Genomic DNA, 56,090 nt, shown 5'->3' with positions numbered 1-56,090 from the left:
GCGCCGAGGCAGCGGAGTCCGCACGAGTCCTCGAGGCGGCCGACCGGAACAACCCGGGCGCCGCCGTCCTGCGCCCCGACTACGAGCCAGCTGGAGACCCCGGTGCCCCCGTTCTGCCCGTGGTGGAGGGACGGTACCCCTTCCCCGAGTACCCCGAGGAGTGCGACCCCGCCCTGGAAGCACAGTTGACCGAGGTCGGAGCCGAGTCGTGCCATGTCCTCGTCCCACAAGCAGATCCGGCCGGCGTCGTGCTGATGGCCGGCAACAGCCACGTGATGCAGTGGTCCCCCGCTCTCCGGCGCCTCGGTGAGGAAAGACGGCTGGAGGTCGTCAGCTATACGCGGGGCAGCTGCCTGGTAGCGCCGATGGAGGAGCAGGTGGACGACTCCCCGAAGTGCCCGGACTTCCTCGCGGACCTCAACCTGGTCGTGGAGCATGTACGCCCGGACGTCGTCTTCATGCAGGGCACACGCAGCACCTATGAGGACGAGGAGATGCTCACCCCGGGGATGGTCGGGCGGATGGAGGAGATTGCGGGGACGGGTGCCCATGTCCTCGCACTCCGGGACAACCCCCGGTTCGCGGCCGGATCACCCACAACCTGCGGAAGGACACACGGGATCGATGCGGCGACATGCCGCTGGACGCATACCGTGCTCGATCCGAACACCAGCCCCCTGACCGGACTGGCCGATGCTCATCCCCGCATCGCGCAGGTGCAGCTGAACGACATGATCTGCCCGGGCCGTCAGTGCCAGCCCACGGTGGGCAACGTCCATGTGTACTGGGACGACAACCACCTCACCCCAACGTATGTAGAGACTCTTGCTCCCGTCTTCATCGAGCGTGCGCTGGCGGCCCTGGAGCATGACGGCATGCGTCTAGGTGTTGTGGGTCATGAGGTTCTTGCCACGGGGCGCCGGCTGAGATGAGACGAGCGGGCCCCTGCCGCAAGATGGAAGTTCCTCAACAACCCACCTGCCAGAAGAGACCCGCTCATGACTCACGCTAACGCACCCCTGACCCCCACCGGCCGTCTCAGGATGGTCCACCGCCACCTGCACGACGGGATCCCGCAGGCACACGTGGCAGCCGAGTTCCGGGTGAGCCGGCCCACGGTGGCCACCTGGGTCGCCCGCTACCGCGCCCAGGGAGAAGCCGGCCTTCAGGACCTGCCCAGCCGGCCGCACCGTTCACCTGCCCAGCTCGATCCGGTCCTGGTCGCCCAGATCCACGCCCTGCGGCGGGAGCGCAAGTGGTCCGCACGGCGCATCCATCACCACCTCGTCTCCGAGGGCCACCGGGTGTGTCTTCGTACCGTGGGACGGTGGCTGCACCGACTCGGGATCTCCCGCCTACGGGACCTGACCCCGGCCGGAGAAGACCTGCGCCAACGACCCCAGAAGATCACCGCGAGAGGGCCGGGGCACATGGTGCACCTGGATGTGAAGAAGATCGGGAAGATCCCAGACGGGGGCGGCTGGCGCACCCACGGACGTGAAAGTGAAGCAGGCCGTGCTTCCAAGCGCGGGCCTGGCCGGCGGGTCGGCTACACCTACCTGCACTCGGCGATCGACGGGTACACCCGCCTGGCCTACACCGAGGCGTTGGAGGACGAGCGGGCGGCCACGACCGTGAGCTTCTACTGCCGGGCGCGGGCGTTCTTCGCCGCCCACGGCATCACCGTGGACCGGGTGATCACGGACAACGGGAACAACTATCGGGCTGCGGACTTCACCGCGAAGGTGGTCTCGCTCGGGGGCCGGCATCACCGGATCCGACCCTACACCCCGCGCCATAACGGGAAGGTCGAGCGGTACAACCGGCTGATGGTCGATGAGGTCCTCTACGCCCGCCCCTACACCTCAGAGCAAGCTCGGCGTGAGGCCCTGGCGGTGTGGGTGAACCACTACAACTACCATCGGCCTCATACCTCCTGCGGAGACGCTCCTCCGGCCTCGTTGGCCCCGGCCCGAGTCAACAACGTCATGACCTCTTACACCTAGGGCGTGTCTGAGAATAGATGCACGAGTCAGCTGAGACCCTGGGGACATGTCCCGGTTCCAGATGCTCTCCGACGCCCAATGGGAGTTGATCGCCCCGATGCTCCCGACCCGGACCGGCCGCGCCGGCAGGCCGTTCGCCGACGCCCGCGCCATGGTGGAGGCGATCATCTACCGGTACCGGTGCGGAATCGCTTGGAGGGATCTGCCCGAGGTCTACGGGCCCTGGCAGACCGTGTGGACCTGGCATCGGCGCTTGGCCGAAGAAGGCACCTGGGACACGGTGCTGGCCACGCTGACCGCCGCCGCTGACGCCGAAGGCCTGATCGATTGGTCGGTCTCGGTGGACTCCACGATCGCCCGCGCCCACCAGCACGCGACGARCATCACCCGCCACACAGGGGGATGGATCGAACTACAAGAATCCGCGTGAGGAGCCGGCCGATCACGGCATCGGGCGCTCCCGTGGCGGGCTGAGCACGAAGATCCATCAGCTCGTCGATGGGACCGGRCTGCCGCTGGTCAGCCTGATCACCCCCGGCCAGGCAGGGGACTCCCCGATGCTGCTTCCTCTTCTGGCGCAGCTGCGCGTGACCCGGCCAGTAGGGCGGCCCCGGACCCGCCCCGAGGCCGTGCTGGGCGATAAGGCGTACTCCTCCCGGGCGATCCGCACCCACCTACGYGCCCGTGGGATCAAAGCGGTCATCCCCGAACCGGCCGACCAGCAGGGCCACCGCAGACGGCGCGGTGCCCGCGGCGGGCGCCCCGTCAGCCTCGACGCGGACGCCTACAAGGGCCGCAACGTCATCGAGCGTCAGTACGCTCACCTGAAGCAGTGGCGGGGTCTGGCGACCCGGTATGACAAGTACGCGATCATCTACAGGGCCGCTGTGGTCCTGAATGCTGTGCTCGCATGGTCCAAACGATTGTCAGACATGCCCTAGGCCGCAGGCGGAGGGGCCGGCGTCAGCCCGCGGGATGATCCGGGGCGGTCCTCAGGGCGTGAGGGAGGCGAGGACGTCGACGGCCGGCGCCTCCCGGACCCGGTGCGCCTCGGTGCCGGCCCACAGGTGGACGCGTTCGAGGTCGCCGGCGGCCGCGGCGGCGGCGCGCAGCCCCTTCGTCAGGACGTTGACCTCGGGGTACGCGGCGGGGGCGTCCGGGTGCTCCGCCATGAACGCGGTGGCCAGCGACCGCGCCCACCGCCCCGTGTAGGCGCGGGTCAGGCCGGTGCGGGCCCGGCCGTCGTCAGCGGAGAAGCGTGTCCCGGCCGCACACGCCGCGACGGCGGCCCGGTGCGCCGCCGAGGTGCCCGCCTCCGGGGTGAGGAGGAACGCGGTGCCGGCCGAGACGGCGTCCGCGCCGGCGGTCAGCAGGGCGCGCACGTCCTCGGCGGTGCCCACGCCGCCGGCGGCCACCACGGGCACGGCGCTCGTGGCCCCCGTCCCGACGACGTCGCGCACCGCCGGCAACACCGCCGGCAGCTCGGCGCGGGGCGGCTCCGCGGCCGGGTCCGACGTGCCCCGGTGCCCGCCGGCGCGGTGGCCCTGCACCACGAGGAACGCGGCCCCGTGCTCGAGGGCGGCCCGCGCCTCGGTCGCGTCCGTCACGGTGGCCCCGGCCGGGATGCCCGCGGCGGCCAGCCGGGCGAACACGTCCGCGGCCGGCAGGCCGAACGTGAAGGAGACCAGCGGCCACGCCTGCTCCTCGGCGGCGGTGAGCAGGGCGTCGAAGTCGGCCCGTTCGGCGTCGGGGTCCGGGACCACGTCCGCGGCCGTGGGCAGGTCGGCGGCGCCGTCGGCCGTCAGGTCCGCCCGGTACGCGGCGACGGCCGCCGCCCGCGCCGACCGTGCCGCCTCCGTGCGCGCCGCGTCCGGGATGGCCGTGTTCACCGCGTCCGGCACGAACAGGTTCACGCCCCAGCGGTCCGGCCCCTCCGCGCCCAGCAGCGCGCGCAGCGCGTCCACCTGCGCGCGCATCTGCGCGGCCGTCCGCATGCCGCCGGCGAGGAACCCGCCGCCGCCTGCGCCGACGACGGCGGCGACCAGCTCCGGGGTCGAGGGGCCGCCGGCCATCGGGGCCACCGCCACGGGCACGGGCGGGATCAGGCGGGCGCGGGTGACGTCGTCGGGGTGGGATGGCTGCGTCATGACCCCCAGAGTAAGGGGAGGGGTGTCGGCCCCACCCCGCGCCTACAGTGGGGCGCAGTACACGAGGAGAGGGGGTGCGCCGTGGAGGTGCTGCTCGCGCTCTCACCCATCCTGCTCACCCTCGTGCTGCTGCTCACCCGGCTGCCCGCGTGGGTGGCCCCGGCCGCCGGGACGGCCGTGGCCGTGCTGCTGGCCCTCACGGTCTTCGGCGTGGCCCCGGGCGACCTGGGCGGCGCGGTCGGCGCCGGCGTGCCCACGCTGCTCGAGATCCTGGCGATCATCGCCGGCGGTATCACCCTGTCCCGCGTCATGGAGTACTCGGGCGGGCACGCGCGCCTGGCCGCGTGGCTGTCGGCGGGCAACGGCCCCACGATCGCGACCGCGCTGCTCATGGTGCACGGCGTCATCCCGTTCCTCGAGACCGTGACCGGGTTCGGCGTCTCCCTGATCGTGGGTGTGCCGCTGCTGCTGGGTCTGGGCTACACGGCGTTCCGGTCCGCGCTGATCTCCGTCCTCGCGCTCACCATCGGCCCGTGGGGGTCCATGGCGCCGGGCACGCTCATGGGCGCCCGCCTGTTCGGCCTGGACTTCCGGGAGATCGGGGTCACCGCCGCGGTGTTCAACCTGCCGGCCTGCCTGGTGGCGGGCGTGGCCACGGTGCTGCTGCTGCGCGGGGCGCGCGGCATGCGAGTCGACGTCGGCCCGGCCCGGACACTGCCCTGGCTCGGCGTCGCCGTGCTCTCCGGGGTCGCCCAGTGGGCGCTGATCCTGGGGGCGAACCTCGTGGTCGGCACCGCGCCGGCGGGCGCCGTCGCCACGTTCGTGCTCACCGTGGCCTGGCTGCTCGTGATCCGCGGCGGCCGGCTGCTGCCCGGGCCGGGGCGGGACGTGGTGCCGTACCTGACGCTCATGGCCGGCACCGTGCTGGGCACCACCGTGAAGGGCGCGTTCGGGCTCGAGGGGGCGGCGGCCCTCGTGGGGACGCCGGCGCTGTGGGCGTTCGTGGCGGTGGGCGTGGGCGTGTGGCTGCTCCACCTCGACGCCGCCGCCCGCCGCCGCGTCCCCCGCGAGGCCGGGAAGCTGTGGGTGGGCACCGCCATCCCCAACGCGCTCTACGTGGCGTTCGGGCTCATCCTCTCCGCCGGCGGGGTCTCGCAGGCGCTCGCGGGCGCACTCAGCGGGATGGGGGAGTCCTACCTGGTGGCGATGCCGTTCCTCGGCGCGTTCGCCGGCTTCATCACGGCCTCGAACACCGGGGCCATGGCCCTGATCGGCCCCCTGCAGATGGACACAGGCGCCGCCCTGGGCGTCCCCCCGCCCTGGTCCAACGGCCTGCACAACGCGGCCGCGGGCTGGGGCATCGTCGCCGGGCCCGCTCGCATCCAGGTGGCCCACGGCATGGCCGCGGGGGCGCAGTCGCCGCAGATGCCCGGCTGGGCCGTGACGCGGCGGAACCTGTTCGTGGTGCTGCTGCCGGCCATGCTCGCCGGGATCCTCGGCATGGCCGTGATGGGCTGGTTCCTGCTGCCGCGGTGACGCGCGGGGGGTGGAGCGGGGCCCGGGTGGGGCGGCCCGGTTCCGTGGGCGGAAGCGGCAGGCCAGAGCGTTCCGTGGGCAGAAGTGCCCTCTCTTCTGCCCACGGAGGCGACGGGGTTGTGGGTTCTGCCCACGGAGGCGACGGGGTTGTGGGTTCTGCCCACGGAGGCGATGGGGTTGTGGGTTCTGCCCACGGAGGCGCCGGGACTGCGGTGGCCGGCCGGGCGCGGGAGCCGGCCCGGTCCGCCCCGAGGCGGGGGCCGACGTCGACCTTCGGTGGACGCGCGGCGGCCTGTGCGCCTCCTAGGCTGGGCGCCATGATCCGAGTAGTCGTGGCCGACGACCAGGCGTTGATGCGCACCGCCCTCGAGCACTTCGTGGCCCAGGCCGAGGACCTCGAGGTGGTCGGCTCCGCCGAGGACGGGGTCCAGGCCCTCGAGGCGGCCCGCACGCTGGCCCCCGACGTCGTGCTGATGGACATGCAGATGCCCCGCATGGACGGCGTCGAGGCCACCGCGCATCTCCGCCGAGGCCCCCGGCGTGCGCGTCCTGGCGATCACCACCTTCTCCTCCGAGCAGTACCTCGTGCCCGCCTTGCGCGCCGGCGCCGCCGGCTACCTCGTGAAGGACGCCCCGCCGGCCGAGGTGGTGGACGCCATCCGCCGCGTCCATGCCGGGGACGCCGTGTTCTCCGCCCGCGTGGCCGCGGACCTGGTGGAGGCCGTCACCGCGGCCCCCGAGCACACCGCCCCCTGCCCGGCCGAGCCCCTCGCCCCGCACGAGCGCCTCACCGAGCGCGAGCTGGACGTGGTCCGCGAGCTCGCCAAGGGCGCCTCCAACGCGGAGATCGCCGGCGCCCTGTTCCTCGCGGAGGCCACGGTGAAGTCCCACATCGGCAAGGTCCTGGACAAGTGGCAGGTCCGTGACCGCGTGCAGATCCTCATCCGCGCCGCCCGCGCGGGCCTCGTGGACATCGGATGAGCATCGCGGCGCCCGCCCCGGCTCGGACGACGACGGCGACGTCGCCCCCGCCTGCCGAGTCTCCCCTGGGCTCCCGCCTGCCGGCGATCCTGCGCACGGAACCCGTCTCCCGGCACACGCGGATCGTCCTCTATGTGATCGTCGGGCTCATGGTGCTGGGGGAGATCCTCACCCTGATGCTGGGGCCCACGGTGGCCGCCGGGCTGAGCGCCGACCCCGAACTCGCGGGCATCCTCGAGGAGGACGGCGGGCTGACGGGTGAGGGGCGGGAGCCGCTCCTGCGCTGGGTCCTGTTCCTGGCGAGCGTGCTGGTCACGCTGCTGTTCGGGTGGCAGCCCACCCTCGCGGCGGTGTTCGTGCTGCTCGGGTGCACGTTCGGTCTGGTGGGCCTCGTGGAGGCGGACCACGCGCACCTCACCCCGCAGGCGTTCAGTGGCGGGGTCGTCCTGGGCGCGGCCATGGTGACGCGGTACTCGCACCGGGTGTTCGTCTGGTTCGCCCTGGGCGCCCTCATCCTGCTCACCGTCGCGGGCGAGGTCCTCACCGACGGCACGTGGGCGGACGAGGACAGCCTCAAGGGCGTCATGGTCATCACGCTCATCGTCGCGCTGTGCGTGGCGGTGCCGGCCTTCATGATCCGCCGATCCCGGCATCGGGCCCGGGACCGCGAGGCGGCCCTGCGCCGGGCCGAGGAGGCCGCCGCCTGCGCCGCGGAGGCCGAGCGGCAGCGGATCGCGGCGGAGCTGCACGACGTCGTCGCGCACGGGCTCACCGTGATCTCGATGCAGGCCGCCATGCTGCCCACCCAGAGGGACCCGGACAAACGGGCCGCCGCGGAGAAGGCCATCGAGGAGGCCGCCCGGCAGTCCCTCGTGGACCTGCGCCGCATGCTCACCGCGCTGCGCGGCTCCTCCCGCAACGCGCAGACGGCGGAGGGGGACGCCGTCGTGGACCTGCCGGCCCGCCTCGACGAGTTCGAGGCCCAGCTGCACGCGGCCGGGTTCGCGGTCGAGCGCTCGCTGACCGAGCTGGACGAGCTGCCGCGCTCCCTGGAGCTGACCGTGCTGCGTGTGGTGCAGGAGTCGGTGACGAACATCCTCAAGCACGCCCCGCGCCGCGGCACGGTGCGCCTGACCTCGCAGCTCGAGGGCGCGGACCGCCTCGTGCTGTGCATCGCCAGCCCCATGGACGAGGGCGAGCCCCGCCGCGACCGCGTGGTGGTCGCGATGGCCAGCGGCTTCGGCCTGGCCGGCATGCGCGAGCGCGTGGCCGTGTTCGGCGGCACCCTCACGGCCGGCCCGCTGGGCGGCTGCTGGGTGGTCCGCGCCGAGCTGCCGCTGCGCTGAGCCGGGGCGGGAGCCGCGTCCTCCCGCGTCCTCCCGCGTCCGGGGGCGAAAGTGGGCGGTATCCGCGCGGGATACCGCCCACTTTCGCCCCCAAAGGGACGGGGTGGGGTGGCCGACGACGGCGGCCCTCAGCCCAGCGGGACCGTCAGCTTCTCGCCGGGGGACAGGGTGTGCTCGCGGCCGGCGATGATCATCGGCACGTCGTGCCACATGCCCTCGCCCGCGGCCACCGTCACCTCCCGCTGGGTCATCTGGATGACCACGGGCTGCTGGCGGAACCGGATGGTGAACCGGGCGCCGGGCAGCTGGGCGGGCATGCGGGGGTGCAGCCGGACGACGTCGTCGCGCGTCTCGAGGCCCGCGTAGCAGCGGATCACCGTGTCCACGGTGCCCGCCATCAGGCCCAGGTGGATGCCCTCCTTCGTGGTGCCGCCCTGCGTGTCCGAGAGGTCCGACTCGAGGGCCTCCGTGAACAGGTCCCAGGACCGGTCCGGGTCCGTGCGGGCCGACACCCACGCGTGCACCAGCCGGGAGAGCGTGGAGCCGTGCGTCGAGCGGGCCTCGTAGTACGTGACCATCCGCTCGAACGCCTCCTCGGGCAGCTCGTAGCCCATGCGGCGCAGGATCCGGTCCAGCTCCTCGGCGGAGAACAGGTATCCGAGCATGAGGGTGTCGGCCTGCTTGGAGAGCTTGTACCGGTTGGTGGCGTCGCCCTCGGCCTGCAGGATCAGGTCCATGCGGCCGATGTTCCCGTACTTGGCGCGGTAGGCCTCCCAGTCGAACTCGAGCAGGTCCTGGTAGCCCTCGAACTGGGCGAGGATGCCGGCCTCCTCGCCCTCCTCGAAGAACGGCACGGTCAGACGGGTGCTGACCTCCTCCCAGCGCTCGATCTCCTCCTCGGAGATCTCCATGAGCTCGGGCAGGCCGTCGTCGATCGTGTCCAGCCAGCGGACCAGGCGGGCGGTCTCCGCGAGCACCCACGAGGTCAGCACGTTCGTGTACGCGTTGTTGCGCAGGCCGGAGCCGGGGGTCTCGGGATAGCCGTCGTGGAACTCGTCCGGGCCCATGACGCCGTGGATCTCGTAGCGGTCCGTGACGGCGTTGTGCAGGGTCATGGACATGAAGAACCGGGAGATCTCCACGAGCATCTCCGCGCCGTAGTCCGAGATGAAGGACGTGTCCTTCGTGATCTCGATGTACCGCAGCACCGAGTAGGCGATGTCCAGGGAGACGTGCCGCTGGTTGTGGGAGTTGTCCGGCATCCACATGCGCGAGCGCGGGTTCCACAGCTCGGTGGGCGTCTCCTCGGAGCCGTCCGCCCCGGACTGCCACGGGTACATGGCACCGGCCCAGCCCTCGGCCTGGGCGTTGGCGCGGGCCTCGTTGAGACGCCGGTAGCGGTACATCAGCAGGCCCCGGGTGATCTCGGGGCGGCGCAGCGTGAGCATCGGGTAGACGTAGATCTCGTCCCAGAAGATGTGGCCGCGGTAGCCCTCGCCGTGCAGGCCGCGTGCCCCCACGGAGGCGTCCAGGTCCCGGCGGCGGCCGTAGGCCGTCTGGAGCACGTGGAACGTGTGCAGGTTCAGGGCGAGCTGCTGGCGCAGCGACGCGCCGTCCTTGCCCATCGGGACCGCGGACCCCACCGGGGCCGAGTGGCCGGCGTCGACGACGGGCGGCGCGTATTCGCCGCCGGCCTCCGCCGCCGTGGAGCGGCGCTGATGCCGGTACGGCTCGGCCAGGTCGATGCGCACGGAGAACCGGTCCCAGTTGGTGCCCCAGCGCTGCTCGTGCAGGGTCAGCAGGTTGCGGAAGTTCTGGGCGCGCTGGACGTCCTTCACCGCCGACTCCCACACGGAGGCGTTGGCGTGGTCGTGGCTCGTGGCGACGGCGGCGATCTTCTCCAGCACGAGCGGCACGCCCTCGTCCACGTGGAGGAGGATGTCCTGGCCGACCACCAGGTCCGAGCCGTCCACGGGGCGGCGGATGGGCTCGTGGTGGCCCACCGGCGCCACCTGGCGGGTGCGGGTGGCCACGGCCACGTGGATGCCGGACTGGTTGGTGGCGGTCTCGAGCAGGACGGTCTCGCCGTCGATCTCCCGGGCCTGGACCGGCTCGAGGTGCTGGTTGGCGAGGGTGCGGTCGTCGGAGACGTTGAGGTTGGCCACGCGGCCCTCGATCTTCGAGCGCACCGTGAGGTCCCCGGACCAGTTCTCCGCCACGACGGTCAGCTCGATCGCGGCGAGGTGCCGGTTGGCCAGCGAGGTGAACTGTCGGGTGTGGACCGTGGTGCGCCGGCCCTGCTCGTCCTCGAAGGTCATGGTGCGGGAGAGCACGCCGCGGCGCAGGTCCATCTCCTGGCCGTACTCCACGAGGTTCTCCTCACCCGGCAGCAGCGGGCGGCCGTGGCGCGGGGTCACCACGAGCGGGGTCCAGTCCTGGATGTTGACCATGTGCTCGGTCTCCACGACCCGGCCCTGGACCATCGAGGTCAGCCGGTTGAACACCCCGGCCATGTAGGTGCCGGGGTAGTGGACGGAGGAGATGTGCGTGCCGGGCACAGCGCCGCGGGTGCCCCAGTACCCGTTGGCCAGGGTGCACAGCACCTCGCGCGTGCCCTCGGAGGCCGGGTCGAAGCGGTCCCAGCGCAGCACCCACGCGGGGTCGAACGGGGTGGTGGTGCGGTCCTCCAGATGCAGGGTCCCGTAGTCCTGGACCACCAGGTGGGCGCCGGCCGCCTTGAGTCGGCCCTTGCCGAGCTCGGGCTCGCGGTCCACGCCGATCACGAGGCCGAAGCGGCCGTCCGAGGCGGCCTTCACGCCGGAGACGGCGTCCTCGAGGACCATCGCGTCCGCGACGTCGACGCCCAGCTCGCGGGCGGCCTCCCAGAACATCGCCGGGTCCGGCTTGCCCGGCAGCCCGCGCTCGACGGCGGTGTTCCCGTCCACGATCACGGGGAAGAAGTCCAGCACGCCGCCGGCCGTGAGCACGGCGCGGGAGTTCTTGGAGCTGGTGACCAGTGCGACCGGCACACCCTTGGCCCGCAGCCGCTCGAGGAGGTCCTGGGCCTCCGGGAACACGCGGACGCCGTCGCGCTCGAGGACCTGCTCGAAGTAGCCCTGCTTGCGCTCGGCGAGGGCGAGGACGGTCAGCTCCGGGGCGGCGTCCGCCTCGGGGGCGTCGGCCTCCGGCACCCTCAGGCCGCGGGAGGCGAAGAACGTGCGGACCCCGTCCTCGCGGGGGCGCCCGTCCACGTGGTGCAGGTAGTCGGCGGCGGCGTCGAAGGGACGCAGCACGTCCGGGTCCGCGGCGACGACGGCGGCGTTGGCGGGCAGCGCGCCCACGGCGGGCAGCGCCCCGTCGAAGAGCTCCTTCCACGCCTGCGCGTGCACGCCGGCGGTGTCCGTGATGACCCCGTCCATGTCGAAGATGACGGCGCGGTAGCGGCGGAGCCGGTGACGGCGGGCGTTCAGGTCCTGCGGAGCGGCGGGGGTGAGCGTCTGCGACATGGGAACCAGCCTACGGGCGGGGAAGTGGGGCCGCACGGGGAGTGCCGCGGCGATGTTCACCGCAGCGAGCGCGCCGTCGTTCCGGCCGACCGCACCGCAGCGACATCACAGCGGTTCTCAGCTGCGGTGATGTCGCTGCGGCGCGGTGGGTTCCGGGAATAGGGTCGTGCCGACGGGGCGGACGTGTGCCCCCGCGCGCCGGAAGCGTGGCCCGGGAACGAGCAGGACACACTCGGCGGAGATGGCCGGGGGGCGAAGGGCTCATGAACTGGATGATGAGCAAGTGATGGATGCGAAGCCGACGCGGTTGCGGAAGAAGGCGACGCGGGAGGAGATCCTGGCGAGTCTGCCGGTGCAGGCGCGGGTGCGTCCGGCGCGGTGGTTGCTCCTGTGGCTGATCGTCGTGGTGTGCATCGCGGTGTTCGTGTGGGTGATCTTCCGGCCGTCGGAGGATGTCTCGGCCGGGTTCGGGGTGTGGCGTGTGGCGTCGTTCATCGGGTTGGCGCTGGCGTTGGCGGTGCTTCCCGCCGCGACGATGGGTCTGTTCCGGCCTCGGCATGTCACGTTCGATGAGCGACGGGTGTGGACGCGGGACTGGTCCGTGGACTGGGCGGACGTGAAGGAAGTCCGTGCTGTGGCGCCAGAGTCGGAGCACACGATGAAGGTGGCGCTCAAGGTGGACGAGCGGCTGTGGAACGAGGGTGGTCTGCGCAAGGCCAACCGGTGGGACTCGGGACGGCCGTTGCAGGGTGGCGGGTTGACCCGTGCGCAACCGCTCGTGCTCACGCAACCCGCGCTCGCGCCGTCGGCTCTGACGCTGCTGCAGGTCTTCGTCGAGTTGAAGAAGCGGAACCGTCGGGCGGGGAGCCCGCGGTGACGCGCCCCGGCCCCCGTCACCGCCGGGTCAGCAGTGTGAGCACCTCCGCGTGCCGGGTCTGCGGGAACATGTCGAACAACTGCACCCGCGCCACCCGATAGCTCGGCATCCGGGCCAGGTCCTGTGCCAGCGTCGTCGGGTTGCAGCTCGAGTACAGCACGGTGGGCGCGCCCGAGTCCTCCAGCGCGTCGGCCAGCTCGGCGCCGATGCCCCGCCGCGGCGGATTCACGACGACGGCGTCCGGGCGGGGCCGCCGTTTCTTGAACGAAAGCGCCTCCGGAGCCCGCCGTTTCTCGAACGAAAGCGCGGAGGTGGCGTCGCCGGCGGAGAAGCGCGCCCGGTCGGCCAGGCCGAGCTCCGCGGCCGTCTCCCGGGCCGCGGCCACCGCCTCGGCGGAGGACTCCATGCCCCACACGTCGCGCACGCCGGCCCGGGCCAGGTGGAACGCGAACCCGCCCACCCCGCAGTACAGGTCCCACGCCGACGCCGGCACACCGCCCTCGGCGACCCACGCCGCCGCCGTCGCGTACAGCCCCTCGGTCACCGCGGTGTTCGTCTGGAAGAACCCCTGCGGGCGCAGCCGCAGGCCGATCCCGTTCAGTTCCATCCGCAGGGTCGGCCCGCCGGCGAGCACGATCTCCTCGTCGCCCTCGGGCAGGGCCACGTGCTCGGGCAGCAGGTTCGCGCTCACCACGGCGGCGGGTGTCCCGCGCGCCGCGAGGTCATCCAGCAGCCCCGGCACCGCCGCGCGCAGCGCGTCCAGCCGGTCGGCGGAGCGCAGCACGAACCGGACCATCGCCTCCCGGTCGGGGGAGAGCGTCACGATCACGTTCTTCAGCTCGCCCGTGCGGGCGGCGACGTCGTAGGGCTCCAGCCCGGCCGCCGTCACCGCCGCCGCGCACGCCTCGAACACGCCCTCCATGCCGGCCTCGTACAGGCCGCAGTCGCGCAGGTCCACGCCGGCGCCGTCGTGATGGCGGGGGTGCTGCCGCGGGTCCAGGATGCCCAGCCGCGGCGCCGCCGCCGACCCCGTGACCACGAGCTTCGCCTTGTTCCGGAACCCGGCCTCCGCGGAGGCGAACGGCTCGGCCACGACCGTGTCCGCATCGAGCGCGTCCGCCAGCGCGGCCAGGACCGCGGCCTGCTTGTCCGCGAGCTGCCGGGCGTACGGCACGCCCATCAGCGGGCAGGAACGGCACTCGCCGACATCGAAGTGGGGGCACTGCACGGGCGTCGCCTCAGCCCTCGAGGCTGACCCGCAGGCCGGGCCGGTCCAGGCGGATCGCGAGCTGCTCGAGGGCCAGCTCGGCGGCCGCGGCCAGGTCCGCGTCCACGTCCATCACCATGCCGGTGAGCACGGGCAGGGCGGACTCGAGGTCCTCGGGGCGGGCGAGGGCACCCAGTGCGGACGCGGCCGACGCGCGGACCTCCGGGTCCGGGTCGGCACAGCCGGCCCGCACCGCGTCCACGAGGGTGCGGTCGACGGCGGCATCGCGGCGCAGCGAGCCGGCGCGGGAGGCGAGCACGAGGTGGGCCGCCGAGCGGACGTCCGCCTCGGGGGCGGTGAGCGCCCCGGTCAGGGCGGGCAGCGCGCTGCGGTGCCACGCGTGCATCAGGGCCAGGGCGCCGGTCGCGGCGGGGCTGAGGTCGCCGTCGTCGCCGGTGAGGGCGCGGGCGGCGCCCGAGGTGACGTCATCGGGAGTGGCCGCGCCGGTCATCAGGCGCACCGCCAGCCCGGCGACGGCGGCCTCCCCGCGCTCGGCGACGGCGGCCTCGGTGCGGCGGCGCAGGCGGTCGTGCGGAGTCTGGGGCTCCGCGGGCAGGGGGAGACGGTCGAAGGCGGTCATGGGTCCATTGTCCCCCGTGCGCGGACCCGCCTGGGGCGCGGCCGGGAGGTTCCCCGCAGACTCCTGGACGGGGCGTGACCGGCCGCACAGGGCCCGGACTCGGGTGATACGTTCGACGGCATGAGACCCCCCGGAGCCCTCGCCCTCGAATTCCGGGCGGACAGCTTCGATCATCCCACCGGCCTGGTGGACGCCGGCACCGTCATCTCCTGGATCGAGAAGGCCGGCTACGCCGTCGCGGCGAGTTGGGCCGGGACGTTCGTGCGTGCCCGCTACATGGGGCACACCCAGTTCCGGCACCCCGTGCCGGTGGACCGCCGCGCTGTGGTGCAGGCGCGCGTGGTCCACACGGACGGCGCCGAGGTGCACGTCCAGACCCGCCTGCTGCTGCCGGAGATCCGCGACGACGACGGCGACCCCGTGGTCGCCACCTCGTCCCTCGTGGTCTACGCCGCGGAGGAGGGCGGGGTGCCCGTGACCGTGCCGGTCTGGGAGCCCTCGACCCCCGGCCAGATCGAGCGCGACGAACAGGCCCGCCGCTCCACCGTGGCCCGCCGCGCCGTCGAGCGCGGCATGGCCCGACTGCCGTTCCCCGCGCCCGGGGAGGCCCCCGAGGAGATGAGCACCCTCGCGTTCCTGGCCCCCAACGCGGAGGCCACCGTGGGCGGCACCATCAACGCGGGCGCGATCCTGCGCTGGGTGGACGAGGCGGCCGCCGTCTGCGCCGCCCGCTGGACCGGACATGAATCCGTGGTCGCGGTGTTCGGCGGCGGTGTGCGCTTCGTGCGGAACATCCACGTGGGCGACCTCGTGCGCGTGGAGGCCCTCCTGGTGAACACCACGGAGCGGTCCATGCATGTGGCGCTGCGCGTCTACGCGAGCCGACGCACCGGGGCGGAGTCCCGCCTGGTGGCGCACTCGATCGCCGTCATGGTGGACGTCTCCGCGGAGGACCAGGCCCAGCGGGTGCGGCAGTACATCCCCGAGAGCGAGAGCGCCCGGAGGCTGCAGGAGACGGCGATCGAACTCGTGCGCATGCGCTCCGAGGTGAGCGCGGCCTGGACCGAGATGCGCCGCTCGACCGATCCGCGCTGACGGGGCCCTGAGTAGACTGAGCGAATGCGTCGACCGTCCCTGCCGTCCCTGTCCCGCCTGCCGGTCCGTCGTCTCCTCCGGGGAGCGGCCGTGGCCGCGGGCGTCGGTCTCGTGGGACTGCCGCTGACGGTCGCCGCCGGGCTCACCGGCGTGGACATGGTCAAGCGCGGCGGCCGAGTGCGCCGACCCGCGCCGAACCCCGGCGTGTTTGACGCCCACGTGGAGGGCTCCGAGCTGCGCATCTTCACCTCGGGTGAGGACCTCTACAAGGAGATGATCGCCGCGATCGACGGAGCGCAGCGGATCATCAAGTTCGAGACCTTCATCTGGAAGGGCGACCCCACGGGCCAGCGGTTCATGGACGCCTTCAACCGGGCGGCCGCGCGCGGCGTGGAGGTCTACGTCTCCTACGACGGGTTCGGGAACCTCGTGGTCCCGCCCCGCTTCTACCGTCAGCTGGACCCGCGCATCCACGTGTTCCGGCTGCCGGCCTTCGCCCGCCCGATCTGGCGAGGCGTGGTCCGGCACAGCGGGTTCAACCACTCGAAGATCATGGTGGTGGACGACGAGGTCGGCTTCGCCGGCGGCTTCAACATCGGCGACGACTACGCCCGCCTGTGGCGGGACACCCACGTGCGTGAGCGCGGCCCGGCGGTGTGGGCGCTGGGCCAGTCGATCTCCATCAAGTGGAACGCCCACCACCGCGCGGGCGAGCAGATGTCCTGGCGCCCCCCGGACACGTGGGACCCGCGCGTCACCGTGGCCGCGAACCAGCCGCCGCTCCTGGTCTACCCGATCCGGCTGAGCTACCTCGACGCCATCCAGCGGGCGCAGCACCGCATCCTCATCAACACGCCGTACTTCATCCCGGACCAGCAGGTCCTCGAGGCGCTGCTGCACGCGGCCCGGCGCGGGGTGGACGTGCAGGTGATGGTGCCGGAGGACTCCAACCACATCGTGGCGGACTGGGCCTCGCGCGGCTTCTTCGGGAAGATGCTCGAGGCCGGCATCACGATCCTGCTGTACAGGGCCAGCATGATCCACGCGAAGACCGCCACCGTGGACGGCATCTGGTCCACCGTGGGCTCGGCCAACGTCGACCGCCTCTCCCTGGGCTTCAACTACGAGTCCAACGTGGTGGTCGTGGACCGCGACTTCGCCGCCCGGATGGAGGAGATCTTCGCTCTCGACGCCCAGCGGGCCGTCCGGATCGACACCCCGCGCTGGGAGGACCGTCACGGCCTCGCCCGCGTGGTCGAGGCCCTGCTGGTACCACTGCGTCCCCTGCTCTGAGGACCCCGGGCGCTGAGCCAGACGTTTCTGCAGTTCTGACGCCCGATCCGCAGCGGAATCATCTGGCTCACGCCCCCCGCCGCGTGAGCCAGACGTTTCTGCCGTTCTGACGCCCGATCCGCAGCGGAATCATCTGGCTCACGCCCCCTGGCGACGTCTCCCGACCGTGCCGTCCCTTCCCGTCGCCGCCCGGGCTCACCCTCTCTCTTGCATACCCCTGGGGGTATACCCTACGCTCGTTCTCGACATACCCCAGGGGGTATCGGATGGACATCGAGACCCCCCGACCCGGAGGAGAACCATGCTGCTCGAGCGCATCTACGACGAGGACCTCGCCCAGGCCAGCTACGTGATCGGCTGCCAGGCGAAGAACGAGGCGATGGTGGTGGACCCCCGCCGCGACATCCAGGTGTACCTGGACCTGGCCGCCAAGAACGGCATGACCATCACCCACGTGACCGAGACCCACATCCACGCGGACTACCTCTCCGGCACCCGCGAGCTGGCCCACGCCACCGGCGCCCAGATCCACCTGTCCGGCGAGGGCGGCGAGGACTGGGCCTACGGCTTCGAGGGCAACCTCCTCAAGGACGGCGACACGGTGACGCTCGGCAACATCACCGTCGAGGCCGTGCACACCCCGGGCCACACCCCCGAGCACCTGTCCTTCCTCGTCACCGACGGCGCCTTCGCGGACGCCCCGGGCTACATGCTCACCGGCGACTTCGTGTTCTCCGGCGACCTCGGCCGCCCGGACCTGCTGGACGAGGCCGCCGGCGGCGTCGACACCCGCTTCGAGGGCGCCCAGCAGCTCTTCGCCTCCCTCAAGGCGAAGTTCCTGACCCTCCCGGACCACGTGCAGGTGTTCCCGGCCCACGGCGCCGGCTCCGCCTGCGGCAAGGCACTCGGCGCGCTGCCCTCCACCACGGTCGGCTACGAGCGCAAGTACGCGTGGTGGTCCGACTACCTGAAGAACGACGACGAGCAGGGCTTCATCGACGAGCTGCTCGACGGCCAGCCCGACGCCCACGCCTACTTCGCCCGCATGAAGCGCCAGAACAAGCAGGGGCCAGCCATCCTGGGCGAGCTGCCCGAGCTCGAGGAGCTGGACGCCGGGGGCGTGCAGGCGACGCTCGCCGAGGGCGCCGTGTTCGCGGACACCCGCGGTGTGGACGAGATCCTCGCCGGCACCGTGCCGGGCGCGCTGGCCTTTCCGTCCCGCGGCAAGGTCGCCACGCACGCCGGCTGGGCCTACGACCCGGAGAGCGACGACGCCGCCCTCGTCCTGCTCGCCGAGGACCGCGAGGACGCGCACACGATGCGCGACCACATGATCCGCGTGGGCGTCGACGCCGCCGCCGCGTTCACCACCTCCGTGGACGGCCTCACGTTGGAGCCGGTGCCCACCGTGCAGGCCGACGAGCTGCGGTCCCGCATCGAGGCCGGCGAGGTCGGCGCGGAGCAGGACACCGTGCTGGTGGACGTGCGCAACAAGACCGAGTTCTCCCACGGCACCGTGGCGGACGCCCGGCAGCTGAACGCCGGCAAGGTGCTCTTCCACCAGGAGGAGCTGCCGAAGGACAAGACCCTGGTGACCTTCTGCCAGTCCGGCCTGCGCAACATCGTGGCCGCCCAGGCGCTGCGCCGCGCCGGGTTCGACGTGATCGAGCTCGAGGGCAGCTACGCCGCCTGGCAGCAGTCCTGACACACCCCCAGACCAACCCCGAGGAGCCCCTCCCATGAGCGTCACCCTGTCCCCCGTCGCCCCGCGCGACCTGAAGGCCGAGCTGGCCGCCCGCCCCGACGCCGTCGTGCTGGACGTGCGCACCCCCGGCGAGTTCGAGACCGAGCACATCGCCGGCTCCTACAACGTGCCGCTGGACCTGCTCCAGGAGCACGCGGACGAGGTCGCCGCCCGCCTGGACGGCACCGCGGTGCTCGTCTGCCAGTCCGGCAGCCGGGCCGGCACCGCCCAGGACCGTCTGGCCCAGGCCGGCTTCACCTCCGCGCGCGTCCTGCAGGGCGGCATCTCCGCCTACGCCGAGGCCGGCGGCGAGGTCGTCCGCAGCGGCAACCGCTGGTCCATGGACCGTCAGGTCCGCATGACCGCCGGGTCCATCGCGCTGGTCGGGGCCGTGGCCTCCCAGGTCGGCTCGAAGCGGTTCGGCCTCATCCCCGCCGCGATCGGCGCGGGCCTGTCCTTCTCCGCCGTGTCCAACACGTGCGCCATGGCGTCCGTGCTGGCCAAGATGCCGTGGAACCGCCCCGCGCAGGAGCGCTCCGCGGGCGACGTGATCGGCCGCATCCCCACCGGCGCGGGGAAGCGGAGCTGACCCGTGATGTGGATCGTCCTCGCCCTGGCCCTCGTGGTCGGCCTGCTGCTCGGCCTCATGGGTGGCGGCGGGTCGATCCTGATGGTGCCCCTGCTGACGTACGTGGCCGGCCTCGAGCCGAAGCAGGCCATCGCGGGCTCCCTGTTCGTGGTGGGTGTGACCTCGCTGGTCTCAGTGCTGCTGCACTCGCGGCACGGCACCGTCCGGTGGCGCACCGGCCTGATCTTCGGCGCGGCCTCGATGGTGGGTGCCCTCCTGGGCGGCGTCGTCGGCGGCTTCCTGCCGGGGACCCTGCTGCTGATCGCCTTCGCGGTGATGATGCTCTTCACGGCGTGGGCCATGATCCGGCCCAAGAAGACGCAGCCGGCGGCCGCCCCCTCAGTGGAGGCCTCGGCTGACGTCGAGCCCCGCCGCCACCCGCTCGGGAAGATCCTGCTGGAGGGCGTCGTCGTCGGCTTCGTCACGGGCATCGTCGGCGCCGGCGGCGGGTTCCTCGTGGTCCCTGCGCTGGTCCTGCTCGGCGGCCTGCCGATGTCCGCTGCGGTGGGCACGTCCCTGCTGGTGATCGCCATGAAGTCCTTCGCGGGCCTCGGCGGCTACCTGACCAGCGTGACGCTGCCGTGGGACCTGCTGCTGTGGGTCACCGGTGTGGCCGTGGTCGGTGCGCTGATCGGCGTTCCGCTCATGAAGCGGGTCCCGGAGAAGGCGCTGAAGAAGGGCTTCGGCTGGTTCGTGCTGGCCATGGGCCTGGTGATCCTCGTCCGGGAGCTCATCGGTCTCCTCGTGTGACATCCGGCGACGTCGCCGGATACCCCTGGGGATATGATTCCCCTCCCCGCCACCGTGACAAAGGAGGTCGCCGTGCGCACCGCCGACGCCGAGACCCAGCGCAAGATCCTCAACCGCCTCAAGCGGGCCCGCGGCCAGCTGGACGCCGTCATCCGCGAGGTCGAGGGCGAGGGTCGCTGCAAGGACGTGGTCACGCAGCTCTCCGCCGTCTCCACCGCGCTGGATCGCGCCGGCTTCGCGGTCGTCTCATCCGCCATGCAGTATTGCCTCGCCGACCCCGAGAAGGCGGAGGACGAGGAGAAGCTCACCGTCGCCGAGCTCGAGAAGCTCTTCATGACCCTGGCCTGACCGGCCACCCCGAAGCCCCCTCGCCGAAAGGATCCCTCATGTGCCGTCCGGCGCGCTGACCCGTCTGCCGCAGGGCCACCTGGGCCGGATGCGGCCGGCACGTCGAGTCCCTCAAGGCCGTCGTCCCCGCGGCGCAGTGGTGCGATGGCCGTCACCCTGATGCCGAGCGCGACGCAGCCCGCGCGGGCCGTGCCGGGGCCGCAAGGTTCTTCGCGAGGCTCTTCGGGCGCTGAGCCAGGCGTTCCGGGGGCGTGAGCCAGATGTTCGTGCTGTTCTGAGGGACCCTCAGCCGCGGAAACGTCTGGCTCACGCCCCCCGTCTGGCGTCGCTCAGTCCTCGTACGGGTCCGCCAGCGGGTGGTTCGGCAGCCGGCTGTCCGGGGTGCGCCCGCGTCCCCTCGACGACGGCTGCTGCCCGCGCCCTCCCGCGGCTGGGGCACAATGAGCCCGGCCCCCTTCGGCCCACCTCACTGCAGCCCACGCGGCCGCGCGCCCATCCCGACTCCCTGGGAGCCCCATGCTCTGGACCCTGCTCCGCCGTCACGGCCGGCGCTATCGCGGCGCCGTCGCGGCCGTCGTCGTGCTGCAGCTGATCAGCACGCTGGCCATGCTGTACCTGCCCAGCCTCAATGCCCGCATCATCGACGAGGGCGTAGCCCGCGGCGACACCGCCCGCATCTGGGACATCGGCCTCGTGATGCTCGGCGTCGCGCTGGTGCAGGTGGTCGCCGCGATCGCCGCCGTGTGGTTCGGGGCGAAGGCCTCGATGGGCGTCGGCCGGGACCTGCGCCGCGCCGTCTACACCCGCGTGGACGCGTTCTCCGCGGAGGAGCTCGGCCGCTTCGGCGCCGCGACCCTCATCACGCGCGGCACCAACGACGTCAACCAGGTCCAGATGCTCACCCTCATGGCCCTGAACTTCATGGTGGCCGTGCCGATCATGGCGGTCGGCGGCATCATCATGGCCATCCGCGAGGACCCGGGCCTGTCCTGGCTCGTGTGGGTCTCCGTGCCGGTGCTGCTGGTGATCGTGGCGTGGATCGTCGCCCGTCTCATGCCGCTGTTCCAGCGGATGCAGGACAACATCGACGACGTCAACGGCGTGCTGCGCGAGCAGATCCAGGGCATCCGCGTGGTCCGCGCGTTCGTGCGCGAGCGCCACGAGACACGCCGGTTCACGGACGCCAACGCCGCCCTGACGGAGACCTCCGTGCGGATCGGCCGGCTGTTCGTGCTGCTCGGCCCGGTCATCACGATGATCCTCCACCTCGCCACCGCCGCCGTCCTGTGGTTCGGCGGCGAGCGCGTGGACGCGGGGCTCGTGCAGGTCGGCGCGCTCACCGCGTTCATGCAGTACCTGCTGCAGATCCTCATGGCGGTGATGATGGGCACCTTCATGATGATGATGCTCCCGCGCGCCGTGATCTCCGCGGGCCGCATCGGCGAGGTCCTGGACACCGTCCCCACGCTCGGTGAGCCGGTCCGCCCGGTGACCCCCGCGCGTCGCGACGGCGCCGTGGAGCTGCGCCACGTCACCTTCCAGTACCCCGGCGCCGAGGCGCCGGTGCTCGACGACGTGAGCTTCGCCGTCGCCCCCGGCACCACGACGGCGATCATCGGCTCGACCGGCTCCGGCAAGTCCACGCTGATCAGTCTGCTGCCGCGGCTGTACGACGCGACGTCCGGCGAGGTGCTCGTGGACGGCGTGCCGGTGACCGACCTGGCCCGGGCCGAGCTGACCGAGGCCGTGGCCCTCGTGCCGCAGAAGCCGTACCTGTTCTCCGGCACCGTGCGGGAGAACATGCAGTTCGGGGCCCCGGACGCCTCGGACGAGCGCATCTGGGCGGCCCTCGAGACGGCCCAGGCCGCCGACTTCGTGCGCGCCCGCACCACCGGCAAGGGAGAGGCGGCGGCTTCCGGTCTGGACTCGCGGCTGTCTCAGGGCGGCACGGACGTCTCGGGCGGCCAGCGCCAGCGCCTGTCCATCGCGCGTGCCCTCGTGGCCGAGCCGCGGGTCCTCGTGTTCGACGACTCATTCTCCGCCCTGGACGTCACCACCGACGCGCGGCTGCGGGCGGCGCTCGACCGCGCGGCGGCCGGGGTGACCCGGATCGTCGTCGCCCAGCGGGTGGCCACCATCACCGACGCCGACCAGATCATCGTGCTGGACGAGGGCCGCGTGGTCGGCCGCGGCACCCACGCCGAGCTGCTGGCGGACAACCAGACCTACCGGGAGATCGTGGACTCCCAGCTGACCGCGGAGGACGTGGCATGAGCGAGCACCTGACGGACGAGGAGATCCTCGAGATCCAGGAGCAGGGCGCCACCGACGACTGGGGCGGCGGGCCGGCCCGCAAGGCCAAGGCGTTCTGGCCGTCCGCGAAGCGGCTCATGAGCCTGTTCCGCACGGAGAAGCTGGGCCTGGTGGTGGTCGCGCTGATGGTGCTGGTCGCCGTCGTGCTCAACGTGTGGGCCCCGCACGTCCTGGGCCGGGCGATGGACGTGATCTTCGGCGGCGTGGTCTCCGCGCAGATGCCCGGCGGGCTGAGCCGCGAGCAGGTCATCGACGGGCTGCGCGCCCAGGGCGAGGACCAGGCCGCAGAGATGCTCTCCGGCATGGCGTTCACGCCGGGCGAGGGGATCGACTTCACCGAGCTGGGCCGGCTGATCCTCATCGTCCTGGGCATGTACCTGGTGGCGCAGACCTTCATGTGGCTGCAGGGCCGCGTGCTCAATGACATCGTCATGCGCATCGTCTTCCGCCTGCGCGAGGAGATCGAGGCCAAGATCAACCGGCTGCCGCTGAGTTACTTCGACCGCGGGCAGCGCGGCGACCTGCTCTCCCGCGCCACCAACGACGTGGACAACGTCCAGCAGGCCCTCCAGCAGGCGTTCGCCTCGCTCGTGTACTCGGTGCTGACCGTGATCGGCATCGTCGGCATGATGTTCTGGCTGTCCTGGCAGCTCGCGCTCATCGCCCTGGTCGCCCTGCCGGTGGCCGGTGTGGTGGTGGGCGTGATCGGCAAGAAGTCCCAGGCGCTCTTCTCCGCGCAGTGGCGGGAGACGGGCCGGCTCAACGGGCACATCGAGGAGTCGTTCACGGGGCACGAGCTGGTGACCGTGTTCGGCCGTCAGCGGGACATGGCCGCGCGCTTCGACGAGCGCAACGAGGAGCTGTACGAGGCCGCGTTCACGGCGCAGTTCTACTCGGGGATGATCATGCCGATCATGCAGTGGGTGAACTGGCTGGGCTACGTGGGCATCGCGGTGGTCGGCGGCCTGCGCGTGGCCAACGGGCAGATGACCCTCGGCGCCGTGACCGCGTTCATCCAGTACTCGCGCGAGTTCAACCAGCCGCTTGGGCAGATCGCCGGCATGTCCAACATGCTGATCTCCGGCGTGGCGTCGGCCGAGCGCATCTTCGAGCTCCTCGACGAGCCGGAGGAGACCCCCGACGGCACCCCCGCCCGCACCCCCGACGGCACTTTCGTTTGGGAAACGGCGCCCTCCGAGAGCGCTTTCGTTCGGGAAACGGCGCCCTCCGCCATCCCCGGGCCCGACGGCGTCGCCCACCTCCCGCGCCCGCTGCGCGGTCGCGTGGAGTTCGAGCATGTGCGCTTCTCCTACACGCCGGAGAAGCCGCTCATCACGGACCTGAACTTCGTGGCGGAGCCGGGGCAGACGGTCGCGATCGTCGGGCCGACCGGTGCCGGCAAGACCACCCTGGTCAACCTGATCATGCGGTTCTACGAGGTGGACGGCGGGCGGATCCTGCTGGACGGCGTGGACACCCGCACGGTCAGCCGCGGCGAGCTGCGCGCCGCCACCGGCATGGTGCTCCAGGACGCCGTGCTCTTCGGCGGGACCATCCGGGAGAACATCCGCTACGGCCGACTCGACGCCACGGACGAGGAGGTCGTCGCGGCGGCGAAGGCCACCTACGTGGACCGTTTCGTGCACACCCTGCCCGACGGCTACGACACCGTGATCGAGCAGGACGCCGCCAACGTGTCCGCGGGCGAGCGGCAGCTCATCACCATCGCCCGTGCGTTCCTGGCCCAGCCCTCGCTCCTGATCCTGGACGAGGCCACCTCCTCCGTGGACACCCGCACCGAGGTGCTGGTCCAGGGCGCGATGGCGGCGCTGCGCTCGGACCGCACGAGCTTCGTGATCGCCCACCGCCTCTCCACCATCCGGGACGCGGACGTCATCCTCGTGATGGAGGACGGCGACATCGTGGAGCAGGGCTCGCACGATCAGCTGCTGGCCGCTCGCGGCGCGTACTTCCGGCTGTACAGGAGCCAGTTCCAGGGCGGGGAACAGGCGGAGGAGCAGGACGACGACGGCGCGCCCGCCGCGCGCGAGGACGCCCGCTGAGGCCGGGGCTGGATGGCGCCGGCGCCCAGCCACTGGCCGCTGGCGTCGCTGCGACACGGGACCACCCGATGACCTTCTCGATCCAGGTGCCGGTGAGTTTCACGAGCCCGCACCTCTCCGGAGCCGGAGGTGTACGGGGCTAGGGCGCGCGGCGGTGACGGGAGTATCGAAACCCGATCGTCGGGCCACCCCTGCCGGTGTGGCCGCGCTCATTCGTCCCCTGAGATTGCGCATCCGTCACGCGCAGGACCCTCTTGACTCCCTGGTGGGGCACGTCTGTGGACCGACCGAGAATTCTCTGGACACAGGGCGAGCACCTTCATAGAGTGTGATGTAGATCACGACTGAGCGTGAACCATAAAGAGGAGCGACATGGGTATGAAGCAGCGGATTTCTAAGGTCGGTGCCGGCGTGGCCGTCGCTGGACCGTTGGCCGTCTCCGGTGCGGTGCCAGCGCAGGCGCTGACGGACTCCGGTCGGCAGGACTGCAGCGCAGGACTCCTCCTGTCGGGCACCTACGGCTACTGCTACTACCCGTACTGACTCGCCGGCACCGATGACTTCATTACGCATTCCTGCGACGGCCGCCCTGGTGGCGGCCGTCGCCCTGACCCTCACCGGCTGCGTCGGTCGGGAGTCTGCGGGCCTCGGCGGTTCATCCACGGTCGCCGCTCCCCCCACCGCGACGGCCGAGAAGACCTGGGACGCCTCGCAGTGGGTTCCCACCGAGAGGATCGAACCCCTCCTGACGACGGAGGCGGAGAAGGAGCGCGCCTACCGTGAGCAAGTCGCGCGGCACGCTCAGGGGGCGGGAATGCCCGCGCCGCCTCAGGTGGAGCGCTCCGGGTGGTACGCCACGTCCCTCGAGTCGGACCGCATGGTGTCCACATGCCTGGCCGAGGCCGGGTGGCCGAACTCGGTCGGTCCGACCGGGGGAATTCAGATCGACACCCCACCTGAGTCCCAGAGGTCTGCTTTCGAGGCGGCCTACGTGACCTGCTACGCACAGCACCCGGTGGATCCGAGCTACACCCAGGACTGGACCGATCCGCAGCTCCGCCTCGTCTATGACTACTGGGACCAATACCTCATCCCGTGTCTCGAGGCCTACGGCTACACGGTCGACACCTCCGCGCGCCCCTCCAAAGAGGCATTCGTCTCCGCGTTCTACACTCCAGGCCGCCACCAGTGGTGGCCCTTCGCGGACAGCATGAGGGGCGTGTCGGCAGAACGCCAGGCCGAGGTCGCGCAGACATGCCCGGAGCTTCCGCCGCAGGATGTCTTCTGGGGGTCATCCGGATGAATCGCCCCGCCCGCTGGGCCGCCCTCGTCCTTGCGCTCGTGGCCGTCGCCGCGCTCGCCTTCTGGGCCGGCCGGGTCACGCTCACCCCTCCGGCTCAGGCCGAGCAGCGTCCGGCCGCGAGCGCCCTCGTCACCGTCGCCGAGCAGGAGCTCGGCCGCGTCATCACCCTCGGCGTCTCCGTGTCGCGCGAGCAGACGCCGGCGGCGGTGAACGCGCTGACCGGCGTCGTCACCCGGGCCGGAGAGTCCGGCGAGGTGGCTGCCGGGGAGGTGCTGTACGCCGTCGCCCAGAAGCCCGTGCTCGTCCTCCAGGGCGAGCTTCCCCAGTGGCGCCCTCTCGGGGAGGGCACTTCCGGCGACGACGTCGCCGCGTTCCAGCGCATGCTCGCCGCCACCGGCGCGAAGGTGGAGGCCACCGGCACGTGGGACGAGGCCACCGCGGACGCCTGGGACGACTGGCTCACCGAACGCGGCTACCCCGCCGCGGACACCGTGGAGCTCGGCCAGCTCGTGGTCCTCGACGCCCTCCCCGCGCCCCTCAGCGTGGACGCGAAGACCACCGCCGTCGGCACCACCCTCGCCGGCGGCGAGAACGTGGTGGCCCGCCCCGGCGACCAACCGGACTTCGCCCTCGAGGTCAACCAGGAGCAGGCCGCCCTCATCCCGGCCGGCACCCAGGTCACCGTGCCCCACGGCGAACACGAATGGAAGGCCGTCGCCGGCGAGTCCACCTCCGACGAGCAGGGCCTGATCCGCATCACCCTCACCGCCCCGGACGGCGGCGTGGTCTGCGGCGAGGACTGCGACACCCTGCCCGCCGACGCCACCACCTCCCTGCTCTCCCAGGTCAGCGTGGTCCCGCCCGTCTCCGGGCCCGTGGTCCCCGTGTCCGCCCTGCGCACCCAGCCAGACGGCGCCGCGACGGTCACGGTGGTCCGGGACGGCGCCGCGGAGGACCGCACCGTCACCGTCCTCGGCTCCGCCGACGGCCTCGCCGTCGTGGACGGCGTGGACGCCGGCGAGCAGGTGCGCGTGCTGAACGGCACCCGATGACGGGGCCCGCCACCCCGGGCACGCCCGCCGCCCCCGTCGTCCCCGCCGCCCTCGCCGTCGAGGACCTGCGCTTCGCCTATACCCGCGCCGCCGAGGAGCTGTTCGACGGCCTCACCCACGCGTTCACGCCGGGCGCCGTCACCGCCCTCACCGGGCCCTCCGGGCGCGGCAAGTCCACCCTCCTGTACGTGCTCGGGCTCATGCTCACGCCCACCTCCGGAGTGGTGCGCCTCGGCGACGTCGACGCCTCCACCCGCCCGGACCGGGAGCGCTCCCGCCTGCGCGCCACCTCCGTGGGATTCGTGTTCCAGGACTCGGAGCTGGACCCGTCCCGCCCCATCCTGGACTCCGTGGTGGAGCCCGGCCTCTACGCCGGGTTGGAGCGCCAGACGCTCGAGGACCGGGCACGGGCGCTGCTCGAGCGCTTCGGCCTCGCCCACCGCGCCGACCACCGGCCCGGGCAGGTCTCCGGCGGGCAGGCGCAGCGGGTGGCCGTGTGCCGCGCCCTCGTGAACGCGCCCGTCGTCGTCCTCGCGGACGAGCCCACGGGCAACCTCGACCCGGACAACGCCGGCCTCGTCATGGACGCCCTCGCCGATGCCGCCGCCGAGGGGCGCACCGTGGTGGTCGCCACCCACGACCCCGCCGTCGTCGCCCGCGCCGACGAGGTGGTGCGGCTGTGAACCGGGAGGACCGCCCATGAACCTGCGCACCCTGCTGCGTGAAGCCGTCACCGCCGCACGCACCTCTCCCGTGCCCTCCGCCCTCGTGCTGCTCGTGGTGGCCGCCATGTGCTTCGCCGCCGTGGCCACCGTGGGCAGGCAGGCCGCCACCGAGGCGGCCGTCGCCGCAGAGCTCTCCGGCCCCGGCGCCCGCGTGCTCACCGTCACCGACACCGGCGGCACCGGTTTCCTCACCGGCGCCACCGCGGCCACCCTCGCCGGACTCGACACCGCCGAGGCCGCCCTCGCCCGGGACTCGCCCATGGACGCCGTGAACACCGGGATCGGCCGGGGCGGCGCCCGCGTGGCCGTGACGAACGTGGTCGGCACCCTGGACCGTGGCATCGTGCTGACCCGCGGCCGCCTGCCCGCCCCCGGCGAGGTGGTGGTCCCCGAGGCCAAGCTCGCCGAGCTCGGCCTCGCCCAGCCCTCCGGAGCGATCGAGGCCACGGACGGCGGCCAGTGGGCCGTCGTCGGGGCGTTCCAGGCCCAGGACCCCTTCCAGGACCTCGACGGCTACGCCCTCACCGTCCCCGCCGCCCCGGACGCCCTCGTGATGCAGCAGGTCCGCGTCCTCGCCGCCGACACCGCCGGCACCCGCGCCATGCAGGAGGCCGCGCTCGCCGTGATCGACCCCGACCCGCGCGCCTCCTCCATCCAGACCGCCCGTGCCCTCTCCGCCGGCAACCAGGTGATCACCGGCGAGCTCGCCGGGCTCGGACGCTCCCTGCTGCTGCTGATCCTCGGAGCCGGCGCGTTCTTCGTGTCCATCGTGGTGCTCGCCGACGTCCTCATCCGCCGCCGCGACCTCGGCCGCCGCCGCACCCTCGGCATCGGCCGCGGAGACCTGATCCTGCTCGTGGCCGTGCGCACCGCCGTGCCTGCGCTGCTGGGCGCCGTGCTGGGCTCCGGAGCCGGGTACGCCGTCGTCGCCGGCCAGGGCGGGACGCTGGGGGTGGACTTCGTGGCGGCGGTGGCCGTGCTGGCCGCCCTCACCGCGCTGCTGGCCAGCCTCGCCCCGGCGGCGTTCGCCGCGTTCCGCGACCCCGTGCGGGTGATGCGGACGGCGTGAGGGGTGGCGGGCGGGCCCGCTCACCGGCGGGCACCCCGCCCGCGCACCGCTACCCTCGGGAGCATGCCCGCCTTACCCGCCGCGCCCCCGCCTGCCCTCACGCCGCTCCAGCGGCAGTCCGTCCTGCGCACCCTGCGCAGCCCTCGGCTGCTGGGCACGGAGGTGCTGGCCGCCGTCGTGGTGGCGCTCGCGCTGATCCCGGAGGCCATCGCGTTCTCGATCATCGCGGGCGTGGATCCGCGCGTCGGGCTGTTCGCGTCCTTCACCATGGCGGTGACCACGGCGATCGTGGGCGGCCGGCCCGCCATGATCTCCGCGGCCACGGGGGCGGTGGCGCTCGTCGTCGCACCGCTGTCCCACGCGTACGGGGTGGGGCACCTGCTTGCCGCGATCATCCTCGGCGGCGTCATCCAGATCCTGCTCGGCGTGTTCGGTGTGGCCCGGCTCATGCGGTTCGTCCCGCGCTCGGTGATGGTGGGGTTCGTCAACGCGTTGGCCATCCTCGTGTTCACCTCGCAGCTGCCCGAGCTGATCGGCGTCCCGTGGCTCGTGTACCCGCTCACGGCGTTGGCCCTGGCGATCGTGGTGCTGTTGCCGCGGCTCACCACGGCGGTGCCTGCGACGCTCGTGGCCGTCGTCGTGGTCACCGCCCTGGTGATGGCCGCCGGCCTGGCCGTGCCGCGCGTGGGGGACCGGGGCGCGCTGCCGGACGCGTTGCCCGCGCTCGGCCTGCCGGACGTCCCGCTGACGTGGGAGACGCTGTGGCTGATCCTGCCGTTCAGCATCGGCATGGCGTTCGTGGGGCTGCTCGAGTCCCTGCTCACCGCGAAGCTGGTGGACGACATCACGGACACCCGCTCGGACAAGACGCGCGAGTCCTGGGGGCAGGGGGTCGCGAACGTGGTCTCCGGGCTGTTCGGCGGGATGGGCGGCTGTGCAGTGGTGGGGCAGACCATGATGAACGTCAAGGCGAACGGCGCCCGCACCCGGATCTCCACGTTCCTCGCGGGCGTGTTCCTGTTGGTCCTCGTGGTGGCCCTCGGCGAGTTCGTGGCGCAGATCCCCATGGCCGCGCTCGTGGGCGTGATGATGTTCGTGGCCGCCGCCACCTTCGATTGGCATTCGGTGCGCCCCGCCACCCTGCGCGCGATGCCGCGCTCGGAGACCGCCGTCATGGTCGTGACCGTGGCGGCCACGGTGCTCACTCACAACCTCGCGATCGGCGTGGGTGTGGGTGTGCTCACTGCGCTGGTGCTCTTCGCCCAGCGCGTCTCGCGTCTGGTCACGGTGGCCCGCGAGGTCCACGACGACGGCGACGCCGTCACGTATCGCGTGCACGGCGCCCTGTTCTTCGCGTCCTCGAACGACCTCTACTCGCAGTTCGAGTACGCCCTCGATCCGCCGTGCGTCGTGATCGACATGGGTGCCGCGCACGTGTGGGACGCCTCCACTGTGGCCGCGCTCGACTCGGTGCTGACCAAGTACGCCCAGCACGGGATCCACGCCGAGGTGACGGGGCTGAACGAGGCCTCCGCGGAGATGCACGCGCGCCTCACCGGGCGGCTCGGCACCTGAGCCGGCGGGCTCAGGCGGTGACGAACTCCCACTGGTGCCCGTCCGGGTCGACGATCTCGCGGGAGTGCATGCCGGAGTCGGCCATCTCCTCGCGCAGGTCCTCGGGCAGGGGCACCTCGGCGGCGCCGAGCTCGATCGCCCGGTCCGCCAGGGCGTCCACCGCCGCGGCGTCGCCGACGGTCAGCGCCATGAGGGCGGAGTTGGTGGTGAGGCAGTCGGCGATCTCACGGTTGCCGATGAAGTCGGTGTAGTAGCCGGGGCTGAGGTACATCGCGTACGTCGACTCGGTGAGCTCGATGCACACCGAGTGCTCGTCCGAGTAGTCGTCCATCGCGGTGGCGCCCAGGGTCGTCCAGAACTCACGGATCCGCTCGGTGTCCGTCGTCGGGAGGTTGATGAACACCGGCTGGGAGAACAAGGCCATGGGGAGCACCGTAGACGAGGCGTTCGGCCCGCCGCCACCGCGCGCGTGTCGCGGGCGCGCGGGCGTGGCGTGGGCCACGGAGCCGCTCCCGACGACGGCGCCCGCGGCCTGGCGCGTCCGCCCCCGTTGGTAGCGTGGCCGCCATGAGCGTTCCTCCCTCCGGCCCGCCGGCCGGTCCGCCCGCCGGCTGGCCGCCGTCGGGCCGGCCGTCCGCCCGCCGCGCCGCCGTCGCCCCGAGCCTGCACGGGCACCCCGGCGCCCCCGGTGGCGTCCCCGCCGGCTGGCCCGGCCGCCGGCCTGCGGCCCGCACCGCGCCGGACTGGACCCCGGGTCGGTTCCACTGGGGCGACGCCGTCGTGGTGCTCGTGTACGTGGCGCTCATGGTGCTCGGGCTGGGGCTGTGGCTGGCGGTGTCGCTCGGCCTGGTCCCCGGTGACCTCGAGGCGTTCGACCTGGTCCGCGACGGGTTCACGGTGAACATCGTCAGCTACGCGATCCTCGTGGTGCTCGTGCTGGCCGTGGCCTGGCGACCCCTCGTGACGTCGCTGCGGGTGTTCCGCACGGGCACGTGGTGGAAGCTGTTGCTGCTGCCCGCCACGTGGCTGGCATGCATCGTCGTGAACGTGATCGTGCTGAGCCTCATCGGAGAGGCGCAGACCAGCGCCAACCAGGCCGCGCTCGAGGAGATGACCACGCAGGCCCCGCCCGTGCTCATGATCCTCATGACCGTGGTGGCCGCCCCGCTCGTGGAGGAGTACCTGTTCCGCCACCTGCTGATCGGCAAGCTCTCCCGCTGGATCAACGTGTGGGTGTGCGCCGTGGTCTCCGTGCTCGCGTTCACCCTCCTGCACTTCCTCGGCACCGGCGGCGACTTCCGGCTCGTGGAGACCATTCCGTACCTGACCCTCGCGGTGGCGATCACGGTGTCCTACATCCTGATGGGCCGCTCGTTCGGGTACGCGGTGCTGCTGCACATGGTGAACAACGGCATCGCCATCGCGATGCTCTACCTCGTGGCCCCCCTGCTGCCGGACACGCTGCCCGGCCCCACTGCCCCGACCACGGCGCTGGCCCCGCTGCTGGCCCTGCTGGGCTGAGATGGCAGGACCCTCCGGCTCGACGGCGGCGCCCGCCCCGCAGGACGCGCGCGCCCTCACGCGGCGCATCCTCGCGCTCGCGGTCCCCGCGTTCGGCGCGCTCATCGCGGAGCCGCTGTTCCTGCTGGCCGACACCGCGATCATCGGGCACCTGGGCACGGCCCAGCTGGCCGGCGTCGGGATCGGCACCACCATCCTGCACACGCTCACCGGCCTCATGATCTTCCTGGCCTACGCCACCACCCCGGCGGTGGCCCGGCTGATCGGGGCGGGGAACCCAGCCGCCGCGATGGACCGCGGCCGCGACGGCATCTGGCTGGGCCTGCTGCTCGGCGCGGTGCTGGCCGTCCTCGGCTGGCTCGCGGCCCCCGCGCTGACGGCGGCCCTCGGCGCGACGGGCGAGGTGCAGGCCCACGCCGTCGCCTACCTGCGCTGGTCCATGCCGGGGCTGCCGGCCCTGCTGGCCGTACTCGCGGCCACCGGGGTGCTCCGCGGCCTCCAGGACACCGTGACGCCGCTCGTGGTGGCGGGTGTGGGCTTCGGCGCGAACATCGGGCTGAACGTGGCCCTGGTGTACGGGCTGGGCTGGGGCGTGGCCGGCTCGGCCGTCGGCACGTCCGTGGTGCAGTGGGCGATGCTCGTGACGTACCTGTTCGTGCTGGCCCCGCGCTTCCGCCGCTCGGGCACGGCGTGGGCGCCCCGCGCGTCGGGCACGCGGGCCACCGCCCAGGTGGGCTCGTGGCTGCTGCTGCGCACCGCGAGCCTGCGCGCGGCCATCCTCATCACCGTCATGGCCGCCGCCGGCGCGGGCGACCTCACCCTCGCCGCGCACCAGCTCGTCTTCACGCTGTTCTCCACGCTGGCGTTCGCCCTCGACGCCCTCGCGATCGCCGCGCAGGCCCTGATCGGCGCCGAGCTCGGGGCCGCCCGGCCCGACGCCGCCCGTCGCCTCACCCGGACGATGGTGCGCTGGGGGCTGGGCTTCGGCGTCGTGACCGGGGCCGTGCTGGCCCTGGCGGCACCGGTGCTGCCGGGGCTGTTCACCACGGACCCGACCGTGCAGGCCGCCGCCACCGTGGGCCTGTGGGTGCTGGCCGCCGGGCAGCCGGTGGCCGGGTACGTGTTCGTGCTGGACGGCGTGCTGATCGGCGCCGGCGACGCCCGCTACCTCGCCCTCGCCGGCCTCGTGAACCTCGTGGTCTACGCGCCGGCGCTCTGGGTGCTCGCGCAGCTCGCCACGGGCGGATTCGGCTGGACCGCGGCCTGGCCCGGACCGAACGCCGCCGTGCCCGACGCCGGCGTGCAGCTGGGCCTGCTCTGGCTCGGCTTCGCAGGGGTCTACATGGGGATGCGGGCGCTCACCCTCGGCTGGCGGGCCCGGCGCGACGACTGGATGCGGCTCGGCGTCGTGTGAGCGCGTCCGGGCGGTGACGCGCGGGCCGGGCCGCGGCCGCACGGCTCCTAGACTGGGGCGGTGGCTACCGTGCAGACCCCCCTCGAGATCTCGTCCGTGGTGTTCAAGCCGATCCTGATCCGCGCCGTGGTGGCGCTGGCGTTCGGTCTGACCACCGTGTTCGTCGCCGAGCCGGGCCTGACGTGGATGAAGGTCATGTTCGCGCTGTACCTGGCGTTCTCCGGTTCGGCGATGTGGGAGTACCTGCGCCGCGACCCGGTGCCCGTGGCCATGCGCTCCCCGCTGTCCCTGGCGGCGGCCGCGTGGATGCTCGGCGTGATCGTGCTGCTGTTCCTGGGGTCCCCGGCGGCGGTGGGCGTGGCGGCCGGCGCCGCCCTCGTGCTCGGCGGCGTCGCCGAGCTCGTGGCGTGGGCCCGCCACCGCCGCGAGTTCATCCCCGCGCGGGACCAGCTGTGGACCGGACTCGTGGGCCTGCTCTCCGGGGGCGGCGTGGTCGTGGCCGCCCTGCAGGGCTTCGGCCCGCACGCCCTGCTCGGCATCGCCGGCGGCGGGGCGATCCTGATCGGCGTGCTCCTGATGGTCTCCGGGCTCGGCTTCCACCACGAGGTGCGCCGGGACCGCGGCACGGCCAGGGGCCTCTGAACCGGACCGACGTCGCCGTCCTGACCCGCGGGGCGGACGTTCGCCGGGGGAGGACCTCGGGGCCCCGAGGGGCCACCCGTCGGCCGGACGCGTAGACTGGCTCCGGTCCGCCGCGCCCCGAGGGCCTCAGCCCCGGGCGCCTGCGCGGGCCGTGTCGCCCCAGCCGCCCCCAGCCGTCAGGAGTCCCGCCGTGAGCGCACCGTCCCCCCGCCCGTCCGCCGATCGCGCCGGATCCGGCCGCCCGGCACGCGGCGGTCTGCGCACCACGGTCAAGGGCCCGCTCGTCTTCTCCGCCGTGCTCGGCCTGATCGGCGGGGTGATCGCCGGCATCACCGCCTCCGGCGGCACCCAGAATCCACTGCGCGTCGACATCGCGCTGATCGCCTTCGGCGTCTTCTTCATGACCTCGCTCGTGGTGGTGGCCATGCTGCAGCTCGCCGCGCGCGAGAACCCGGACCACCTCTCCCAGGGCTCCGGTGTGAACCGCTCCTCCGAGGAGATGTTCCGCAAGGCCGCCGCCGACCGCCGCGCCCAGGCCGCCGCCGAGCGCCGCGAGCAGGGCGGCACCGGAGGCGACGCCCCCCGCGCCTGAGCCCGGCGCCTCAGAACCCGAGGCTGCGTGCCTCCCGCCGCAGCGCGTCCGCCGAGGCGTGCAGCGCCCGCATCTCCGCGTCGTCCAGCTCGGGCTGGATCACGCGGGTGACGCCGTCGCGCCCCACCACGGACGGCATGGACAGGGCGACGTCCGAGAGCCCGTGGACGCCGTCGAGCACGGTGGAGACCGGCAGAATGGCGTGCTGGTCGCGCAGGATCGCCTCGAGCAGGCGGGTCGTGGCCACGCCGACCGCGTACGTGGTGGCGCCCTTGCCCTGGATCACCTCGTACGCGGCGTGCACCACGGTGTCCGCCACCTCGTCCAGGTCGGCGCGGGTGAACAGCGGGTCGACCGGCGTCGGCCACTCCAGGATGGGCGTCGGGCCGATGCGCGCCGAGCTCCACGCGGGGAACTCCGTGTCCCCGTGCTCGCCGAGGATGGCCGCGTGCACCGACGACGGGTGGACCTGCGCCCGCGACGCCAGCAGCCACCGCAGGCGGGACGTGTCCAGGAGGGTGCCCGAGCCGATCACCCGGCCGGCAGGCAGACCGGTGAGGCGCTGGGCCACCAGCGTGAGGACGTCCACGGGATTGGTGACGAGCACGATCAGCGCCTCCGGCGCGTGCGCCTGCACCTGGGGCAGCAGGCCGCGCAGGATCTCCACGTTGTGCGCGCCGAGGTCGAGGCGGGTCTGCCCCGGCTTCTGCTTGGCGCCGGCCGTGATCACCACGACCTCGCAGCCGGCCAGGACGTCCGGGTCCGCGCCGCCGGTCATCGCCGACGCGGAGGTGAACGGGGTGCCGTGGGCCAGGTCGAGGACCTCGGCGCGGACCTTGGGCTCGTCGATGTCGTACAGGGCGACCTCGCGGGCGACGCCGCGGATCAGCGCCGCATAGCAGATCGCCGTGCCGACGCCGCCGGCCCCCACGACGCCGACCTTGCGGTGGGCGGGTCCGAGGGACGCGGGGGTGTGGGCGGGGGTGTGCTCGCTCATGTCTCGCAGGCTAGGGGCGTCCGGCCGGCCGACGGAACCCGAGGCCGCCCCGTCCCCCGGCGGGTGGGGCCGGGTCAGTCCTTCTTCTTGTCCGACTTCTTCTTGCCGGCCTTCTTCTCCGCCTTCTTGCGGGCCTTCTTCTCCGCCTTCCTGCGCTCCTTCTTCTCCTTCTTGGTCTCCCGGCGGGGCTCGTCGGCGGCGGCCTCGGAGTCCACGGCGGCCTCGGGCGCCTCGGAGTCCACGACGGCCTCCGGCGCCTCCGCCTCCTCCGGCCCGGCCGGATCCGCCGCGGGGGCGGACTCCGCCGCCTCGGCCAGCCGTGCCCGGTAGGAGCGCACGTGGGTGCGGTTGGCGCAGTTGGCCTCGTCGCAGAACCGCTTGGACCGGTTCCGGCTGGCGTCCACGAGCGCGTTCTCGCAGTCCTCGCCCTCGCACACGCGCAGGCGGGTCAGCTCGCCGTCCATCGCGGTCTCCGCCAGCGCGAGGGCGGCCATCGCGGCCAGCCGCTCCACCGCGTCGGCGGGGACCTGCGCCGGTGCCAGCCCGACGACGTCGCCCCCGGCCGTCAGCCGCAGCGGCCCGGCCGCGGCGAGGAGGGCGTTCACGCGCTCCACGGCGGCCGCCTCGTCCACGGCGGCGAGGGCCCAGACCTCGGCCAGACGGCCGCGGAGTTCGCGGCCACGCACGGCCGCGGCGGCGGCCAGGCGGAGGCGGACCTCGTCCTCCTGGAGTTCAGGGACGAGGGAGGGCAGCTGCGTGGCGGCGGTGAACCGCTCGTCGGCCGGCTGACCGCCCCGCAGTCCGGGGGCGGTGTTCAGGAACGCGGCCAGGGAGGCGAGGCGGGAGAGCGTCGGCGCGGAGAGCATGGGGAAATCGTACGGCGGGCCCGCCCTCCCGTCACCGGCTTCACGCCGCGTATCGGGTCGCCTCCGGCGCCGTCCCGTCCAGTACCCTGACCCCCACGGACCCCGTCTGCGCGGCGGGGTGCACCCATGGGGCCGGAGGGGCCCCCGAACCAGCACAGGAGACCTCCATGTCCCAGACCTCCCAGGCGACCGGTCGCCTCTCCGCCGGGCACGTCATCGTCAAGACCCTCGAGTCCCACGGCGTGAAGCGCGTCTACTCCGTGCCGGGCGAGTCCTACCTGGACGTCCTGGACGGCCTGTACGACTCGGGCATCGAGAACGTGGTGTGCCGCCACGAGGGCGGCGCCACGTACATGGCCGAGGCCGACGGCAAGATGAACGTGGTCCCCGGCGTCGCCATGGTGACGCGCGGCCCGGGCGCCGCGAACGCCCACGTCGGCCTGCACACCGCGTGGCAGGACTCGACGGCGCTCGTGCTGTTCGTCGGCCTGATCCCGTTCGAGCACCGCGACCGCGAGGCCTTCCAGGAGTTCGACCCGCACGCCTGGTTCGGCACCGGTGCGAAGCGCGTGATGGTCCTGGACCACCCGGAGCGCGCCTCCGAGATCGTGGCCGAGGCCATGTTCGCCGCCAGCTCGGGCCGGCCCGGGCCCGTCGTCGTCGGCCTGCCGGAGGATGTGATCCGCCAGGAGATCGACGCGCACCTGCACCCGCAGATCCCCGTGGCCCCGGGCGGCATGACCGTGGAGGACTGGAAGTCCCTGCACGCCGCGCTCAAGGAGTCCCGCAAGCCGCTGTTCATCACCGGTGGCAACGACTGGACGGACGAGGGTGCGCAGACCCTGACGACGTGGCTGGAGGAGCACAAGATCCCCGCCGCCGCCGAGTGGCGCACCGAGGGCACCGTGCCGTTCTCCTCGCCGTCCTACGTGGGCCCGATCGGCTACGGTCGCCCGAAGCCGACCTACGACATGCTCGAGGAGACCGACCTCATCGTGTTCGTCGGCACCGTGCCGGGCGACGTCGTGACCAACGGCTTCACCATCCGCCAGAACTGGGACAAGAAGAACTTCCTCGTCACCATCGACCCGTCCCTGCGCGGCCGTTCCGGCCCCGTGTCCCACCAGATCGTGGCCAAGCCGGACGTGTTCGTCCGCGACCTCGTCCGCATGGAGCTCGAGGTCAAGCCGGAGTGGGAGGAGTGGACCTCCCGCATGCGCGGCGAGCAGGAGAAGTTCGCGGCCCTGCCCCCGGCCGAGCCGTCCGAGGGCCAGGCGAAGATGGCCACCCTCATCGCCAACCTGGTGCCGAAGCTGCCGAAGGACTCGATGGTCTCCCTCGGCGCGGGCGAGCACACCAACTGGGCGCACCGGTACTTCCCGACCGAGGGCTACCGCGCCATGATCTCGGCCCGCAACGGCTCCATGGGCTACTCGGTGCCGGGTGCCGTGGCCGCGTCCCTGAACTTCCCGGACCGCACCGTGGTGACCATCGCCGGCGACGGCGAGTTCCTCATGAACGGTCAGGAGCTGGCGACCGCCGCGCAGTACGGCGCCACACCCCTCGTGATCGTCATGGACAACCAGGAGTACGGCACCATCCGCACCCACCAGGAGCGCGAGTACCCCGGGCGCGTCTCCGGCACCCAGCTGAAGAACCCCGACTTCGCCGCCATGGCCGAGGCGTTCGGCGGCTTCGGGGTGCGCGTGGAGCGGGACGCGGACGTGCCGGCGGCCGTGGACGCGGCGCTCAAGGCCGTCCAGGAGGAGGGCCGGTTCGCGCTCATCCACCTGATCGTGGAGCAGCGCGTCAAGGCCTACTGAGGCCGGCGGCGCGACGCGATCCGCGCCGTCCCTCCGGTCAGGCCGCCGTCGTGGGGACGACGAAGCGCAGCTTCGGTTCGGGAAAGGGCGCACCGTCGAGGCCCGCCTCGACCCGGTCCCGCAGCACGCCCCCGCACGCGCGGATCGTGGCCACGGAGGCGGTGTTCGTCTCGTCGCACGTGAGCAGGGCGGCGGGCACCCCGCGCGCGGCCAGCAGCGTCAGGGCGCCGCGCAGCAGGCGCACGGCGTGCCCCCGCCGCCGGAATGCGGGGCGCACCGCGTAGCCCACGTGCCCGTTGACGTGCCGCAGCGCCTCGTTCAGCTCCCACCGCACGGACACCCGGCCCACAAGCTCGCCGTTCTCGTCCACGCCCACGTAGAAGGACGCGGGCACTCGGCCGGGCTCGACGTCGCCGCGCGCCTCGGCGGCGAACGCGCGGCGGACCGCGGGGAAGGAGCGGGTGCCGGCCATCAGGAAGTCGAACCCCTCCCGATGCAGTTCGGCGTCCGCCTCGCGCGCCGCGATCTCGTCCGCGGCGCGCAGCGGGCGCAACAGGAGGCCGTCCACGGTGACGGTGGGGCTGGGGTCCGGGAGCATGTGCCGAGTGTACGAGGGTGGACGCCGGCCGCGGCCGCGTGAGCCGCCCGCCGCCCCAGCCCTCGTCCCCTCTCCACCCCCGCGCCCCCCACCACGCCGGCTGGGGTGACGTGGATCACGTTGGAGGCTAGGGTGTGGGGACCGACGATCGCCCATCCCCAGGAGGTCGCGATGACCGTGCCGTCCTCGTCGGCGGAGCATGCGCTCGACGCTCGCCCCGAGCTGCCGGGCGAAACCGTGTCCCGCGTCGCCATGACGCCCGCGGCGCTCGAGCTGATCCGCCGACTCCTCCCGATCCATGGCCCGCTCATGTTCCACCAGTCCGGCGGCTGCTGCGACGGCTCCGCGCCCATGTGCTATCCCGCCGGCGACTTCACGACCGGCGCCGCCGACGTCCTGCTGGGCACCTTCGCGCTGCCGGCCGAGGGGGACCAGGCCGCCGTGGAGATCCCGTTCTGGATGTCCGCCGCCCAGTTCGAGTACTGGAAGCACACCCACCTCACCCTGGACGTGGTGGACGGGCGCGGCTCCGGCTTCTCCGTCGAGGCGCCCGAGGGCAAGCGGTTCCTGATCCGTTCGCGGTTGATGGCCGGCTCGCGATGAGCTCGACCCTCGCCACCGGCGCCTACCGACGCGCCGTGGACCGGGCCCACGAGTCCCTCGACTCGGTCCGCCTGTCGCTCGCGCCGTCGTCGTCCACCGCTCCGACCGGCGCGGACCAGGGCCTGCGCGCCGCCCTCCAGGGGCTGCGGCGGGAGGTCCGCGAGTCCTGGCTGCGCTCCCTCGGCGCCCTCACCCCCGCGGGGTCGGCCCTCGACGCAGGAGCTTCCGCGGCCGCGCCCGCGGTGCCCGGCCAGACCGACCCGGCCACCCTCGCCGACGACGACCTCGCCGCCGCCCGCCGCGAGCAGCGTCTCACCGTGGCCCTGCCGGTGGTCCGCCGCATGCTCATCCACCCCGCGGCCGAGGCCGGGATGCTCGCCGCGATCGGCAACGCGCGCGGCCACCTGCTGTGGGTCGAGGGCGACCGGACTGCGGTGCGCCACGCCGAGACCATGGGCTTCGTGGCCGGCGCCGACTGGTCCGAGGCGTCCATGGGCACCTCCGCCCCCGGCATCGTCCTCGCGACCGGCGCCCCCACGCAGGTCAGCCGTGGCGAGCACCTGAGCCCGCGCGTGCACCCGTGGAGCTGTTCGGCCGTCCCGCTCACGGACCCGGCCACCGGACGGCTCGTCGGGGTCCTGGACCTCACGGGCGGCGAGGATGCCGTCAGCCACCTCGCCCTGCCGCTGCTCCAGGCCACCGTGGACGCCGTGCATGCCGCCTGGCGGGATCTGCCCGCCCCGTCCCGGGGCCGTCCCCGCGGCACCGTCCCGACGCTGGGCCCCTCGGCTCCGCCGTCCGCCTCGCCGGAGCCGAGCCCCGCCGCTGCGCCGCACCGCCACGACGCCGCCGCGGGCCTGCTGCGCGTCACCGGCCACCTGCCGCCCACGCTGGACGGGGTCGAGCTCACCGGCCGGCACGCCGAGATCCTCACCCTCCTCGCGTGGCACGGCCCGGGCCTGACCGGCGCCGAGCTCGAGGTCGCGCTGTACCCGGAGGAGACGGCCGGTCCCCGGCCCGCGCCGGGCGCCGCCCCCGCCCGCGCCATCTCGCTGCGCGCCGAGGTGCACCGTCTCCGCCGGGCGCTGCAGGACGTGGGGGCGCCGGTGGAGCTGCTGTCCCGGCCGTACCGGCTCGTGGGGGAGGTGCACGCGGACCTGCTGTGCGCGCGGGAGGCGCTGCGCGCCGGGGACCTGGACCGTGCGTTGCACGCGGCGGCCGGGCCGGTGCTGCCGCGGTCGGCGTCCCCCGGTGTCGCCTCGATCCGCGCGGAGCTGGGGGAGGCGCTGCGCGAGGCCGTCGCCCAGGACGCGGATGTCGACCAGCTCTGGGCCTACCTGGGCCGCCCCGAGGCCCGCGACGACGTCGAGCTCTGGGGCGCCGCCCTGCGTCTGCTGCCGACGGACTCGCCGCGGCGTGCGCTCGCCGTGGCCACGCTCGAGCGGATCGAGCGGGACCTGGCCTGACCCGGCCCGCCCCTCACCCGCGCTCGGCCGCAACCTTCGTGCAACCTCCCTGTGACTAGCGTCACAGCCACGGCAGGGCGTCACCCGGCGCCGAGGCAACCGCAGGCAAAGGAGCCAGCACCATGACCGTCTACGCATTCCCGGGCACCGAGGGAGCCAAGGTCGAGTTCAAGCCCCGCTACGAGCACTTCATCGGCGGCGAGTGGACACCCCCGGTCAAGGGCCAGTACTTCGAGAACGTCACGCCCGTGACGGGCAAGGTGTTCTGCGAGGTCGCCCGCGGCACGGCCGAGGACATCGACGCCGCCCTCGACGCCGCCTGGAAGGCCGCCCCGGCCTGGGGCGCCACCTCGCCGGCCGAGCGGGCGCTCGTGCTGCACCGCATCGCGGACCGCATGGAGGAGAACCTCGAGATGCTGGCGGTCGCGGAGACGTGGGACAACGGCAAGGCCGTCCGGGAGACCCTCAACGCGGACGTCCCGCTGGCCATCGACCACTTCCGGTACTTCGCGGGCGCGATCCGTGCACAGGAGGGCGGCCTGTCCCAGGTGGATGAGGACACCGTCGCCTACCACTTCCATGAGCCGCTCGGCGTGGTCGGCCAGATCATCCCGTGGAACTTCCCGCTGCTGATGGGGGTGTGGAAGCTGGCGCCCGCGCTGGCCGCGGGCAACGCCGTCGTGATCAAGCCCGCCGAGCAGACCCCGGCCTCGATCATGGTGTTCATCGAGCTGATCGCGGACCTGCTGCCGGCCGGCGTCGTCAACGTGATCAACGGCTTCGGCCTCGAGGCCGGCAAGCCGCTCGCGCAGTCGCCGCGCATCCGCAAGATCGCGTTCACGGGCGAGACGACGACGGGCCGGCTGATCATGCAGTACGCCTCGGAGAACATCATCCCGGTGACCCTGGAGCTGGGCGGCAAGTCGCCCAACGTCTTCTTCGAGGACGTCATGGCGGCCGACGACGCCTACTGGGACAAGGCGCAGGAGGGCTTCACCCTGTTCGCGCTGAACCAGGGCGAGGTCTGCACGTGCCCGTCGCGTGCGCTCGTGCAGGAGTCGATCGCGGAGAAGTTCCTCGATGCCGTCGTGGAGCGGACCTCGCGCATCGTCACCGGCAACCCGCTGGACACGGACGTGATGATGGGCGCCCAGGCCTCCAACGACCAGCTCGAGAAGATCACCTCCTACCTGGACATCGGCCGTCAGGAGGGCGCCGAGGTGCTGATCGGCGGCGCCCGCGCCGAGATGGAGGGCGAACTGGCCGGCGGCTACTACGTGCAGCCCACGATCTTCCGCGGGGACAACTCGATGCGCATCTTCCAGGAGGAGATCTTCGGGCCGGTGGTCTCGACGACCACGTTCACCGACTTCGACGACGCCATGCGGATCGCCAACGACACGCTCTACGGGCTCGGCGCCGGCGTGTGGTCCCGGAACGGCAACACCGCCTATCGCGCGGGCCGGGCGATCCAGGCCGGTCGCGTGTGGGTGAACAACTACCACGCCTACCCGGCCCACGCCGCGTTCGGCGGGTACAAGTCCTCCGGCATCGGCCGCGAGAACCACCTGATGATGCTCGACCACTACCAGCAGACCAAGAACCTGCTCGTCTCCTACTCCGAGGACAAGCTCGGGTTCTTCTGAGCCGGTGCCGGCACCGCACGACCCCCCTCCCCACTCCACGAAAGGTGATCCCCATGACCACGATGAAGGCAGCCGTCGTCACCCAGTTCGGCACAGAGGCCGACGTCACGGAGGTCGAGCGCCCGACGCCCGGCCAGCACCAAGCGCTCGTGAAGCTCATCTCCTCGGGCGTCTGCCACACGGACCTGCACGCGATGGAGGGTGACTGGCCGGTGAAGCCGACCCCGCCGTTCATCCCGGGCCACGAGGGCGTGGGCATCGTCGAGGAGGTCGGACCCGACGTCGAGAACCTCAAGGTCGGGGACATGGTCGGCAACGCGTGGCTGTGGGGCGCGTGCGGCCACTGCCAGTACTGCCGCACCGGGTGGGAGACCCTGTGCGAGGAGCAGATCAACGGCGGCTACTCCATGAACGGATCCTTCGGCGAGTACATGCTCGTGGACGCCCGCTACGCGCCCCTGATCCCCGAGGGCGCGGACCCGATGGAGGTCGGCCCGATCCTGTGCGCCGGCGTCACGGTGTACAAGGGGCTGAAGCAGACCGAGGTGCGGCCCGGGCAGTGGGTCGTGATCTCCGGCATCGGCGGCCTGGGGCACATCGCGGTGCAGTACGCCGTGGCGATGGGCATGCGCGTGGTGGCCGTGGACGTCGCGGACGACAAGCTGGCGCTCGCCTCCCGGCACGGCGCGGAGCTGACCGTGAACGCGAACGTCGCGGACCCCTCCGTGGAGATCCAGGAGAAGATCGGCGGCGCCCACGGCGTGCTCGTCACGGCCGTGCACCCGCAGGCGTTCGGCCAGGCCATCGCGATGACCCGCCGCGGCGGCACCATCGTGTTCAACGGCCTGCCCCCGGGCGACTTCCCCGCGCCGATCTTCGACATCGTCCTCAAGGGCCTGACCATCCGCGGCTCGATCGTGGGCACCCGGCAGGACATGGTCGAGGCACTCGAGTTCTACGCGGCCGGGAAGATCCACCCGACGTTCCACACCCGCCCGCTCACCGAGATCAACGACGTGTTCGACGAGATGCGCCACGGCAAGATCGAGGGCCGCGTCGTCATCGACTACGCGATGCAGGACTGACGTGCCGCCTGGGCATCCGCTGGGCGCGGGGTAGTATCGACACATCACACGCACCAGTGCGACGGCGGTCGTCCCGCCCGGAGATCCGGGCCGGGGCGGCCGCCGTCGTCGTCGCGGGGACGGGACGGGCCGCAGCGATTCCGGTGCGCGAGCCTCAGCGGGCCGCGGCCGGGGCGACGCCGTCGCGCAGCCACTCCAGCGTGGCCGGCCAGAAGGCCGGCGCGAACCGCGCGTGGAACAGTCCGAAGTGCCCGATCTCCGCCACACCGAGTTCCTCCGGTCGCACCCGCCAGCGCACCGTCCGTCGGCCCGGCGAGTAGGCGTCCGCGCGGTCGAGGGCGGCGCCGGTGCCGAAGTCGTCGTCCACGGGCGCCACGATCAGCGCGTCCGCCGTGAACGCGGCCAGACGACGGCGCAGCTCGTCCCGGCCGGCGGTGGTGCGGGCGCTCGCGGTGAAGTCGCGGCGACTGCGCGCCCAGTCCAGGGCGACCCCGCGCGGCAGGTCCTCGAGCCAGCCGAGCCGCCGCCCCGGGAAGTGCCCGCGGGCCAGCGTGATCGCCGGCATCGCCGCGTGCCAGCGCGCCCACATCCGCGCCCTCCCCGGCCGCGCCCGGTAGTCCCGCCAGTGGGCGTGCTGCCCGCCGACGGCCACGTGCCGGGCCACGTGACGCGCCTCGTCCGCGAGCCCGACGCCGAACCCGCCGAAGCTGTGGCCCACCGTCAGGAGGGGGCCGGGCAGGCGCGTCCGGGCCCAGCCGAGCACGGCGTCCGCGTCGAGGGCGCCCCAGTCCGCCCACCGCGCCCGCCGCGCCACGGCGAACGGCTCGCGGGACTCCCCGACACCCCGGTAGTCGAACGTGACCGCGTGGAACCCGTGGCTGGCCAGGAACTCGGCGTAGCGCCGGTAGTACGTGGCCTTCACCCCGGTCGCCGAGGCGATCACCACGGTGCCGGCAGGCGAGGCCGGGGGCGTCGTCGTCGTGGGGGCGAAGTGGCGGGCCGCGAGCACGAAGCCGTCGCGGGCGCGGAGGCGCACGGGGGTGGAGGTGGTCTGCGTCACGCCGCCACCCTAGGCGCGGGGCGGCGCGACCTGCGACACAGACCTGCGACACAATGGGCCCATGACTGAGACCCCCCAGAGCTCGTCCGGCCAGAGCCGGGACGAGATCCTCGCCCGCCTCGAGGAGATCTACGCGAACGACCCCGCGGTGCGGGAGCACGGCGTCACCCTCGGCGAGGTGGCCGAGGGGCGCGTGGTGCTGCACCGCGACGTCACCGCGGACATGGTGAACTCCCACGAGATCTGCCACGGCGGCTTCCTGTTCCACCTCGCGGACTCGGCGCTGGCGTACTGCGTGGCGACCTTCGGCGCCGCCCCCGTCACCCGGCGCGCCGAGATCACCTACGTGGCGCCCGCCAGGCTCGGCGCGCACCTCGTGGCGACCGCCCGCCAGTCGGTGGAGTTCGGCCGCGACCGCATGATCGAGGTCGGCATCGAGGCGGACGGCCAGCTCGTCGCCTGGTTCACCGGCCACTCCACGAGCCCGCGGGCGCGCGCGTGAGCGCCGGGCAGGACGCGACGACGGCCGGGCCGGTCGTCGAGTCGGTGGAGCTGCACGTGGCCGCGGGGGCGGAGGCGGCGTTCGAGGCCGCCGTCGCCGAGGCCGAGCCGCTGTTCCGGGACGGGGGCGCGACGTCCTTCGCACTGTCCCGGCAGGTGGAGGACCCGGCGCACTACCGGCTGCTGATCGGCTGGCGCACGCTCGAGGACCACACCGTGGCCTTCCGCGAGTCCGACGCGTTCCTCGCGTGGCGTGCGCTCGTCACCCCGCACCTGGCGCAGCCGCCGGCCGCGACCCACTGGTCCGCCGTCTGACCCCCGCACCCCCCGCTTTCGTTCGGGAAACGGCGGTCGTCAGCGCGTTTTCGTTCGAGAAACGGCGCGAGGGCCGACCGTTTCCCGAACGAAAGTGCCCGACACGCCGCCGTTTCCCGAACGAAAGTGCCGACTGAGACGCGGTCGGTTCAGAGGTGGCGGCCCGCCAGCCGCGTGAGGCTCGACTGGATGCCCCGCCCGTTGTCCGCCGGCACGCGCAGCAGCTCGTACGCGCGGCGCACGGCCGGCCGGGCCCACGAGTAGTCGAAGGTCTCGGTGACCTCGGTGGTGCCGTCCCCGTTGTCCTGGAACGCCCAGCGCCACCGGTGTCCGCCCGGGTGGGCCCACTCCACGAGCTCGTCCTCGTCCACGGCGGTGGCGGTCAGCGTCATCGTGTACGGCACCCCGTACTTCCGCATGGCCACGCGGAACCGGTCGCCCACGGCCAGCCGGTGCGGCCCGCTCACCTTCGGCCGCACGGTCCCGGACCCGTCCGCCTCGTGATGGCGGTGCGGGTCCGCGAGCATCGCCCACAGCTCGTGCGCCGGCGCGGCCACGGTGACCCGGTAGGACACCTGGTGCTCGCCGGTCTCCACGCGCTCGGGCCACGCCGCCTGCGGGGCGGCCTGCGGCAGCCCGGACGACGACGGCGCGGCGGCGGGCCGGGTCTCGGGGGTGGCGGACGAGGGGGTCGGCTCGGTGCTCATGCCGCCCAGTCTAGGAACCGCCGCGGACACCGGAAGCGGAGGCGACGGCACCCCTCGGCGGGACACCACAGGACTCTTGCCGGGGGCCCGCCCCGGGCCTAGGGTCAGGTCATGGGCGCATGGGGCAGAAACGTCTTCCAGAACGACACGGCGCTGGACATCGTGGACGAGGTCCTCGACGGTACCTTCGACCTCGACGAGTTCCGCAGGAACTTCCGTCGCGACGAGGACGAGGGCTACCTGACCGCGAGCCAGGGCGCCGCACTCCTCACCCTCGGGGCGCTCGTGCGGATCGCTCGGAACGAGGACCACGCGGACCTCGAGGCCCTGCTCGAGCACGCGGAGGCGGACGAGGTGGACCTCACCGCCTTCATCGGCCAGTTCTCGGACGAGGACATCGAGACCCTGCGCGAGCTGATCGGCGTGGTCATCCGCGAGCCCTCCTGCTCCGAGCTCTACCAGCTCTGGGAGGAGTCCGGGGAGCTCGAGCAGTGGCTCGAGTACTCCCGCGAATGCCTGCCCTGACCGGCCGGCCGGCCGGCCGGGGTGGACCCGGCTCGGCCGGCCCCGCCCCGGCTCACCGCGCGTAGCGGGTGAGCCGCAGCGAGTTCAGCACCACGAGCACGCTCGAGGCCGCCATCGCGCCGCCGGCGATCATCGGGTTGAGCAGGCCCAGGGCCGCGACCGGGATGCCGAGCACGTTGTAGGCGAACGCCCAGAACAGGTTCATCCGGATGATCCCCAGCGTGCGGCGGCTCAGGTCGAGCGCCTGGACCACCTGGTGCAGGTCGTCGCCCATCACGGTGATCTGCGCGGCCTCGCGGGCCACGTCCGTGCCGGAGCCCATCGCGATGCCCATGTCCGCGGCAGCCAGGGCCGGGGCGTCGTTGACGCCGTCGCCGACCATGGCCACCACGTGACCCTCGGACTGGAGCCGGCGGACCACGTCCACCTTGTCCTCGGGGCGCACGCCGGCCACCACGTCCTCGGCCGGGATCCCGACGGCGGCCGCCACCTGGGCGGCGACGGCGGCGTTGTCGCCGGTCACCAGCAGCGGGCGCAGGCCCATCTGCCGCAGGCGGGCGATCGCGTCGGCGGAGGTGTCCTTCACGGTGTCCCGGACGGACAGGACGCCCGCCACGCGGCCGCCGACCGCGACCCACACGGCCGTGGCGCCGGCCTGCTCCGCGGCCTCGAACGCGGCCCGGTGCTCGGCGGGGATGCCGCCGTCGAGGGCGGTCTCGAGGACGGAGCCGCGGCCGACGGCCACGCGGACCGGATCCGGGCCGGCGGCGCCGTGCGCGCCGGAGCCGGGTGCGCCGTCGTCGTGGGGGAGGGCGACCAGCCCGGACACGCCGCCGCCGGCCGTGGAGGCGAAGTCCGCCACGCCGGGCACGGTCAGGCCACGCTCCTCGGCGCCGGCCACGATCGCGCGGGCGATCGGGTGCTCGGACCCGCGCTCGACGGCGGCCGCCAGGGTCAGCAGGACGTCGGCGGCCTGGTCCGGCGCCGTTTCGTCAACGAAAGCGCTCCGGGAGGCGCCCGTTTCGGCCACGAAAGCGGGGTCGAGGACGAGCACGTCCGCCAGCGCCATGCGGCCCTCGGTCACGGTGCCGGTCTTGTCCAGCACGATCGTGTCCACGGTGCGCGAGTCCTCGAGCACCTCGGGGCCGCGGATGAGGATGCCCAGCTGCGCGGCGCGGCCGGTGCCGGCCAGCAGGCCGACCGGGGTCGCCAGGCCGAGGGCGCACGGGCACGCGATCACGAGCACGGCCACGCCGGCGCGCAGCGCGGACGGCAGGTCGCCGGTCACGATCATCCACACCGCGAAGGTCAGCACGGCGATCCCGAGCACGATCGGCACGAACACGGCGGAGATGCGGTCGGCCAACCGGGCCACGCGCGCCTTGCCGGTCTGCGCCTCGGAGACGAGCCGCCCCATCTGGGCGAGCGTCGTGTCCGAGCCGACCCGCGTCGCGCGGGCCACGAGCCGGCCCGAGGTGTTCAGGGTGGCGCCGGTGAGGGCGTCCCCGGGGCCGACCTCCACGGGCACGGACTCGCCGGTGAGCAGGGAAGCGTCCACGGCCGAGGTGCCCTCGAGCACCTCGGCGTCCGTGGGCACCTTCTCGCCGGGGCGGATCAGCACGACGTCGCCCGGCGCGAGGGACTCGGCGGGCACCGTGCGCTCGTCGTGGGTCTCGGGGTCGTAGAGGGTGGCCTGGGCCGCGCCCAGGTCCAGGAGGGCCCGCAGCGCGGCGCCGGCCTCCCGCTTGGCGCGGGCCTCGAGCCAGCGGCCCAGCAGCAGGAACGTGGTGATGACCGCGGCCGTCTCGAAGTACAGGCTGTGGTGGGCCATCTCCGCCATGGTCCCGCCCACGTGGGCGGTCATGTCCGGCGCCAGGATCAGCTCCACGGCCGAGAAGGAGAAGGAGACGAGCACGCCCAGGGACACGAGGGTGTCCATCGTGGACGAGCCGTGCCGGGCCGCGCGGAACGCCGCCGAGTGGAACGGCCACGCCGCCCACAGCGCCACGGGCGCCGCCAGGGCGAACGCGACCCAGCCCCAGTGCGGGAACTGCAGCGCCGGGACCATGGAGATCAGCACGAGCGGCACCGTCAGCACCGCCGCGCCGATCAGGCGCGGTGTGAGCACGTCCTCACTCGGACCGTGGGCCATGTGGTCGTGGTGGTCCACGCCGTCATGGTCCGCGGCATGCTCCTCGCCGTGCTCCTCGCCGTGCTCGGAGGTGTGCGCGTGCCCGGCGTGTCCGGCGTGTCCGGCCGGCGGGGCGGGACGGCGCACGGTGGCGCCGTACCCGGCCTTCTCGACGGCGGCCACGAGCTCCTCGTCCGACACGCCGGCGGGCGCGGTGACGGTGGCCTGTTCGAGCGGCAGGTTCACGGACGCCGTGACGCCCTCGAGCTTGCCCAGCTTGCGCTCGACGCGACCCACGCACGAGGCGCAGGTCATGCCGGTGACGTCCAGGTCGACGCGGCGGGTGGTCTCGGTTTGCGGGCCGGCCGGGGTGGAGGAGGCGGGGTGGGTCATGGGTCAGGCCCCCACCAGCGTGTAGCCGGCCTCCTCGACGGCGGCGCGCGCGGCGGCGGGGTCGAGGGGGCCCTCGGAGGTGACGGTGGCGGTGGAGACGCCCCCGGCGTTCAGGTCCACGTCCACGGCGGAGACGCCGGCGATCTCGCCGAGCTCCTCCTGGACGGAGGCGACGCAGTGGCCGCAGGTCATGCCGGTGATCTTCAGGTCGGTGGTGGTCATCTCGTGCTCCTCGTGCGGTGGTGGGTGGGCGACGGCGCCGGTCAGCGCAGCAGGCGGCCGAGGGCGGCCGTCGCCTCGGCGACCTTCTCGTCGATGAGCTCGGTGCGGCCTTCCGCCTCGGCCTGCACCGCGGCCTCCGCCACGCAGTGACGCAGGTGCTCCGAGGTGAGGTTCAGGCTGAGGGACTGCAGCGCCTTCGTGACGGCGGCGACCTGCGTGAGGACGTCGATGCAGTACACGTCCTCGTCCACCATGCGGTGGAGGCCGCGCACCTGCCCCTCGATGCGGCGCAGTCGAGCGAGGTGCTTCGCCTTGTCCCGGTGCACCTCGTGCGGGGGCCGGTGGCCGTCGCAGGCGTCCGCCGCGGCGGACGGAAGGGGCGAGGCGGCGGCGGGCGCCGTCGTCGTGCTGTCCGTGCTCATACCCCCTGTTCTATACCCCAGGGGGGTATAGGTCAAGGGGTCGGCCGACGCGGGTGCCCTCCTCCGGCAGCGGGGTGGCGGCTTCGCCCAGATCGGCGATCAGGCCGCGGACCTCCAGGTCCAGGGCGTCGCGCACGCCGCGCACCTGCTCGAGGCTCATGCCGCGGATCGACGGCACGGACCACTTGTGCACCTGTGCGCCCTCGGGGATCTCGAACGGATCCGCGCCGTCGAAGAGCACCACGATCTCGGCGGCCCGGAGCACGTCCGGGTCCAGGCCCTTGGTGTACGTGTGGTGCAGCGGGATGCCGATCTCGTTCATCGCCTCGAACGCGGTGGAGATGACCTCGCCGGCGGGCTCCGTGCCGGCCGAGCGGGCCCTGACCTCGCCGTGGGTGCGGTTCTCGAGCAGGGCCGCGGCCATCTGCGAGCGGCCGGCGTTGCCGTGGCAGACGAACAGCACACGCGGGTGGCGGGACTCGATGCTGCCCTGGTTGATCGCCCTGGCGCGCAGGCGCGAGGCGGCATGCTGCACCGAGATGGTCGGCAGCATCTCCGGGTGGCGGCTCGTCTCGGCGAGCTCGGCGTAGGAGTCGAACAGGAGCTGACGCACCGTCGCCTCGTCGGCCACGCCGGGGAAGCGCGCCATCAGCGGCCCGACCTCGCGCTCGAGCACGTGCGCGGCCATCCCGTGCGGCACGGGGTCCACCGCGGCGGGGATGTCCGGCGCGGCCGTCGTGTCCAGCGGCATGTCGTCCACCGCCGGTGCGTGATCGGCGTGGGGGTCCGGGGGGATGGGGGTCATGGTGCGAGTCCTCCGGGGAAGGCGGTCGGCTGAACGCGAGGTGAACGGGTGCCCCCACCCTGCGACGTCGGGTGTGCCGGCGCAAGCCTTGACGGGATCCCTCCGCGCCCGACGACGCTGCTCGCCGCCGTCGTCGGGGCGGTGGCCGACGCCCGGGCCCGGAGCGGGGGTCCGCCGAGGTGGGAGAGAATGGGGGCCATGTCTGTCCGCTCCCTGCTCCCGGACCTCGGCGCCCCCGCGACCGGGGCCCCCGAGGCCGCCGTCCCCCCGTTCGCCCGGGCGGTGCTGTGGGCGCACGGGGACGACGCGTGGCGGGGCGAGGGCGGCTGGACCGTGCTCCTGGACGGCACCGACCGGCTCCGCCGACTCTCCGCGCTGTGGCAGACCGCCGTCGCCGGGCGACCGGACCCGACGGCCCCGCTGCGGGGCTGGATCTCCTCGACCTTCGCCGACGACTCGCCTGAGCCCGCGGTCCTGCGCATCCCCGCGGATCTGCGCCGCGCCACGCCGTCCGGCGTGCGAGACGTGGCCCAGCACGTGGACGCGGACGCGCTCGCAGCCGCCGTCGCCGCGGACCGCGGAGCCCGGCTGCTGGCCGACGGCGAGGTGCCCCTGCCCGCCGACGTCGCCGACCATGCCTGGGACGACGCCGGCTACGCGGCCGGGGTGCGCGAGCTGCTGACGCGGATGGCCGACTCGGGCGGGGAGCTGGCGAAGGTCGTGATCAGCCGCACGATGACCGTCCCCGCGGACGACGCCGACCTGTGGCGGGCGATCGGGGCGCTGCGCCGCGAGTACCCGCAGACCTGGGTGTTCGCCGTCGGCGGGCTGCTGGGCGCCACGCCCGAGGTCCTCGCCACGCGGCACGCGGGGCTCGTGGGCTCGCGGGTGCTGGCGGGGTCCATGCCGCGCGGCGCGGACGAGGAGGAGGACGCCGCGCTGCGGGAGCGTCTGGCCTCTGATCCGCGGCTGGCGGAGGAGCATCGCTGGGCGGCGCGGTCGGTGCTGGACGCGCTGGCGCCCGTCGTCGACCTCGCCGACGACGACCCCGCGCCCACCGTCCTGACCCTGCCGAACGTGCACCACCTGGCCACGTCCGTGCGCGGCCGGCTGCGGGACGGGCGGGGGACCGTGCTGGACGTGGTGGCCGCGCTGCATCCGACGGCGGCCGTCGGCGGGACCCCCACGCCGGACGCGGTGAGGGTGATCGCGGAGGTCGAGCCCGTGGACCGCGGCCGCTATGCGGGCCCGGTCGGGTGGCTCGACCAGGACGGCGACGGCGAGATCGCCCTGGCGCTGCGCTGTGGCCAGCAGGTGCCCGGCGGGGTGCGGCTGCAGGCCGGGGGCGGGATGGTCCCGGGAGCGGTGCCCGAGGAGGAGGTCACGGAGATCCGGGCCAAGTTCCTGCCGATGCGCCGAGCGCTGGGCGTCGCCGCGGACTGAGGCCTCCCGTGCCGTGCCCCCCCGTTCGCGTCACCCACGCTTTCGTGTAGGAAACGGCGGCGTGTCGCGGTGCTTTTGTGTGAGAAACGGCGCCGCACCTCGGAGTCGCGTGGGCGTCGATGGAACGGCGCCCCGGAGCGTTCACGCCGTTTCCCGAACGAAAGCGTTCTGGCACCCGCCGTTTCCCGAACGAAAGCGTCCGGGGAGGCGAGAAGACCCGCCGGCCACGGCCCCTCGCGGGGCGGGCCGACGGGTCTTCGCGTCGGTGTGGGGGATCAGGCGGCGACGGCCATGGCCTCGTGGGCCGGCGTCGTGGCCTGGAGGCGGCGGGTGGCCTCGCGCTCGGCGAGGGCCGGCAGGAAGGTGGTGATGCGGGCGCCGCGCTTGAGGTCGGCGACGACCTCGCGGACGACCGAGCGGACGGTCTCGGCGGTGACGGTGCCCTCGAAGCGGCGGAGGAGGGTCTCCTCGACGCGCTGGAGCACGTGGCGCTGCATGAGGGGGCTCGGGGCGGTGGGCAGGTGGTGGCTGGTCGTGTTGATGCTCACGGTGAGCACCTCCTTCGGTTGCCGGACCACGAGTCCGGCGGATCGTCGCGGCGGGGCCGCGGGTGATGAGTTCGGTGGAGTCCCGACCTCGCGTTCCGTAAACGCTAGGTGAACTGCTTGTGAACAAGTTTACAGATTTCCTCCCAGAGTGCAACTCCGTGTTCACCAACGTGACCTGAGGCACTCCGCCACACATGCCTGGATGGCGCAAAATCAGCGCAATCATGCGGTTTTCGGATCGAGGTGCCACGAGCGGCAGGCGAACAGCAAGATGAACAGAAGGTGAACGGCACCGTTCATCTTGGCTCCCTGCCCCTCCGCCCGGTCCGGTGCGAGGCTGGGACCATGCGCCCCGACCGCCACTCCGCCCCGACCTCCGCGGCCGCCCTCGCCCGCGAGGCCGTGATCCTCGCCGGTGCCGGTGCGGCGATCCTGCTCCAGGTGGCGCACCGGCCGGTGGGGGCCGGCGTCGCCGTCCACTCCCGGTTCACCGAGGACCCGATGCGCCGGCTCCGCCACACGCTCGCCTACATCTACGCGGTCACCCTCCCCGAGGCCGCGCCGTTGCGCGACGCGGTCGTCGACCGGGTGCGGGCGGCGCACCGCCCGGTCCGCGGGCTCGACGCCGGAGGCCACCCCTACGACGCCGCCGACCCGGACGCCCAGCTCTGGGTGGCCGCCACCCTCTATGCGATGGGGGAGCAGGTGCGCCGCCGGATGTGGGGCGCCCTCGACGCCGAGGACGCCGACCGCCTCTACCGCGGGTACGCCCCGCTCGCCACGAGCCTCGAGGTCCCCGCCTCCGCCTGGCCGGTCGACCGCGCAGCGTTTGCGGACTACTGGGACGACCGGGTGGCCCGGCTCGAGGTCACGGACGACGCGCGGCGGGTCGCCGCCGACCTGTTCTCCGGCCAGGGCGTCCCCGCGCCGCTGCGGGCGGCTATGCCCCTGGCCCGGTTCGTCACCGCCGGTCTCCTCCCAGGCCGCGTGCGCGCCGGCCTCGGCTGGTCCTGGACTGGGCGGGACTCCGTCCGGGAGGCACGCCTCTGGGGGCTGGCGCGCACCCTGTACCGGCCGCTGCCGGCGACGGTGCGCGGCGTCGTCGTCCGCTGGGTCCTGCGGGGGCTGCCCCGGATGCCGGAGCTGGGCGACGCCGTCGCCGTGAGAGCGACCCGCCGCGATGTCCGCTCCGTCTGGGAGAATGGTGGCGATGTCTGACTACCAGCCCCGCCGCCCCGGATCGAAGTCCACCCCGAACCGCCAGAGGGACCGCGCCGGAAAGCCGGCCCTCGGCCGCCCCGAGCGCGGCCTGATCGACGAGTCCGAGGCGCGCCAGCTCGCCGAGGACCGGGAGCGCATGCGCCGCGCCGGCGTCGGCCACCAGCTCTCCGCGCCCAAGCGCCGCGAGGCCGCCACCGCCGAGCGGCCCCAGGTGATGCCGAAGACCGAGGGCTGGACCCAGCCGATGGGCCCGGACGGCCGACCGCAGCTGCAGTTCAAGCAGCCGCGCGTCTCCCAACCGCCCACCCACCTGGCCGACCTCACGCTGAAGGAGCGGCAGGAGAAGGCCAAGGAGATCGGGCTGCCCGCGTTCCGTGCCAAGCAGCTCTCGGTGCACTACTTCGAGCACTACACCACCGATCCGGAGCAGATGACGGACCTGCCCAAGGACAAGCGGGAGGCGATCGCGGAGGCGTTCTTCCCGCCGCTGCTCACCGAGGTCCGGCGCATGGAGACCGACCGCGGGGACACCGTCAAATTCCTGTGGCGGCTGTTCGACGGCGCGCTCGTGGAGTCCGTGCTGATGCGGTACCCCGGTCGCGTGACGCTGTGCGTGTCCAGCCAGGCCGGCTGCGGCATGAACTGCCCGTTCTGCGCCACGGGCCAGGCCGGGCTGACCCGCAACATGTCCACGGCGGAGATCGTGGAGCAGATCGTGCTGGCCAACCAGGTGATCGCCCAGGGCGGGCTGGGCGGCAAGCGCAAGGACGGCGGGCACGACGCCGACCGCGTCACCAACGTCGTGTTCATGGGCATGGGCGAGCCCCTGGCCAACTACAAGCGCGTGATGGCCGCCGTGCACCGCATGGTGGACCCCTCGCCCGAGGGCCTGGGGATGTCCGCGCGGAACATCACGCTGTCCACCGTGGGCCTGGTGCCGGCCATCCGAAAGCTGGCCGAGGAGGGCGTGCCGCTGACGTTCGCGCTGTCCCTGCACGCGCCGGACGACGAGCTGCGCGACGAGCTGATCCCGGTGAACTCGCGCTGGAAGGCAGACGAGGCGATCGACGCCGCGTACGACTACTTCGTGGCCACCGGCCGCCGGGTGTCCATCGAGTACGCGCTCATCAAGGACATGAACGACCACGCGTGGCGTGCCGACCTGCTGGCCAAGAAGCTCAACGCCCGTGGCAAGGGCTGGGTGCACGTGAACCCGATCCCGCTGAACCCGACGCCGGGCTCCATCTGGACCGCCTCGGAGAAGGACGTGACGCGCGAGTTCGTGGACCGGCTCAACGCCGCCGGCATCCCCACCACCCTGCGCGACACCCGTGGCAAGGAGATCGACGGCGCGTGCGGCCAGCTGGCGGCCGAGGACGTGGACTGACGTCCCGAGGCCCCGCGCGCGGCGCTCACCGGCCCCTCCGCGGGCGAGTCGCGAGGCCGGCGTCGGGAGGCGCCGTCAGAAGCGGACGGTCTCGCTGTCGCCCGGGTGGGCCTCGCCGCCGGTGACCTTGGCCTTCACCATCTCGACGGCGGTGGCCACCGCGCCCGGGGACTCCCAGAACTGGGCGGTGTTCACGTCCACGCGCACGAGCACGATCTGCGGATCCTCGGGGCTCGAGCCCTCACCGAAGAACGCCTCGGTGGCGGAGTTCCAGAACTCCTTCTTGCGGGCGTCGTCGCGGACGAGCTGACCGTGGCCCGCGAGGGAGGCCCAGAAGTCCTTGTCCTGGACGGCGACGTTGACCGGGCGCTGCGGGGCGTCCGCGGCGACGTCGGAGGTGGAGCGCGTCATGAACCAGAGCGTGCCGCCGTCCTCGGCCTGCTGCAGGCCCATCGGGCGGGTGACGAGCGTGCCGTCCGCCTCGGCGGTGGTCAGCATGCAGACGTGCACCTTCGCGAGCTTCTCGAGCAGATGGGTGCGGGGATCCTGGGTGCCCATGGCGTGACTCCTTCGTCGTCGGGTGCCGGCGCCCTGATGTGGCCACCGGCTCGTACCACCGACCCTAGGTGTAGGAGGGCATGACGTTGTTGACTCGGGTCGGTGCCAGTGAGGCCGGCGGGGCGTCTCCGCAGGAGGTATGAGGCCGATGGTAGTTGTAGTGGTTCACCCACACCGCCAGGGCCTCACGCCGAGCTTGCTCTGAGGAGTACGGGCGGGCGTAGAGGACCTCATCGACCATCAGCCGGTTGTAGCGTTCGACCTTCCCGTTATGGCGCGGGGTGTAGGGTCGGATCCGGTGATGCCGGCCCCCGAGCGAGACCACCTTCGCGGTGAAGTCCGCAGCCCGATAGTTGTTCCCGTTGTCCGTGATCACCCGGTCCACGGTGATGCCG

Annotated in this window: 52 protein-coding genes and 1 pseudogene (1 of these 53 running past the window's edge); 36 read left to right on the top strand and 17 right to left on the bottom strand. The window is 73.1% G+C overall.

Annotated features, from left to right (window positions below; genetic code table 11):
• The 3 genes from G6R13_RS10805 to G6R13_RS10795 form a co-directional block, all read left to right on the top strand.
• On the top strand, nt 1–932 hold the final stretch of the coding sequence (locus G6R13_RS10805) for an acyltransferase family protein (protein ID WP_163721667.1). 1,216 nt of this gene lie to the left of the window's left edge; the window shows 932 of its 2,148 coding nt (coding positions 1,217–2,148); its start codon lies off the left edge, out of view; the stop codon is at nt 930–932.
• A 66-nt stretch (nt 933–998) separates the two neighbouring features.
• On the top strand, nt 999–2,006 hold the full coding sequence (locus G6R13_RS10800; protein ID WP_163721665.1) for an IS481 family transposase: 1,008 nt from the start codon (nt 999–1,001) through the stop codon (nt 2,004–2,006).
• A 46-nt stretch (nt 2,007–2,052) separates the two neighbouring features.
• Nucleotides 2,053–2,947, top strand: a protein-coding gene (locus tag G6R13_RS10795; protein ID WP_163721662.1) for an IS5 family transposase whose coding sequence is annotated in 2 segments (ribosomal slippage) — nt 2,053–2,409 and nt 2,411–2,947 — 894 coding nt in all. Because the reading frame shifts where the segments join, the coding sequence is not laid out codon by codon here.
• A 51-nt stretch (nt 2,948–2,998) separates the two neighbouring features.
• Here G6R13_RS10795 and G6R13_RS10790 read toward each other — a convergent pair.
• Nucleotides 2,999–4,153 carry a nitronate monooxygenase gene (locus tag G6R13_RS10790; protein ID WP_036316206.1) on the bottom strand — a complete coding sequence of 385 codons (1,155 nt, stop codon included), beginning with the start codon at nt 4,151–4,153 and terminating at the stop codon, nt 2,999–3,001.
• 81 nt (nt 4,154–4,234) lie between these two features.
• Between G6R13_RS10790 and G6R13_RS10785 the strand changes: the two genes are divergently transcribed.
• The 3 genes and pseudogenes from G6R13_RS10785 to G6R13_RS10775 all read left to right on the top strand — a co-directional run bounded on the left by G6R13_RS10785 (nt 4,235) and on the right by G6R13_RS10775 (nt 8,016).
• Nucleotides 4,235–5,689, top strand: a complete 1,455-nt coding sequence (locus tag G6R13_RS10785) for an L-lactate permease (RefSeq protein ID WP_123244273.1) — start codon at nt 4,235–4,237, stop codon at nt 5,687–5,689.
• A 317-nt stretch (nt 5,690–6,006) separates the two neighbouring features.
• Nucleotides 6,007–6,670, top strand: a pseudogene (locus G6R13_RS10780) (response regulator transcription factor).
• Entirely contained in the window at nt 6,667–8,016 is a 1,350-nt protein-coding gene (locus tag G6R13_RS10775) for a histidine kinase (protein WP_051995287.1), read from the top strand. Before G6R13_RS10780 ends, G6R13_RS10775 begins: the two are co-directional and overlap by 4 nt.
• A 128-nt stretch (nt 8,017–8,144) precedes the next feature.
• Here the strand turns inward: G6R13_RS10775 and G6R13_RS10770 are convergent, their stop codons facing one another.
• Nucleotides 8,145–11,522: a beta-phosphoglucomutase family hydrolase gene (locus tag G6R13_RS10770; RefSeq protein WP_036316201.1), complete on the bottom strand. Its 3,378-nt coding sequence runs from the start codon at nt 11,520–11,522 to the stop codon at nt 8,145–8,147.
• A gap of 286 nt (nt 11,523–11,808) precedes the next feature.
• On the opposite strand from G6R13_RS10770, the gene G6R13_RS10765 reads away from it, so the two are divergent.
• The gene (locus G6R13_RS10765; RefSeq protein ID WP_163721669.1) at nt 11,809–12,399 is read left to right on the top strand and encodes a hypothetical protein; all 591 of its coding nucleotides are present in this window, start codon (nt 11,809–11,811) and stop codon (nt 12,397–12,399) included.
• Between the two features lie 16 nt (nt 12,400–12,415).
• On the opposite strand, the gene rlmC is transcribed toward G6R13_RS10765, so the two are convergent.
• Together rlmC and G6R13_RS10755 are read right to left on the bottom strand one after the other, a co-directional pair.
• Nucleotides 12,416–13,627 carry a 23S rRNA (uracil(747)-C(5))-methyltransferase RlmC gene (gene rlmC, locus G6R13_RS10760; protein ID WP_163721660.1) on the bottom strand — a complete coding sequence of 404 codons (1,212 nt, stop codon included), beginning with the start codon at nt 13,625–13,627 and terminating at the stop codon, nt 12,416–12,418.
• Nucleotides 13,628–13,637: 10 nt separating this feature from the next.
• On the bottom strand, nt 13,638–14,246 hold the full coding sequence (locus G6R13_RS10755) for a HEAT repeat domain-containing protein (protein WP_020628173.1): 609 nt from the start codon (nt 14,244–14,246) through the stop codon (nt 13,638–13,640).
• Nucleotides 14,247–14,366: 120 nt separating this feature from the next.
• Here G6R13_RS10755 and G6R13_RS10750 point away from each other — a divergent pair, with 120 nt between their 5' ends.
• From G6R13_RS10750 to G6R13_RS10690, 14 genes are all read left to right on the top strand, one after another.
• Entirely contained in the window at nt 14,367–15,341 is a 975-nt protein-coding gene (locus G6R13_RS10750; RefSeq protein ID WP_036316197.1) for a hotdog domain-containing protein, read from the top strand.
• A 24-nt stretch (nt 15,342–15,365) separates the two neighbouring features.
• Nucleotides 15,366–16,634 carry a phospholipase D-like domain-containing protein gene (locus G6R13_RS10745; protein WP_036316196.1) on the top strand — a complete coding sequence of 423 codons (1,269 nt, stop codon included), beginning with the start codon at nt 15,366–15,368 and terminating at the stop codon, nt 16,632–16,634.
• 301 nt (nt 16,635–16,935) lie between these two features.
• Nucleotides 16,936–18,339 carry an MBL fold metallo-hydrolase gene (locus G6R13_RS10740; RefSeq protein ID WP_036384546.1) on the top strand — a complete coding sequence of 468 codons (1,404 nt, stop codon included), beginning with the start codon at nt 16,936–16,938 and terminating at the stop codon, nt 18,337–18,339.
• Nucleotides 18,340–18,373: 34 nt separating this feature from the next.
• On the top strand, nt 18,374–18,967 hold the full coding sequence (locus G6R13_RS10735) for a rhodanese-like domain-containing protein (RefSeq protein ID WP_052007121.1): 594 nt from the start codon (nt 18,374–18,376) through the stop codon (nt 18,965–18,967).
• Between the two features lie 6 nt (nt 18,968–18,973).
• Complete coding sequence (locus tag G6R13_RS10730; protein ID WP_080696032.1) at nt 18,974–19,756, top strand: sulfite exporter TauE/SafE family protein; 783 nt, start codon at nt 18,974–18,976, stop codon at nt 19,754–19,756.
• Nucleotides 19,757–19,828: 72 nt separating this feature from the next.
• Nucleotides 19,829–20,104 carry a metal-sensitive transcriptional regulator gene (locus G6R13_RS10725; protein WP_044659303.1) on the top strand — a complete coding sequence of 92 codons (276 nt, stop codon included), beginning with the start codon at nt 19,829–19,831 and terminating at the stop codon, nt 20,102–20,104.
• Nucleotides 20,105–20,620: 516 nt separating this feature from the next.
• Nucleotides 20,621–22,378 (top strand): ABC transporter ATP-binding protein, encoded by a 1,758-nt coding sequence (locus G6R13_RS10720; RefSeq protein WP_129866969.1) that lies wholly within the window; start codon nt 20,621–20,623, stop codon nt 22,376–22,378.
• Nucleotides 22,375–24,480 (top strand): ABC transporter ATP-binding protein, encoded by a 2,106-nt coding sequence (locus G6R13_RS10715; protein WP_049147053.1) that lies wholly within the window; start codon nt 22,375–22,377, stop codon nt 24,478–24,480. The genes G6R13_RS10720 and G6R13_RS10715 overlap by 4 nt, the downstream gene beginning before the upstream one ends.
• A gap of 411 nt (nt 24,481–24,891) precedes the next feature.
• Entirely contained in the window at nt 24,892–25,023 is a 132-nt protein-coding gene (locus G6R13_RS12465; protein ID WP_260840632.1) for a hypothetical protein, read from the top strand.
• Between the two features lie 49 nt (nt 25,024–25,072).
• A complete protein-coding gene (locus G6R13_RS10710) occupies nt 25,073–25,783 on the top strand; it encodes a hypothetical protein (RefSeq protein ID WP_020621741.1) in 711 nt (236 codons plus the stop codon).
• The gene (locus G6R13_RS10705; protein WP_020621740.1) at nt 25,780–26,835 is read left to right on the top strand and encodes a hypothetical protein; all 1,056 of its coding nucleotides are present in this window, start codon (nt 25,780–25,782) and stop codon (nt 26,833–26,835) included. The genes G6R13_RS10710 and G6R13_RS10705 overlap by 4 nt, the downstream gene beginning before the upstream one ends.
• Complete coding sequence (locus G6R13_RS10700) at nt 26,832–27,518, top strand: ABC transporter ATP-binding protein (RefSeq protein ID WP_020621739.1); 687 nt, start codon at nt 26,832–26,834, stop codon at nt 27,516–27,518. The genes G6R13_RS10705 and G6R13_RS10700 overlap by 4 nt, the downstream gene beginning before the upstream one ends.
• A 16-nt stretch (nt 27,519–27,534) precedes the next feature.
• On the top strand, nt 27,535–28,629 hold the full coding sequence (locus G6R13_RS10695; RefSeq protein ID WP_049147055.1) for a hypothetical protein: 1,095 nt from the start codon (nt 27,535–27,537) through the stop codon (nt 28,627–28,629).
• A gap of 63 nt (nt 28,630–28,692) precedes the next feature.
• Entirely contained in the window at nt 28,693–30,204 is a 1,512-nt protein-coding gene (locus tag G6R13_RS10690) for a SulP family inorganic anion transporter (protein ID WP_061866772.1), read from the top strand.
• Between the two features lie 10 nt (nt 30,205–30,214).
• Here G6R13_RS10690 and G6R13_RS10685 read toward each other — a convergent pair whose 3' ends face one another.
• Complete coding sequence (locus tag G6R13_RS10685; RefSeq protein ID WP_020621736.1) at nt 30,215–30,628, bottom strand: VOC family protein; 414 nt, start codon at nt 30,626–30,628, stop codon at nt 30,215–30,217.
• A 143-nt stretch (nt 30,629–30,771) separates the two neighbouring features.
• Here G6R13_RS10685 and G6R13_RS10680 point away from each other — a divergent pair, with 143 nt between their 5' ends.
• The 4 genes from G6R13_RS10680 (at nt 30,772) to G6R13_RS10665 (ending at nt 34,373) form a co-directional block, all read left to right on the top strand.
• The gene (locus G6R13_RS10680; RefSeq protein WP_061866773.1) at nt 30,772–31,725 is read left to right on the top strand and encodes a CPBP family intramembrane glutamic endopeptidase; all 954 of its coding nucleotides are present in this window, start codon (nt 30,772–30,774) and stop codon (nt 31,723–31,725) included.
• 1 nt (nt 31,726) lies between these two features.
• Nucleotides 31,727–33,139, top strand: coding sequence for an MATE family efflux transporter (locus G6R13_RS10675; protein ID WP_061866774.1), 1,413 nt, complete (start codon nt 31,727–31,729; stop codon nt 33,137–33,139).
• A 60-nt stretch (nt 33,140–33,199) separates the two neighbouring features.
• Entirely contained in the window at nt 33,200–33,781 is a 582-nt protein-coding gene (locus G6R13_RS10670; protein ID WP_010079963.1) for a hypothetical protein, read from the top strand.
• 190 nt (nt 33,782–33,971) lie between these two features.
• Nucleotides 33,972–34,373, top strand: a complete 402-nt coding sequence (locus G6R13_RS10665) for a hypothetical protein (RefSeq protein ID WP_049144854.1) — start codon at nt 33,972–33,974, stop codon at nt 34,371–34,373.
• A 10-nt stretch (nt 34,374–34,383) separates the two neighbouring features.
• Here G6R13_RS10665 and G6R13_RS10660 read toward each other — a convergent pair whose 3' ends face one another.
• Both G6R13_RS10660 and G6R13_RS10655 read right to left on the bottom strand, forming a co-directional pair.
• Nucleotides 34,384–35,370, bottom strand: a complete 987-nt coding sequence (locus G6R13_RS10660) for an L-lactate dehydrogenase (protein WP_129867186.1) — start codon at nt 35,368–35,370, stop codon at nt 34,384–34,386.
• 74 nt (nt 35,371–35,444) lie between these two features.
• Nucleotides 35,445–36,236 (bottom strand): CGNR zinc finger domain-containing protein, encoded by a 792-nt coding sequence (locus G6R13_RS10655; RefSeq protein WP_159833591.1) that lies wholly within the window; start codon nt 36,234–36,236, stop codon nt 35,445–35,447.
• A 167-nt stretch (nt 36,237–36,403) separates the two neighbouring features.
• Between G6R13_RS10655 and G6R13_RS10650 the strand changes: the two genes are divergently transcribed.
• Nucleotides 36,404–38,059 carry a thiamine pyrophosphate-dependent enzyme gene (locus G6R13_RS10650; protein WP_069942013.1) on the top strand — a complete coding sequence of 552 codons (1,656 nt, stop codon included), beginning with the start codon at nt 36,404–36,406 and terminating at the stop codon, nt 38,057–38,059.
• Nucleotides 38,060–38,096: 37 nt separating this feature from the next.
• Here the strand turns inward: G6R13_RS10650 and G6R13_RS10645 are convergent, their stop codons facing one another.
• Nucleotides 38,097–38,657, bottom strand: coding sequence for a GNAT family N-acetyltransferase (locus G6R13_RS10645; RefSeq protein WP_159833589.1), 561 nt, complete (start codon nt 38,655–38,657; stop codon nt 38,097–38,099).
• 171 nt (nt 38,658–38,828) lie between these two features.
• Between G6R13_RS10645 and G6R13_RS10640 the strand changes: the two genes are divergently transcribed.
• From G6R13_RS10640 to adhP, 4 genes are all read left to right on the top strand, one after another.
• Nucleotides 38,829–39,260: a DUF779 domain-containing protein gene (locus G6R13_RS10640; RefSeq protein ID WP_159833587.1), complete on the top strand. Its 432-nt coding sequence runs from the start codon at nt 38,829–38,831 to the stop codon at nt 39,258–39,260.
• Nucleotides 39,257–40,726: a helix-turn-helix domain-containing protein gene (locus tag G6R13_RS10635; protein ID WP_159833585.1), complete on the top strand. Its 1,470-nt coding sequence runs from the start codon at nt 39,257–39,259 to the stop codon at nt 40,724–40,726. The genes G6R13_RS10640 and G6R13_RS10635 overlap by 4 nt, the downstream gene beginning before the upstream one ends.
• Before the next feature lie 122 nt (nt 40,727–40,848).
• The gene (locus tag G6R13_RS10630) at nt 40,849–42,372 is read left to right on the top strand and encodes an aldehyde dehydrogenase family protein (protein ID WP_159833583.1); all 1,524 of its coding nucleotides are present in this window, start codon (nt 40,849–40,851) and stop codon (nt 42,370–42,372) included.
• 53 nt (nt 42,373–42,425) lie between these two features.
• Nucleotides 42,426–43,457: an alcohol dehydrogenase AdhP gene (gene adhP / locus G6R13_RS10625; protein ID WP_159833581.1), complete on the top strand. Its 1,032-nt coding sequence runs from the start codon at nt 42,426–42,428 to the stop codon at nt 43,455–43,457.
• 154 nt (nt 43,458–43,611) lie between these two features.
• On the opposite strand, the gene G6R13_RS10620 is transcribed toward adhP, so the two are convergent.
• Complete coding sequence (locus G6R13_RS10620) at nt 43,612–44,517, bottom strand: alpha/beta fold hydrolase (RefSeq protein ID WP_163721659.1); 906 nt, start codon at nt 44,515–44,517, stop codon at nt 43,612–43,614.
• Between the two features lie 61 nt (nt 44,518–44,578).
• On the opposite strand from G6R13_RS10620, the gene G6R13_RS10615 reads away from it, so the two are divergent.
• Nucleotides 44,579–45,019, top strand: a complete 441-nt coding sequence (locus G6R13_RS10615) for a hotdog fold thioesterase (protein ID WP_098094116.1) — start codon at nt 44,579–44,581, stop codon at nt 45,017–45,019.
• Nucleotides 45,016–45,333, top strand: a complete 318-nt coding sequence (locus tag G6R13_RS10610) for an antibiotic biosynthesis monooxygenase (protein ID WP_061866781.1) — start codon at nt 45,016–45,018, stop codon at nt 45,331–45,333. The genes G6R13_RS10615 and G6R13_RS10610 overlap by 4 nt, the downstream gene beginning before the upstream one ends.
• A 149-nt stretch (nt 45,334–45,482) precedes the next feature.
• On the opposite strand, the gene G6R13_RS10605 is transcribed toward G6R13_RS10610, so the two are convergent.
• Nucleotides 45,483–46,040: an SRPBCC family protein gene (locus G6R13_RS10605; protein WP_163721657.1), complete on the bottom strand. Its 558-nt coding sequence runs from the start codon at nt 46,038–46,040 to the stop codon at nt 45,483–45,485.
• Between the two features lie 111 nt (nt 46,041–46,151).
• On the opposite strand from G6R13_RS10605, the gene G6R13_RS10600 reads away from it, so the two are divergent.
• Nucleotides 46,152–46,565 (top strand): DUF4259 domain-containing protein, encoded by a 414-nt coding sequence (locus G6R13_RS10600; RefSeq protein WP_036339561.1) that lies wholly within the window; start codon nt 46,152–46,154, stop codon nt 46,563–46,565.
• 52 nt (nt 46,566–46,617) lie between these two features.
• On the opposite strand, the gene G6R13_RS10595 is transcribed toward G6R13_RS10600, so the two are convergent.
• The 4 genes from G6R13_RS10595 to G6R13_RS10580 are packed head-to-tail and all read right to left on the bottom strand — an operon-like array spanning nt 46,618 to nt 50,538.
• The gene (locus G6R13_RS10595; protein WP_163721656.1) at nt 46,618–49,089 is read right to left on the bottom strand and encodes a heavy metal translocating P-type ATPase; all 2,472 of its coding nucleotides are present in this window, start codon (nt 49,087–49,089) and stop codon (nt 46,618–46,620) included.
• Between the two features lie 3 nt (nt 49,090–49,092).
• Entirely contained in the window at nt 49,093–49,311 is a 219-nt protein-coding gene (locus G6R13_RS10590) for a cation transporter (protein WP_069941384.1), read from the bottom strand.
• 41 nt (nt 49,312–49,352) lie between these two features.
• A complete protein-coding gene (locus G6R13_RS10585; RefSeq protein ID WP_002856860.1) occupies nt 49,353–49,733 on the bottom strand; it encodes a metal-sensitive transcriptional regulator in 381 nt (126 codons plus the stop codon).
• A 10-nt stretch (nt 49,734–49,743) separates the two neighbouring features.
• On the bottom strand, nt 49,744–50,538 hold the full coding sequence (locus G6R13_RS10580; RefSeq protein WP_163721654.1) for a protein-tyrosine-phosphatase: 795 nt from the start codon (nt 50,536–50,538) through the stop codon (nt 49,744–49,746).
• Nucleotides 50,539–50,736: 198 nt separating this feature from the next.
• On the opposite strand from G6R13_RS10580, the gene G6R13_RS10575 reads away from it, so the two are divergent.
• The gene (locus G6R13_RS10575; protein ID WP_163721652.1) at nt 50,737–51,981 is read left to right on the top strand and encodes a chorismate-binding protein; all 1,245 of its coding nucleotides are present in this window, start codon (nt 50,737–50,739) and stop codon (nt 51,979–51,981) included.
• Nucleotides 51,982–52,256: 275 nt separating this feature from the next.
• On the opposite strand, the gene G6R13_RS10570 is transcribed toward G6R13_RS10575, so the two are convergent.
• On the bottom strand, nt 52,257–52,529 hold the full coding sequence (locus G6R13_RS10570) for a hypothetical protein (RefSeq protein ID WP_223247481.1): 273 nt from the start codon (nt 52,527–52,529) through the stop codon (nt 52,257–52,259).
• Between the two features lie 345 nt (nt 52,530–52,874).
• Here G6R13_RS10570 and G6R13_RS10565 point away from each other — a divergent pair, with 345 nt between their 5' ends.
• Both G6R13_RS10565 and rlmN read left to right on the top strand, forming a co-directional pair.
• Nucleotides 52,875–53,747: an oxygenase MpaB family protein gene (locus G6R13_RS10565; protein ID WP_036316734.1), complete on the top strand. Its 873-nt coding sequence runs from the start codon at nt 52,875–52,877 to the stop codon at nt 53,745–53,747.
• Nucleotides 53,740–55,137, top strand: a complete 1,398-nt coding sequence (rlmN, locus tag G6R13_RS10560) for a 23S rRNA (adenine(2503)-C(2))-methyltransferase RlmN (protein ID WP_036316732.1) — start codon at nt 53,740–53,742, stop codon at nt 55,135–55,137. The genes G6R13_RS10565 and rlmN overlap by 8 nt, the downstream gene beginning before the upstream one ends.
• A gap of 75 nt (nt 55,138–55,212) precedes the next feature.
• On the opposite strand, the gene G6R13_RS10555 is transcribed toward rlmN, so the two are convergent.
• Complete coding sequence (locus G6R13_RS10555; protein WP_163721651.1) at nt 55,213–55,695, bottom strand: pyridoxamine 5'-phosphate oxidase family protein; 483 nt, start codon at nt 55,693–55,695, stop codon at nt 55,213–55,215.
• Between the two features lie 64 nt (nt 55,696–55,759).
• A partial coding sequence (locus tag G6R13_RS10550; RefSeq protein ID WP_163721650.1) for an integrase core domain-containing protein occupies nt 55,760–56,090 on the bottom strand: 331 nt, incomplete at its 5' end.

Source organism: Micrococcus sp. Alg238-R198 (assembly GCF_900537135.1).
GTDB lineage: Bacteria > Actinomycetota > Actinomycetes > Actinomycetales > Micrococcaceae > Micrococcus > Micrococcus luteus.
Note: the sequence above shows the minus strand (reverse complement) of the source record. Positions and strands in the feature narration are given on the sequence as shown.

Coding starts and splice junctions, on each gene's coding strand:
- G6R13_RS10800 (WP_163721665.1), top strand. CDS start 999: ATGACTCACGCTAACGCACCCCTGACCCCCACCGGCCGTCTCAGGATG.
- G6R13_RS10790 (WP_036316206.1), bottom strand. CDS start 4,153: ATGACGCAGCCATCCCACCCCGACGACGTCACCCGCGCCCGCCTGATC.
- G6R13_RS10775 (WP_051995287.1), top strand. CDS start 6,667: ATGAGCATCGCGGCGCCCGCCCCGGCTCGGACGACGACGGCGACGTCG.
- G6R13_RS10770 (WP_036316201.1), bottom strand. CDS start 11,522: ATGTCGCAGACGCTCACCCCCGCCGCTCCGCAGGACCTGAACGCCCGC.
- G6R13_RS10765 (WP_163721669.1), top strand. CDS start 11,809: ATGGATGCGAAGCCGACGCGGTTGCGGAAGAAGGCGACGCGGGAGGAG.
- G6R13_RS10755 (WP_020628173.1), bottom strand. CDS start 14,246: ATGACCGCCTTCGACCGTCTCCCCCTGCCCGCGGAGCCCCAGACTCCG.
- G6R13_RS10750 (WP_036316197.1), top strand. CDS start 14,367: ATGAGACCCCCCGGAGCCCTCGCCCTCGAATTCCGGGCGGACAGCTTC.
- G6R13_RS10745 (WP_036316196.1), top strand. CDS start 15,366: ATGCGTCGACCGTCCCTGCCGTCCCTGTCCCGCCTGCCGGTCCGTCGT.
- G6R13_RS10740 (WP_036384546.1), top strand. CDS start 16,936: ATGCTGCTCGAGCGCATCTACGACGAGGACCTCGCCCAGGCCAGCTAC.
- G6R13_RS10735 (WP_052007121.1), top strand. CDS start 18,374: ATGAGCGTCACCCTGTCCCCCGTCGCCCCGCGCGACCTGAAGGCCGAG.
- G6R13_RS10730 (WP_080696032.1), top strand. CDS start 18,974: ATGTGGATCGTCCTCGCCCTGGCCCTCGTGGTCGGCCTGCTGCTCGGC.
- G6R13_RS10720 (WP_129866969.1), top strand. CDS start 20,621: ATGCTCTGGACCCTGCTCCGCCGTCACGGCCGGCGCTATCGCGGCGCC.
- G6R13_RS10715 (WP_049147053.1), top strand. CDS start 22,375: ATGAGCGAGCACCTGACGGACGAGGAGATCCTCGAGATCCAGGAGCAG.
- G6R13_RS10705 (WP_020621740.1), top strand. CDS start 25,780: ATGAATCGCCCCGCCCGCTGGGCCGCCCTCGTCCTTGCGCTCGTGGCC.
- G6R13_RS10700 (WP_020621739.1), top strand. CDS start 26,832: ATGACGGGGCCCGCCACCCCGGGCACGCCCGCCGCCCCCGTCGTCCCC.
- G6R13_RS10695 (WP_049147055.1), top strand. CDS start 27,535: ATGAACCTGCGCACCCTGCTGCGTGAAGCCGTCACCGCCGCACGCACC.
- G6R13_RS10690 (WP_061866772.1), top strand. CDS start 28,693: ATGCCCGCCTTACCCGCCGCGCCCCCGCCTGCCCTCACGCCGCTCCAG.
- G6R13_RS10685 (WP_020621736.1), bottom strand. CDS start 30,628: ATGGCCTTGTTCTCCCAGCCGGTGTTCATCAACCTCCCGACGACGGAC.
- G6R13_RS10680 (WP_061866773.1), top strand. CDS start 30,772: ATGAGCGTTCCTCCCTCCGGCCCGCCGGCCGGTCCGCCCGCCGGCTGG.
- G6R13_RS10675 (WP_061866774.1), top strand. CDS start 31,727: ATGGCAGGACCCTCCGGCTCGACGGCGGCGCCCGCCCCGCAGGACGCG.
- G6R13_RS10660 (WP_129867186.1), bottom strand. CDS start 35,370: ATGAGCGAGCACACCCCCGCCCACACCCCCGCGTCCCTCGGACCCGCC.
- G6R13_RS10655 (WP_159833591.1), bottom strand. CDS start 36,236: ATGCTCTCCGCGCCGACGCTCTCCCGCCTCGCCTCCCTGGCCGCGTTC.
- G6R13_RS10650 (WP_069942013.1), top strand. CDS start 36,404: ATGTCCCAGACCTCCCAGGCGACCGGTCGCCTCTCCGCCGGGCACGTC.
- G6R13_RS10645 (WP_159833589.1), bottom strand. CDS start 38,657: ATGCTCCCGGACCCCAGCCCCACCGTCACCGTGGACGGCCTCCTGTTG.
- G6R13_RS10640 (WP_159833587.1), top strand. CDS start 38,829: ATGACCGTGCCGTCCTCGTCGGCGGAGCATGCGCTCGACGCTCGCCCC.
- G6R13_RS10635 (WP_159833585.1), top strand. CDS start 39,257: ATGAGCTCGACCCTCGCCACCGGCGCCTACCGACGCGCCGTGGACCGG.
- G6R13_RS10630 (WP_159833583.1), top strand. CDS start 40,849: ATGACCGTCTACGCATTCCCGGGCACCGAGGGAGCCAAGGTCGAGTTC.
- adhP (WP_159833581.1), top strand. CDS start 42,426: ATGACCACGATGAAGGCAGCCGTCGTCACCCAGTTCGGCACAGAGGCC.
- G6R13_RS10615 (WP_098094116.1), top strand. CDS start 44,579: ATGACTGAGACCCCCCAGAGCTCGTCCGGCCAGAGCCGGGACGAGATC.
- G6R13_RS10605 (WP_163721657.1), bottom strand. CDS start 46,040: ATGAGCACCGAGCCGACCCCCTCGTCCGCCACCCCCGAGACCCGGCCC.
- G6R13_RS10600 (WP_036339561.1), top strand. CDS start 46,152: ATGGGCGCATGGGGCAGAAACGTCTTCCAGAACGACACGGCGCTGGAC.
- G6R13_RS10595 (WP_163721656.1), bottom strand. CDS start 49,089: ATGACCCACCCCGCCTCCTCCACCCCGGCCGGCCCGCAAACCGAGACC.
- G6R13_RS10590 (WP_069941384.1), bottom strand. CDS start 49,311: ATGACCACCACCGACCTGAAGATCACCGGCATGACCTGCGGCCACTGC.
- G6R13_RS10585 (WP_002856860.1), bottom strand. CDS start 49,733: ATGAGCACGGACAGCACGACGACGGCGCCCGCCGCCGCCTCGCCCCTT.
- G6R13_RS10580 (WP_163721654.1), bottom strand. CDS start 50,538: ATGACCCCCATCCCCCCGGACCCCCACGCCGATCACGCACCGGCGGTG.
- G6R13_RS10575 (WP_163721652.1), top strand. CDS start 50,737: ATGTCTGTCCGCTCCCTGCTCCCGGACCTCGGCGCCCCCGCGACCGGG.
- G6R13_RS10565 (WP_036316734.1), top strand. CDS start 52,875: ATGCGCCCCGACCGCCACTCCGCCCCGACCTCCGCGGCCGCCCTCGCC.
- rlmN (WP_036316732.1), top strand. CDS start 53,740: ATGTCTGACTACCAGCCCCGCCGCCCCGGATCGAAGTCCACCCCGAAC.
- G6R13_RS10555 (WP_163721651.1), bottom strand. CDS start 55,695: ATGGGCACCCAGGATCCCCGCACCCATCTGCTCGAGAAGCTCGCGAAG.